At 48.5% G+C, this 57,671-nt stretch carries 48 protein-coding genes, 2 pseudogenes and 1 CRISPR repeat array (1 of these 51 running past the window's edge); of the genes and pseudogenes, 38 read left to right on the forward strand and 12 right to left on the reverse strand.

Annotated features, from left to right (window positions below):
- Positions 1 to 104: 104 nt before the first annotated feature.
- Positions 105 to 1,811: a CRISPR direct-repeat array (repeat unit 28 nt; unit sequence GTTCACTGCCGTACAGGCAGCTTAGAAA).
- Between the two features lie 64 nt (positions 1,812 to 1,875).
- Positions 1,876 to 2,073 (reverse strand): hypothetical protein, encoded by a 198-nt coding sequence (locus tag ACL9RG_RS15010; RefSeq protein WP_422793576.1) that lies wholly within the window; start codon positions 2,071 to 2,073, stop codon positions 1,876 to 1,878.
- A gap of 364 nt (positions 2,074 to 2,437) precedes the next feature.
- Here ACL9RG_RS15010 and ACL9RG_RS15015 point away from each other — a divergent pair, with 364 nt between their 5' ends.
- Positions 2,438 to 3,064: a LysE family translocator gene (locus ACL9RG_RS15015; RefSeq protein ID WP_422793430.1), complete on the forward strand. Its 627-nt coding sequence runs from the start codon at positions 2,438 to 2,440 to the stop codon at positions 3,062 to 3,064.
- A gap of 107 nt (positions 3,065 to 3,171) precedes the next feature.
- Here the strand turns inward: ACL9RG_RS15015 and ACL9RG_RS15020 are convergent, their stop codons facing one another.
- Positions 3,172 to 4,284 (reverse strand): class II histone deacetylase, encoded by a 1,113-nt coding sequence (locus tag ACL9RG_RS15020; RefSeq protein ID WP_422793431.1) that lies wholly within the window; start codon positions 4,282 to 4,284, stop codon positions 3,172 to 3,174.
- A 437-nt stretch (positions 4,285 to 4,721) separates the two neighbouring features.
- Here ACL9RG_RS15020 and ACL9RG_RS15025 point away from each other — a divergent pair, with 437 nt between their 5' ends.
- Positions 4,722 to 5,531, forward strand: coding sequence for a MoaF C-terminal domain-containing protein (locus tag ACL9RG_RS15025; protein ID WP_422793432.1), 810 nt, complete (start codon positions 4,722 to 4,724; stop codon positions 5,529 to 5,531).
- Positions 5,532 to 5,617: 86 nt separating this feature from the next.
- Positions 5,618 to 6,085, forward strand: coding sequence for an acyltransferase (locus tag ACL9RG_RS15030; protein ID WP_422793433.1), 468 nt, complete (start codon positions 5,618 to 5,620; stop codon positions 6,083 to 6,085).
- Positions 6,086 to 6,120: 35 nt separating this feature from the next.
- Here the strand turns inward: ACL9RG_RS15030 and ACL9RG_RS15035 are convergent, their stop codons facing one another.
- Positions 6,121 to 6,360 (reverse strand): hypothetical protein, encoded by a 240-nt coding sequence (locus tag ACL9RG_RS15035; RefSeq protein WP_422793434.1) that lies wholly within the window; start codon positions 6,358 to 6,360, stop codon positions 6,121 to 6,123.
- A 313-nt stretch (positions 6,361 to 6,673) separates the two neighbouring features.
- Between ACL9RG_RS15035 and cspE the strand changes: the two genes are divergently transcribed.
- Positions 6,674 to 6,886 (forward strand): transcription antiterminator/RNA stability regulator CspE, encoded by a 213-nt coding sequence (gene cspE, locus ACL9RG_RS15040; RefSeq protein WP_422793435.1) that lies wholly within the window; start codon positions 6,674 to 6,676, stop codon positions 6,884 to 6,886.
- Positions 6,887 to 7,647: 761 nt separating this feature from the next.
- Here the strand turns inward: cspE and ACL9RG_RS15045 are convergent.
- The 3 genes from ACL9RG_RS15045 to ACL9RG_RS15055 all read right to left on the reverse strand — a co-directional run bounded on the left by ACL9RG_RS15045 (position 7,648) and on the right by ACL9RG_RS15055 (position 11,872).
- Entirely contained in the window at positions 7,648 to 7,917 is a 270-nt protein-coding gene (locus ACL9RG_RS15045; protein WP_422793436.1) for a hypothetical protein, read from the reverse strand.
- Positions 7,918 to 8,935: 1,018 nt separating this feature from the next.
- Entirely contained in the window at positions 8,936 to 10,228 is a 1,293-nt protein-coding gene (locus tag ACL9RG_RS15050; protein ID WP_422793437.1) for an HAAAP family serine/threonine permease, read from the reverse strand.
- A 417-nt stretch (positions 10,229 to 10,645) separates the two neighbouring features.
- Positions 10,646 to 11,872 (reverse strand): L-lactate MFS transporter, encoded by a 1,227-nt coding sequence (locus tag ACL9RG_RS15055; protein ID WP_422793438.1) that lies wholly within the window; start codon positions 11,870 to 11,872, stop codon positions 10,646 to 10,648.
- A gap of 700 nt (positions 11,873 to 12,572) precedes the next feature.
- On the opposite strand from ACL9RG_RS15055, the gene ACL9RG_RS15060 reads away from it, so the two are divergent.
- From ACL9RG_RS15060 to ACL9RG_RS15075, 4 genes are read left to right on the forward strand one after another with little or no spacing between them, the layout of a single operon-like run.
- Positions 12,573 to 13,391 carry an ABC transporter substrate-binding protein gene (locus ACL9RG_RS15060; protein ID WP_422793439.1) on the forward strand — a complete coding sequence of 273 codons (819 nt, stop codon included), beginning with the start codon at positions 12,573 to 12,575 and terminating at the stop codon, positions 13,389 to 13,391.
- Between the two features lie 52 nt (positions 13,392 to 13,443).
- Positions 13,444 to 14,952: an amino acid ABC transporter permease/ATP-binding protein gene (locus ACL9RG_RS15065; RefSeq protein ID WP_422793440.1), complete on the forward strand. Its 1,509-nt coding sequence runs from the start codon at positions 13,444 to 13,446 to the stop codon at positions 14,950 to 14,952.
- A gap of 9 nt (positions 14,953 to 14,961) precedes the next feature.
- Complete coding sequence (locus ACL9RG_RS15070) at positions 14,962 to 15,711, forward strand: GntR family transcriptional regulator (RefSeq protein WP_422793441.1); 750 nt, start codon at positions 14,962 to 14,964, stop codon at positions 15,709 to 15,711.
- 11 nt (positions 15,712 to 15,722) lie between these two features.
- Positions 15,723 to 16,559: an urea carboxylase-associated family protein gene (locus ACL9RG_RS15075; RefSeq protein ID WP_422793442.1), complete on the forward strand. Its 837-nt coding sequence runs from the start codon at positions 15,723 to 15,725 to the stop codon at positions 16,557 to 16,559.
- Positions 16,560 to 16,617: 58 nt separating this feature from the next.
- On the opposite strand, the gene ACL9RG_RS15080 is transcribed toward ACL9RG_RS15075, so the two are convergent.
- Complete coding sequence (locus tag ACL9RG_RS15080; RefSeq protein ID WP_422793443.1) at positions 16,618 to 17,499, reverse strand: LysR substrate-binding domain-containing protein; 882 nt, start codon at positions 17,497 to 17,499, stop codon at positions 16,618 to 16,620.
- Positions 17,500 to 17,605: 106 nt separating this feature from the next.
- On the opposite strand from ACL9RG_RS15080, the gene ACL9RG_RS15085 reads away from it, so the two are divergent.
- From ACL9RG_RS15085 to glnB, 8 genes are all read left to right on the forward strand, one after another.
- Positions 17,606 to 17,929 carry a carboxymuconolactone decarboxylase family protein gene (locus ACL9RG_RS15085; RefSeq protein WP_422793444.1) on the forward strand — a complete coding sequence of 108 codons (324 nt, stop codon included), beginning with the start codon at positions 17,606 to 17,608 and terminating at the stop codon, positions 17,927 to 17,929.
- Positions 17,930 to 17,954: 25 nt separating this feature from the next.
- Positions 17,955 to 18,344, forward strand: coding sequence for a tautomerase family protein (locus ACL9RG_RS15090; RefSeq protein ID WP_422793445.1), 390 nt, complete (start codon positions 17,955 to 17,957; stop codon positions 18,342 to 18,344).
- A 220-nt stretch (positions 18,345 to 18,564) separates the two neighbouring features.
- Complete coding sequence (locus tag ACL9RG_RS15095) at positions 18,565 to 18,930, forward strand: hypothetical protein (RefSeq protein ID WP_422793446.1); 366 nt, start codon at positions 18,565 to 18,567, stop codon at positions 18,928 to 18,930.
- A 456-nt stretch (positions 18,931 to 19,386) separates the two neighbouring features.
- Complete coding sequence (mrdA, locus tag ACL9RG_RS15100) at positions 19,387 to 21,333, forward strand: penicillin-binding protein 2 (RefSeq protein ID WP_422793447.1); 1,947 nt, start codon at positions 19,387 to 19,389, stop codon at positions 21,331 to 21,333.
- Between the two features lie 663 nt (positions 21,334 to 21,996).
- Positions 21,997 to 23,379, forward strand: a complete 1,383-nt coding sequence (locus tag ACL9RG_RS15105; protein ID WP_422793577.1) for a sensor histidine kinase — start codon at positions 21,997 to 21,999, stop codon at positions 23,377 to 23,379.
- Between the two features lie 13 nt (positions 23,380 to 23,392).
- A complete protein-coding gene (gene qseG, locus ACL9RG_RS15110; protein WP_422793448.1) occupies positions 23,393 to 24,160 on the forward strand; it encodes a two-component system QseEF-associated lipoprotein QseG in 768 nt (255 codons plus the stop codon).
- A complete protein-coding gene (gene glrR, locus ACL9RG_RS15115; RefSeq protein WP_422793449.1) occupies positions 24,157 to 25,497 on the forward strand; it encodes a two-component system response regulator GlrR in 1,341 nt (446 codons plus the stop codon). Before qseG ends, glrR begins: the two co-directional genes overlap by 4 nt.
- Positions 25,498 to 25,778: 281 nt before the next feature.
- Positions 25,779 to 26,117 (forward strand): nitrogen regulatory protein P-II, encoded by a 339-nt coding sequence (gene glnB / locus ACL9RG_RS15120; RefSeq protein WP_422793450.1) that lies wholly within the window; start codon positions 25,779 to 25,781, stop codon positions 26,115 to 26,117.
- A 570-nt stretch (positions 26,118 to 26,687) separates the two neighbouring features.
- Here the strand turns inward: glnB and hmpA are convergent.
- Positions 26,688 to 27,878, reverse strand: a complete 1,191-nt coding sequence (gene hmpA / locus ACL9RG_RS15125) for an NO-inducible flavohemoprotein (protein WP_422793451.1) — start codon at positions 27,876 to 27,878, stop codon at positions 26,688 to 26,690.
- 347 nt (positions 27,879 to 28,225) lie between these two features.
- Here hmpA and glyA point away from each other — a divergent pair, with 347 nt between their 5' ends.
- Positions 28,226 to 29,479 carry a serine hydroxymethyltransferase gene (gene glyA, locus ACL9RG_RS15130; RefSeq protein ID WP_422793452.1) on the forward strand — a complete coding sequence of 418 codons (1,254 nt, stop codon included), beginning with the start codon at positions 28,226 to 28,228 and terminating at the stop codon, positions 29,477 to 29,479.
- A gap of 110 nt (positions 29,480 to 29,589) precedes the next feature.
- Here glyA and csiE read toward each other — a convergent pair whose 3' ends face one another.
- Entirely contained in the window at positions 29,590 to 30,873 is a 1,284-nt protein-coding gene (gene csiE / locus ACL9RG_RS15135) for a stationary phase inducible protein CsiE (RefSeq protein WP_422793453.1), read from the reverse strand.
- A 192-nt stretch (positions 30,874 to 31,065) separates the two neighbouring features.
- Between csiE and ACL9RG_RS15140 the strand changes: the two genes are divergently transcribed.
- Together ACL9RG_RS15140 and ACL9RG_RS15145 are read left to right on the forward strand one after the other, a co-directional pair.
- The gene (locus ACL9RG_RS15140; protein WP_422793454.1) at positions 31,066 to 31,731 is read left to right on the forward strand and encodes a DUF1007 family protein; all 666 of its coding nucleotides are present in this window, start codon (positions 31,066 to 31,068) and stop codon (positions 31,729 to 31,731) included.
- Positions 31,722 to 32,792, forward strand: coding sequence for a nickel/cobalt transporter (locus ACL9RG_RS15145; protein WP_422793455.1), 1,071 nt, complete (start codon positions 31,722 to 31,724; stop codon positions 32,790 to 32,792). Before ACL9RG_RS15140 ends, ACL9RG_RS15145 begins: the two co-directional genes overlap by 10 nt.
- 181 nt (positions 32,793 to 32,973) lie before the next feature.
- Here the strand turns inward: ACL9RG_RS15145 and suhB are convergent, their stop codons facing one another.
- A complete protein-coding gene (suhB, locus tag ACL9RG_RS15150; protein ID WP_422793456.1) occupies positions 32,974 to 33,777 on the reverse strand; it encodes an inositol-1-monophosphatase in 804 nt (267 codons plus the stop codon).
- 134 nt (positions 33,778 to 33,911) lie between these two features.
- Between suhB and trmJ the strand changes: the two genes are divergently transcribed.
- The 15 genes from trmJ to ACL9RG_RS15225 all read left to right on the forward strand — a co-directional run bounded on the left by trmJ (position 33,912) and on the right by ACL9RG_RS15225 (position 49,481).
- A complete protein-coding gene (trmJ, locus tag ACL9RG_RS15155) occupies positions 33,912 to 34,649 on the forward strand; it encodes a tRNA (cytosine(32)/uridine(32)-2'-O)-methyltransferase TrmJ (RefSeq protein ID WP_422793457.1) in 738 nt (245 codons plus the stop codon).
- A gap of 224 nt (positions 34,650 to 34,873) precedes the next feature.
- Entirely contained in the window at positions 34,874 to 35,368 is a 495-nt protein-coding gene (gene iscR, locus ACL9RG_RS15160) for a Fe-S cluster assembly transcriptional regulator IscR (protein ID WP_422793458.1), read from the forward strand.
- Positions 35,369 to 35,550: 182 nt separating this feature from the next.
- Positions 35,551 to 36,717 carry an IscS subfamily cysteine desulfurase gene (locus ACL9RG_RS15165; protein ID WP_422793459.1) on the forward strand — a complete coding sequence of 389 codons (1,167 nt, stop codon included), beginning with the start codon at positions 35,551 to 35,553 and terminating at the stop codon, positions 36,715 to 36,717.
- Between the two features lie 27 nt (positions 36,718 to 36,744).
- Positions 36,745 to 38,037 (forward strand): aminopeptidase PepB, encoded by a 1,293-nt coding sequence (pepB, locus tag ACL9RG_RS15170; RefSeq protein WP_422793460.1) that lies wholly within the window; start codon positions 36,745 to 36,747, stop codon positions 38,035 to 38,037.
- A gap of 121 nt (positions 38,038 to 38,158) precedes the next feature.
- Complete coding sequence (gene sseB / locus ACL9RG_RS15175; protein WP_422793578.1) at positions 38,159 to 39,010, forward strand: enhanced serine sensitivity protein SseB; 852 nt, start codon at positions 38,159 to 38,161, stop codon at positions 39,008 to 39,010.
- Positions 39,011 to 39,268: 258 nt separating this feature from the next.
- Complete coding sequence (gene ndk, locus ACL9RG_RS15180) at positions 39,269 to 39,694, forward strand: nucleoside-diphosphate kinase (RefSeq protein WP_422793461.1); 426 nt, start codon at positions 39,269 to 39,271, stop codon at positions 39,692 to 39,694.
- Between the two features lie 211 nt (positions 39,695 to 39,905).
- Positions 39,906 to 41,114 carry a bifunctional tRNA (adenosine(37)-C2)-methyltransferase TrmG/ribosomal RNA large subunit methyltransferase RlmN gene (locus ACL9RG_RS15185; protein WP_422793462.1) on the forward strand — a complete coding sequence of 403 codons (1,209 nt, stop codon included), beginning with the start codon at positions 39,906 to 39,908 and terminating at the stop codon, positions 41,112 to 41,114.
- Positions 41,115 to 41,176: 62 nt separating this feature from the next.
- Positions 41,177 to 41,941 (forward strand): type IV pilus biogenesis/stability protein PilW, encoded by a 765-nt coding sequence (pilW, locus tag ACL9RG_RS15190; RefSeq protein WP_422793463.1) that lies wholly within the window; start codon positions 41,177 to 41,179, stop codon positions 41,939 to 41,941.
- A complete protein-coding gene (gene rodZ, locus ACL9RG_RS15195; RefSeq protein ID WP_422793464.1) occupies positions 41,931 to 42,974 on the forward strand; it encodes a cytoskeleton protein RodZ in 1,044 nt (347 codons plus the stop codon). Before pilW ends, rodZ begins: the two co-directional genes overlap by 11 nt.
- An 89-nt stretch (positions 42,975 to 43,063) precedes the next feature.
- Positions 43,064 to 44,185 (forward strand): flavodoxin-dependent (E)-4-hydroxy-3-methylbut-2-enyl-diphosphate synthase, encoded by a 1,122-nt coding sequence (ispG, locus tag ACL9RG_RS15200; protein WP_422793465.1) that lies wholly within the window; start codon positions 43,064 to 43,066, stop codon positions 44,183 to 44,185.
- Positions 44,186 to 44,336: 151 nt separating this feature from the next.
- On the forward strand, positions 44,337 to 45,611 hold the full coding sequence (gene hisS, locus ACL9RG_RS15205; RefSeq protein ID WP_422793466.1) for a histidine--tRNA ligase: 1,275 nt from the start codon (positions 44,337 to 44,339) through the stop codon (positions 45,609 to 45,611).
- A 13-nt stretch (positions 45,612 to 45,624) separates the two neighbouring features.
- A complete protein-coding gene (locus tag ACL9RG_RS15210; protein ID WP_422793467.1) occupies positions 45,625 to 46,251 on the forward strand; it encodes a YfgM family protein in 627 nt (208 codons plus the stop codon).
- An 11-nt stretch (positions 46,252 to 46,262) separates the two neighbouring features.
- A complete protein-coding gene (gene bamB, locus ACL9RG_RS15215; protein ID WP_422793468.1) occupies positions 46,263 to 47,444 on the forward strand; it encodes an outer membrane protein assembly factor BamB in 1,182 nt (393 codons plus the stop codon).
- A 229-nt stretch (positions 47,445 to 47,673) separates the two neighbouring features.
- Complete coding sequence (gene der, locus ACL9RG_RS15220; RefSeq protein ID WP_422793469.1) at positions 47,674 to 49,164, forward strand: ribosome biogenesis GTPase Der; 1,491 nt, start codon at positions 47,674 to 47,676, stop codon at positions 49,162 to 49,164.
- Positions 49,165 to 49,259: 95 nt separating this feature from the next.
- Entirely contained in the window at positions 49,260 to 49,481 is a 222-nt protein-coding gene (locus tag ACL9RG_RS15225) for a zinc ribbon domain-containing protein (RefSeq protein WP_422793470.1), read from the forward strand.
- Between the two features lie 15 nt (positions 49,482 to 49,496).
- Here ACL9RG_RS15225 and xseA read toward each other — a convergent pair whose 3' ends face one another.
- Positions 49,497 to 50,894, reverse strand: a complete 1,398-nt coding sequence (xseA, locus tag ACL9RG_RS15230) for an exodeoxyribonuclease VII large subunit (RefSeq protein ID WP_422793471.1) — start codon at positions 50,892 to 50,894, stop codon at positions 49,497 to 49,499.
- A gap of 178 nt (positions 50,895 to 51,072) precedes the next feature.
- Between xseA and guaB the strand changes: the two genes are divergently transcribed.
- The 3 genes and pseudogenes from guaB to ACL9RG_RS15245 all read left to right on the forward strand — a co-directional run.
- A complete protein-coding gene (gene guaB / locus ACL9RG_RS15235; protein WP_422793472.1) occupies positions 51,073 to 52,539 on the forward strand; it encodes an IMP dehydrogenase in 1,467 nt (488 codons plus the stop codon).
- Between the two features lie 142 nt (positions 52,540 to 52,681).
- The gene (gene guaA, locus ACL9RG_RS15240) at positions 52,682 to 54,259 is read left to right on the forward strand and encodes a glutamine-hydrolyzing GMP synthase (protein WP_422793473.1); all 1,578 of its coding nucleotides are present in this window, start codon (positions 52,682 to 52,684) and stop codon (positions 54,257 to 54,259) included.
- A 307-nt stretch (positions 54,260 to 54,566) separates the two neighbouring features.
- A pseudogene (locus ACL9RG_RS15245) lies at positions 54,567 to 55,124 on the forward strand (tyrosine-type recombinase/integrase); the annotation flags it as partial.
- A gap of 48 nt (positions 55,125 to 55,172) precedes the next feature.
- On the opposite strand, the pseudogene ACL9RG_RS15250 reads toward ACL9RG_RS15245, so the two are convergent.
- A pseudogene (locus ACL9RG_RS15250) lies at positions 55,173 to 56,323 on the reverse strand (IS3 family transposase).
- Positions 56,324 to 56,863: 540 nt separating this feature from the next.
- On the opposite strand from ACL9RG_RS15250, the gene ACL9RG_RS15255 reads away from it, so the two are divergent.
- Positions 56,864 to 57,671: the 5' portion of a hypothetical protein gene (locus tag ACL9RG_RS15255; RefSeq protein ID WP_422793474.1), read on the forward strand. The gene runs 182 nt beyond the window's last position; 808 of the gene's 990 nt are visible here — the first part of the coding sequence; its start codon is at positions 56,864 to 56,866; the stop codon falls past the right edge of the window.

A 57,671-nucleotide genomic window follows, 5' to 3' on the forward strand; every position in this document is an offset into this window, starting at 1 on the left:
CTTGTTCAGGAGAGCAGATTAACCCCTGGATCAGATTTCAACCGTTGGGGTGGATCACTTTTGCACCGTTGGTAACAGTATACCGGCATGAAAGCGCTGTTAGGGTTCACTGCCGTACAGGCAGCTTAGAAATTCAAAGGCGCTGGTCAGTCCCATCAGATCACGTTCACTGCCGTACAGGCAGCTTAGAAAATAAAATCATCATCAGCGGTTACATAGTCATTGTTCACTGCCGTACAGGCAGCTTAGAAATTTGTGCAAGCGATCATGATACATGAACGCCAGTTCACTGCCGTACAGGCAGCTTAGAAAACCACTCAATCACCTTGATGAGATAGCCGAGCGTTCACTGCCGTACAGGCAGCTTAGAAAATTCTAGCGACCGGTGATGGCTTAGCGATCGTGTTCACTGCCGTACAGGCAGCTTAGAAATGTTTAGCATGTCCTGGGCAGTCGATCACTATGTTCACTGCCGTACAGGCAGCTTAGAAACAAAGCCGTTTTTGACGCACTAACCAGTGCGGGTTCACTGCCGTACAGGCAGCTTAGAAAAGATAGCAAATGGCTTCCTTTACGCTTAATCCGTTCACTGCCGTACAGGCAGCTTAGAAAAGTGAGATGATGGATATAGGGCTGTTACGAAAGTTCACTGCCGTACAGGCAGCTTAGAAAGCCTCGCTAATCAGCACGCAGCCTCAATCCCTGTTCACTGCCGTACAGGCAGCTTAGAAAATGCAGATATCCATATTCGCGTTGCTCAAAGTTCACTGCCGTACAGGCAGCTTAGAAATGCGGTCGGGAATGCAATCGGAAGATTAACAGGTTCACTGCCGTACAGGCAGCTTAGAAAACATGGGGTATTGACCATCGCCTTTTATGCGCGTTCACTGCCGTACAGGCAGCTTAGAAAAGACGGCGTGACCGCCATCGATCATTTGTTGAGTTCACTGCCGTACAGGCAGCTTAGAAAGATCCGCCTTGGTCTTACCGTGACAAATGCAAGTTCACTGCCGTACAGGCAGCTTAGAAAAAAGGGTATTCCCGGTACCTGGAAACGTAAAAGTTCACTGCCGTACAGGCAGCTTAGAAATAATGCTAATTGTGTCTGCCACAGCTGTGTTTGTTCACTGCCGTACAGGCAGCTTAGAAATCTTCCCGCAAATAGAATTGACAGAAATTTATGTTCACTGCCGTACAGGCAGCTTAGAAATTAAACGGTACATACGGAAACAGTAACAACGAGTTCACTGCCGTACAGGCAGCTTAGAAAGATGCACCTAAACCATCATCGCGACCACATAAGTTCACTGCCGTACAGGCAGCTTAGAAAAGTTTAGTGGCTATGCGGCGGAAGTGGGTAAAGTTCACTGCCGTACAGGCAGCTTAGAAAGACGTGCTACCCCACTGTTGCAGCACCAATTCGTTCACTGCCGTACAGGCAGCTTAGAAAATATCGCTCTCAGTGTCGAACGATGCATCCTCGTTCACTGCCGTACAGGCAGCTTAGAAACGTACTCTGCTGACGCAGATGTCATGTTTGATGTTCACTGCCGTATAGGCAGCTTAGAAATTGCGCCTCGGCAATTGCGCGCTCTTGCTCGAGTTCACTGCCGTATAGGCAGCTTAGAAAGGGAATCGGCGGTGGCGTTGTGATGTTTGGTCGTTCACTGCCGTATAGGCAGCTTAGAAATCATCAATTTGACGCTGACGCTCAGCGATTACAGTTCACTGCCGTACAGGCAGCTTAGAAACAAAAGTTAAGTGGTGCCATCTCAAGAAGCCCGTTCACTGCCGTACAGGCAGCTTAGAAAAAGCGGCGAGTAGATAACCTGTTTAATGCTGGGTGCACTGCTACACAACCAACCATCCTATTATTCAACGTCCTTTCCCGACTTTAATCGCCTTATCCGGGTCACCGGCGACAAATTCTAGCGTGGGGGAGTAGTAGAAGGGCAGCCAGCCGCCGTAACCACTTTCCCACTCCCATTTAACCGGGCAGGGCCACAAGATATCTTCATACAGAATGTAGTAGGTCCATCGTCCGTGAGGACGGCGCGGTTTGGCTGTTGGCATAACGGTAGGCAAGGCAAGCTCTGGCTGACAGATAGGGTATTTTCTCTTGCTCAGCCCCAGTATTCAAGCCGCTATCCCCAATCAATATGATTTTATACCCGTCATACTTGAAGTTGCTTCTGCGTTGGCTGCGCTCACTTACCCGAATCACTTACCTGAGTAAGCTCATCGGGATGCACTCTCTTGCCGCCTTGAGGCAACTTCAATTATTTTTGGTATAGATAAATCCCAAATACTGGTTGCCTAAAATTATCTGGGAATGGAAAGTTGAATTTCTGTAAGATAGCGGGCTTTTAAATATCCGCTTCGTGGCGTCATCGACGCGGCGGGCTGCTTTATCTTATCGATTGATGTAGGGAAAGAAATGGACTTGAATTTATGGTTGGCCTATACCGGGATTATTTTGGTGCTTATCGCCATTCCGGGGCCATCGGCGCTGATTAGTATGTCTCATGGGCTGCGCTACGGCCGTTCACGCGCACTTGCCACCGTGGTTGGCGGTGTGCTGGCAGCGATGACCTTGATGGCCTGTTCGGCGCTGGGATTGGGCGCGATTTTGGCAGCCTCTACTACCGCATTTACCATTTTGAAAATTGTCGGCGCATGTTATTTGGTGTGGCTGGGTATTTCATCATGGCGTTCGAAAGAGCAGGACACACCGGCAGAACTCGAAGCCTTAGCGGTGATGCCTGGGCGCTTTAGCTTGTTCCGCAAAGGTTTTATGGTGGGTATTAGTAACCCGAAAGACCTGTTGTTCTTCGCGGCACTGTTCCCGAACTTTATCGATACTCATGCGCCTCAAGCCTTGCAGTTTGTTCTGCTGGCGCTGACCTGGATGGTATTAGATTGCAGTATTATGTTTTTCTATGCCTGCGCGGGGCGACGTTTCTCTTCGGTGTTTGGCAACGCTAAACGTATGAAGATGCTTAATCGCAGCACCGGCGGGATCTTTATCGCCGCAGGCACTGCGCTGGCGGTATCGGCTAAGTAATCCGTTCTCTGGTGCGTGCAAACAGCCTGGCCGTATTGTGATTGGGGCGTATTTATCTCCAAAATATACGGCTAGGTAAGCTTACCCACTTTTCAATCCTTCTCTGCTTACAGACCAAATTGCAAAGCCAGTTGGTCAATCGCTTTGCGCTGAAATTGGTTAAAATCCTCTCGCGGTTGTTGCTCCTTAATAAACGTTAGCACCGGGTCAACGACTTTGGTGCGAATACCACTTAACGCTTCCATTACTGCCAGACCGCAGAAGGGCACGTAAGCTTCGGAATACCCGCCTTCGTGGACCAGTACCAATTTTCCGCCACAGAGATGATCAGCCAGTTGCAGCAGACGGTTAGTCATCTCGCGATAGCTGTCGCTGTGCAATTGCATTCGTGCGAGTGGGTCGGTTGAGTTGGCGTCAAAGCCGCAGGCGACAATAATTATCTCTGGCTTAAACCGCTCTAGTGCGGGCGCCACTATCTTATCGAAGGTGTAGAGATAGGCATCATGGCCGCCGCCTGCCAGCAGTGGAATATTGATATTGAAGCCTTCTCCTGCGCCGCCGCCGCGGTCTTGTTCTCCAGAATAGCCGGAAGGGAAACAACCATCCTGATGTATTGATATCGTTAGCACATCGTCACGCTGCCAAAAAATATGTTGGGTGCCATTGCCATGATGCACGTCCCAGTCGACCACGGCCACGCGCCGTAAACCATATTTGGCTTTGGCCTGCTCTATTGCTATTGGAATATTGGCTAAAAAACAAAAGCCCATAGATTGATCGGGTAAGCAGTGATGTCCCGGTGGTCGTGACAGCGAATAAGCATTATCCAGTTCGCCTTGCCATACCGCGTTGACTGCGGCGCAAGCTAACCCTGCGGAGAGTTTGGCTATCTCATAGCTTCCCGGCCCCATTGGCGCTTCAATACCTAGCATGCCACCGCCTTGATCGCTGACGGTTTTTAAACGTTGCAGGTAGTGATCAGGATGGATACGGCGCAGTGCCTCTTCATCGCAGGGCGCGGCGCTGCGTAAATCAAGTTGGTCGGATAACCCGGACACATCCATCAAATTCTTCATACGCCGTTTACTTTCTGGAGATTCTGCGTGGCTCGATCCGGCCATCGGTTGTACCCAACCACCAACCGGAAGCATCACCGCGTGCAGGCCGGTACTGTGCCAGAAACAATATTCATCGAAGAAAAAACCAGTTCTTCTGCTCATCTTATGTGCTCCTTGGTTCTCGGGTTTTTTAATATTTATTCATCACTTTGCGATAAGTAATTTGTCGATTTAATAATTTTTCCAAATTCGTGTGGATATAAGTTTAAATGGAATGCAGAGTTACTATTTTATATTTAAATATGTAGCTGCCTTTGCAGGGGGAATACAAGTTGCGGGCCTTTTAATATGTTAATAACGTGATGCTTATTCCAATAATAACCGGCGTCAGTGACTCGAACTCATGTTATGTTGTGGTTGGCTTATATTTTTAATTTTATTTATCATTTTGATTTTAAATGATATTACTTTCTCGTTGTCGGTATTGAACACCAGAAGACAGCGCATCGCTCGATGATAAGTGACGATAACTCTTATTTTTATATATGGCATGGGTTTTTATCTATGATTTTATATTATGAATAGCTAGGGGAAACTCGATGAATAATCAGGCGTTTTTTATTCAAGTTGGTGCGCTGGCAGAAGGATTTGCGCCAGAAAGCTACGCATTACCGTTTTATACTCATTTAGCAGGCCAGCGGTGGGATATTTATTTTCCAGATGGAGAAATGCAGCATTGCCATTTTAGCGAGGGTAACAGATTAAATTGGAATAACGGGCCAGAGGTTTTTTATCGCGTAACCAGTATACGAGACGATATCCTTTTTATCGATTTTCTCGATCCGCTCTCTGCCAACCAAAGCATCTCGTTAGCATGCGATTTGCACCAGCAAAGCTGTACGGTAATTTATGGCCGTTTACCTGATGAGGTGGAAGTGCGTAAGGACGCTTTTAGCCGTGTTGAGAAAGGTCTGCCTTTAACGGCGGTGGAGGTAAATATGCAGTTTGCGACGTTGAATCGCCCGTATCAGGACGATTGGCGCTTACATCACCCAACCGATGAGTTAATCGGGATGCGTAATCTTTATCGCTATAATCCAAGTGAATGTTATGAACATATCTATCTGAACGAAAATTTTTATGCCTGGCACTGCTTACAGGGCGTAGAGCAAGGTCTGGCCGATGTGGACCGCTGTTATTACGTTAAACTTGCTGAGCAGCTGTATCTGTTTATCTGGTGTGAAAAGATCGTTCCAACGCTTGGCGTGGTATTGATTGATCTACAAGGATTACGTACCGATGGCAAAATATTTGGTTATCAGGGCAGTGATTTTAGTGCGTTAGTCAATTTCGCGATGGGGGCACGGGCGCAGTTGCTGAATAAGACGAATTATCCCGTTGGGATTTAATTGCTTTATCTAGTAATACGATAATTTTCTCAAGTGTTTACTGGCGTACAGGCAGCCCAAAACACTATTTTCATGAGGATCAATTGATGAGTCATGACGCAGTATTGCGTGAGGTTGCGGTGCGGGATGTGGTGCTTGGCAAAGAGGTGACAATTTATCAGCCCGCCAATATTTATGGCTGCACGTTGGGGGATAGAGTATTTATTGGGCCGTTTGTTGAGATCCAGAAAAATGCGCGGATTGGTGCCGGTACGCGGGTGCAATCGCACAGTTTTATTTGTGAGGATGTGCAAATCGGTAACGACTGTTTTATTGGGCATGGCGTGACGTTTGCCAACGATCTATTTAAAGAAGGCGCACCTAATGCCGATTCCTCACAGTGGCTTACTATCCGCATTGGCGATAATGTTTCTATTGGCAGTGGTGCGACCATTCTGGCTGCAGAAATATGCAGCGGTAGTGTGATTGGTGCCGGAAGCGTGGTGGTGAAATCGATAGTCGAAAAAGGTGTGTATGCCGGAAATCCGGCAAAATTATTGCGTAAGCTGCCGTGAGACGACAGCGAAAACGGCAGGTAGAAGCGAGTGGTTTATTCGGGCATGAGTTGGTTAAAAGCCTCTTCGTATAATGCCTTACATTGGTCCATAAATTCTGGGTAGCCGAGTTCAGAAGTTTGTACTTCTCGACCCAGGCGTTTTTCTAGATCTTCATGAAACCACTCGAATTCACCGTGTAAAATGCCGGTAAAACCGGTGAGAATGATGCATTGTGCTCGTGTCAGTTTTGGCGTTTTCGCTGCGCGTTTTTCTTGTAAATTAATAACATCCATTATGATAGCGTCCTCTCGATGATGCTTGAACAGGGCAATATTGACTTGCCTGTTATTATTGCCATTTTTCAGCGGATAAGAAAATAAGTATTAAAATAGTGCTTGCTTAAAGATGAAAGCAATGCGTTAATAGCGCCATCGGTTTGTACTACAGACCTTATGAAAGCCATTTAGTAAAGTTGTTCACTGTATTAGCGTATCCTCATTAGATATTTCTTCTCCGCGAATTTCCTTCTTTAGTGCCCAATAAGAATAACTCGAAACAGACCACTTTGTGCCTAATGGCGCGTATAAAATAATGAAGGAATTTCCTATGTCTAATAAAATGGCTGGTTTAGTAAAATGGTTTGACGCTGGTAAAGGTTTTGGTTTTATCTCTCCTGCAGATGGCAGCAAAGACGTGTTCGTTCACTTCTCTGCTATCCAGAGCAACGATTTCAAAACTCTTGATGAAGGCCAAAAAGTTGAGTTCTCTATTGAGAACGGCGCTAAAGGTCCATCAGCAGTTAACGTTGTCGCACTGTAATATTTCCGTCAACTTTACGTTGTAGGATGTTAGTGTACAGCAGGGCAAGTTTACGATAGCGAAGAAGGCACCAGCCGGAGCAGTTAAATTAGCCCAAAAAATAACCCGCCATTGAGCGGGTTTTTTTATGGTATATCAGCGTTAAAAAGTGCGATGTAATGCCTTACTTTTGCTCACATAGTGTCATTTTTTATTTAATTGATTGCCATAGCCAGCATGATTTTCCAATCCGCGGCAAATTTAAACGCTGCGACGATCGCGCAAACGACAACAATAACTTTCATTGTGACTCCCAAAAAATATAGCGAGTCATAGTAGCGCAAATTGCTATAAGAAAATATTCATTAAGAGATGCTCGTCACAAAAAAAGTCGAGCATTTATCGACGGTTTATCTTGATGATATCAACATTGCAAACTTTGTGGGAATTGATGAGCTGCTTTATTGCATAGATATGGTGACAACCCTGGCTGTGTGTCTTGGCCTTGAGCATCAACCGAAGACTATTTCGCCGATAAATTTCCAATCGGTAAGCAGGGTGAACAGCAATACGGCGACGCAGGCCCATAGAATCAATCTCACAATGATTGCTTCCTGAATGTTTTCTGGTTAGTCGCAGAGTGACAGGAATGCGCAGCACAGATCAACTTTAAAGGCACGGATTCCAACAAGGATTGATAGGCGTGTTGAGCAAGAATTGTCATTCGGCCTAAATCTGTCGTTTCAGGCCGAACGGGGGTAAGTGAGTTGGTCTTAGCGCAATTACAATGTAGTCGGCAGCAGCGACGCAACGCAATCCAGAACATCAAGTCTGAATTTTTTCGAAGCATCATCAAGTTCTGCTGCGCCAAGTGCGGCTTTCTCACGCTCGACAAAACCTTGCACACCGAGGGTAAAGCTGTTTTCAAACTGGGCGTTTAGCGTGTTGCCAGCGCTACCAAATAGGATGCGCATTGCCGAAACTTGCACCAGTAACTCGCGGTTGACTCGCTCAAGTTGGTCGATTCTTTTAGATAGAACTTCTTCGCTCATGGTTATCTCCTGATAAAAACAGCGCAACCATACCCAAAATAGCGGCAAGATGAAACGCCTCATAGCGCAAGAATCGTTAAATCTGGCCAATTTTACTGTGTAATATAAGAAACATCCCCTTGCAGAGCTAACGCCGTTTTTAACGAGTGCCGGAGATAAGCGCCGGGAAGGGGGAAAACTAAAAGGCCTGACATCAACTGTCGGGCCTTTTGGTTTTTATACCCGTCATACTTGAAGTTGCTTCTGCGTTGGCTACGCTCACTCACCCGAATCACTTACCAGAGTAAGCTCATCGGGATTTGCTCCCTTACCGCCTTGAGGCAACTCCAATTATTTTGGGTATATACCCGTCATACTTGACGTTGCTTCTGCGTTGGCTGCCTTTGGGATATCAGGAGTGAGAATAGCGCCGTGGCTGAATAGCAGGCAAAAAAAGGCCCGCTCGAAAGCGGGCAAATAACAGGGGTACTACATACTACAGGGTTTCATACACAGGGATGACAGACTTACTACTTACTTCACAACACACACAACATTCGATGGATTTAAGATATCAAACCGTTTGTATGGTTATGTCATCGATAGGTAAGGTTAGGCATCTCTATGTAAATACCCTTCATACTTGAAGTCGCTCCTGCGTTGGCTTCACTCACTCACCCGAATCACTTACTTGAGTAAGCTCATCGGGATTATGAGCCCCATCCTTGGGGCTCACCCTGCGGGCCAGCGCAAAGCGCTGTTCAAATCAGTTCCAGACTGATTTGTCGTTCGTTTGCCGCCTTGGCGCCACTCCAATTATTTTGGGTATACCCTTTATGCTTCGATTTGCAGAGGTGTTGGCTGCTCTTACGCGCCCCAGTCACTTACTAGAGTAAGCTCCTGGGGACTTATGCGTTTGCCGCCTACCTGTAAGTCGAATTATTTTGGGTATACCCTTCATACTTCGATTTGCGGGGGTGTTGGCTGCACTTATTCGCCCCAGTCATTTACTTGAGTAAGTGACTGGGGGGCTTATGGATTAGCCGAAGAGACTGTAGAGAATACCGGAGATGGCGACTAAGCCGACGAGGACGACAAATGCGTTGCTGATGTGGCCGCTGTATTTACGCATAGCAGGGACTTTGCGAATGGCATACATCGGCATCAAGAACAGCAGCATGGCGATGACCGGGCCGCCCAGCGTTTCGATCATTCCCAAAATGCTTGGATTCCACGTGGCGATTGCCCAAGTGGTCAGCAGCATAAAGAGGGCGGTAACGCGGTTGAGCGAGCTGAGGCGGACTTCTTTACCTTGGCTGCGCATCGCCTTGATGACCAGACCATTGAAGCCTTCACGGGCACCAAGATAATGGCCGAGGAAGGATTTGGTGATGGCGATAAAGGCAATCAACGGCGCGATATAAGCGATAAGCGGGCTGGAGAAATGGTTTGCCAGATAGGACAGAATCGAAATGTTTTGTGCTTTAGCTTCCAGCAGATTAGCTGGTGTCAGGCTCAGTACGCAGCTAAAGACAAAGAACATGACGGTAATAACCATCATCAGATGGCTGTAAGCTAAAATTTTAGAGCATTTCTTTTCTGCTTCATCGCCATATTCCTGACGTTTAGCCACAGCAAAAGAGGAGATAATTGGTGAGTGGTTAAATGAGAACACCATCACCGGGATCACCAGCCACAGCGTCATTAACATCCCACTGCCAGCGCCTTCACCCGATACCGAAATATTCTCGAAAATAGCGCTATTCCAATTGGGGATCAGGTATAACGCTAATGCCATTAGAACAGCGACAAAAGGATAAACCAAAATACTCATCGCTTTGACAATATGCTGCTCACCGTAATGCACAATAGTCATTAGGCCAACAATGAGAATCAAGGATAATAGTGCGCGGGGCGGGGCATTCATGTGTAATTGGTGGGTGATAAAGCTTTCTACTGTATTGGTGATGGCTACGCTATACATCAACACAATAGGATAGATTGCAAAGAAATAAAGCAAAGTAATCAGTCGACCAGCGGAAATACCGAAATGCTCTTCCACTACCTCGGTAATATCACCGTCTTTATTCTTACCTGATAATACGAATCGCGTTAATCCCCGGTGGGCAAAGAATGTCATGGGAAAAGCGAGAAGTACCATGATAATCAAAGGAATTAAACCGCCAACACCCGCATTAATTGGCAGGAAAAGCACGCCTGCGCCGATAGCGGTACCGTAAAGCCCCAGCATCCACATAGTGTCAGTTTTACGCCAGGCTTTATTATCAAGTGTTTGGGAGGATGTGAGTGTTTCTGTGCGTGAAGTGTCCATTTTACCTCTTAAATAAAAGCCAATCCGGTACGGGTTATTTTTTGCAGCAGTTTACGCTTATTGGGATTAGTTTTAATGCTGAATTATCAAAGAAAGCGCGATAATAGAGATATTTGGCATATAAGTCCGTGATGACGATCACCAATGGATTTATATAACGCCGTTCTTGACGTTGGCTGAACTATGAGCTGGTATTGACTTGTTAAGCAAAATGATCAGGATTGCTATTATAACGATAAAGAAATGAAAAGAATGTTTTTTATACAAATACCATAAGTGCAATTCGATAGGGATTAGTTTTAGTTTAAATAAAGAGCAATTTTTTCTGCGCAATAAAAAACGGGAGCCAAGGCTCCCGTTTATATTCAGTCGATATATTAGATAATGTCAGTAGCAGAGATATTATCTGTCGTGCCGTTATACGTGTTGAAGTTCTACACGGACTTCTTGTTCTTTGCTCGGTAACCGGATAGTGACGGACAAGCACAAAGAAACCAGCAGCAGCACGGCAATAACGGTGAAGGTGATGATGAAACCACCGAACAGTGAAGCAATCAGAGAACCAAGCACGCTACCGATACCGAAACCTAAATACAGCAGGCCGTAGTTTTTGGTCAGATTGTTCAGACCAAAGAAGTCGCTTACCAGCGATGGGTAAACAGTGATGGTACCGCCGAAACTGAAGGCTACGCAGGCAATGGAAGCAAAGAAGGTGACTTCGCTCATATTGGTAAATAGCAGGATGCTCATACCGATTAAGGAAACAACCTGAGCGATAGAGATAACGCGAATACGCGCCATTTTGTCAGACAGGATACCCAGAACCAGACGGCCGCTTAGATTCGCAATTGCAATCACAGTAACGGCGTTAGCCGCAGTGCTAGCGGTTAAATGCACCATGCCTTGACCGATATCTTTAGCGACACCGATAACATACAGGCCGCTCATACAAGCGGTCAGGAACATCAGTGCCAGCATCCAGTATTGTGGTTTGCGCACAGCTTCAGCCAGAGAGAAATCTTTGCTATCTGCTTGATTAGTATTTGCATTTGCAACTTGTTTCGGCGCTTCGGTCATCATCATCGCACCGATGATGATCATTACCATGGTTAAGCAACCCCAGATAATAAAGGTGTTTTCCAAGGTATAGATGCTTAGCAGGTAGGTACAAATAAATTTAAAGCCGAGACTACCTAAACCATAGGAACCAATGGCGCAGGCAGAGATCAGGCCCTTACGTTCTGGGAACCATTTTACGCAGTTAGAAAGTGTCATCAGATAACCGGCACCATCTGCCAGTCCGACCAATACACCTGCGCTAAGATAAAGCATGATCAGATTATTGGAGTGAGCGGTGAGGAAGAAACCGATCGCCATCAATACGCCAGCACCGATAGCTACATTACGTACACCAAACTTGTCTTGTAGTTTACCTGCCAGAGATGAGGCGACAGCCAACCCCAGGCTCAGCAGGCCAAATGAAAATGCGACACGGCTGATGGGTTGATCTAATTTTTCGGAAAGTTGGCCGTTAAACAGACTCCAGGTATAAACCGAGCCTAAAGCGAGTTGGGTGATAACGGTGCCGAGTAGCGTAAACCAGCGGGTATTGCTATTTATAGTTTTGGTATTTGTATCACTCATGTGGTGTCTCCCGAGCGAAATGTACCCGTGTACGTCAAGATATCGGGCTATGTGCAGCGTCAGCTTTCTCAGTTGGCTGACTCGAGTCAGCTTTTGAGATTTACTGAGTTGCTGTCTACCAGTTTCTCGATGCTTATGGGTAAGGGGCTTGAATTGAACTATCTATATATTAAGTCTTTCTCTGGTTGGTGATCCGAATTGGGAATGAAATGCATATCAGGAGGAATGAAATGCACCCAGGCGGGTATAAGGTGCAAAAAAACGTAATAAAATAGCTATTAAATGGTATGGAAATAGCCTTTCAGCCCGCACCGGGCCTCACTTTGATTGATCTAAATCATCTTTATCTGAAATTTTCTTCAAACGATCGCTATTCCTTAAAGGATCGTTGTCGCCTTACACCGAGAATTGATCGTATTTGCACCAGGATAATTATTTTGCACCAAAAATGTACTATGCCGGCATTATCTTGGTGCGGTCATTTCCCCAGCAATAATCCGCTGTTTTCTTGCACAACATTTCCTTTGTTTTCCTTTGTCGAAAATTGAAATCTATAACTAATTGATAATGAATTATTTTTTAATTCTCTGCGTTATCCATCTCCTATTTTTCACTCTGAAATTTAATTTGGCACGTTAAATGCTTAGTCATTGTTGAACAATTTAATCGGCTTTTTCCTTTTATCCGCCAGGAGTTAACCATGAAAAAATTGACGACCACACTCGGTGCAGTTGCTGTTTTGTTGAGCTCAGCCAGTACCCTGGCGGCCACTATTCATCCAGAAACCTTGACCATCGGCTCGGATCTGACTTATCCGCCGTATAACTACACTGTGCAAGGCAAACCAGCAGGTTTTGATGCCGAATTCATGCAACTGTTGGCAGCACAGCTCAAACTGAAGCCGCAGGTTATCGATACCCGTTTTGCCAGCCTGATCCTGGGCATCAAAATGCACAAATTCGATGTGGTGGCCTCAACATTGTATGTCACGCCAGAACGAGCACAGCAGGTCAACTTCATTCCTTATATGAAAACCGGCGGCGCATTCTTAGTGAAAGCCGACAGCAAATTCGCTCCGCAAAAACCAGAAGATCTATGTGGTAAAAAAGTCAGCTCCATTAAAGGCGGCGCGTGGATCCCTCGTTTAGCCAAAGTCTCGACCGACTACTGCCTGCCGAAAGGGCTGGGGGCTATTAGCGTACGCGAATTCCCAACTTCGCCAGAAGCCACACAAGCCGTGCTATCGGATGCTGTTGATGTGCAGTACGAAGATGCTGCCGTGGCGAAAGATGCTCAGAGCAAAACGGGTAATCGACTGAAAATCACCTCAACCAATGTTATCTACCCGGTGGTAGTCGGCATGGCGTTTGATAAAGACAGCACGGCGCTACAAGCCAGCGTGCAGGGCGCGTTAAATAAAATTGAACAAAATGGTAGCTACGCCAAGTTGTTGAGCAAGTACAACGTTCAGCAACCGGACGCGACGGAAGTACAAAAAGCACTGGCAGGTACGCTGTAATCCATGAGTTGGCGGCTGCGGCGGCTATTGAAAGTAATGATCGGGAGGACGTATGCAATTTGACTGGCACTATCTGTTGAGCCTGTTTGTTGACGCAGATTTTTGGCTGGCCTCCTGGGTGGTGGTCAAACTGAGTCTGCTGACCTGGGGCATTGGTATTGTTTTAGGGCTGCTGGTGGCGCTGGGTAAGCAGTCGCGTTTTATGCTGCTGCGTAAACTTTGCGGTTTTTATATCTGGCTGTTTCGCAGTTTGCCGCTGCTGGTACTGCTGATCTTTATCTTCAACCTGCCGCAGATCTTTCCGTTTACCAGTCCGCTGCTTTCCGATCCCTTTATGGCTGGACTGATTGCGATGGTGCTCAGTGAAACGGCTTATATCGCTGAGATCCATCGCGGTGGTCTGCTATCGGTCAGCCGCGGTCAGCAAGAAGCGGGACGCGCGCTGGGGCTGCGTATCGGGCAAATTCAGTTAAACATCATCATTCCGCAGGCGCTGCGCATTTCGTTGCCCACGTTGGTGAATGAGTACATTGCTATCGTTAAGCAAACATCGCTGGTCTCGGTTATTTCGCTTTCAGAGATTCTGATGGTCGGTGAGCGTCTCTATACCGACAACTTTAAGGTATTGGAAACATTGCTGGCCGTTGCCTGCTATTACGTGCTGATCGTCAGTGTGTTTGAAAAAGGTATCGGTTGGTTTGAACGCCGTTCGGATATTTATAGCAAAACCCCACTGCCTTTTGATGCGGCAGCCGAGCTTGGCGTATTAGCAGAACAACCGATAGTTGCGGTCCATACATCTTCGGCGTCTGCGAAGCCAATTTTAGAAATGTCGTCTATCAGTAAGGCTTATAACGGCAAAAAAGTGCTGAAAGATATCAATCTGTCGGTCAAACCGGGCGAAATTGTGTCGATTATCGGGCCGTCAGGTTCAGGAAAAACCACCTTGATTCGTACGATCAACGGATTGGAGACGCTTGATGGTGGCGAAATTCGCCTGCTCGGTCGTGAGTTTATTCAGGCCGGACAGAAAGAAAATAGTCTGGCTTATCGCTCCCAAGTCACGCGCTTAGGCATGGTGTTCCAGGGGTTCAATCTCTTCCCGCACAAAACCGTGCTGCAAAACCTGATGCTGGCTCCCAAATTACATGGCATCGATACGCCAAAAGAGATCCGCGAGCGCAGCATTTTGATGTTGGAAAAAGTCGGCATGTTAGACCACGCCAATAAATATCCGCATCAACTCTCAGGAGGACAGCAGCAGCGCGTTGCTATCGCTCGAACTTTGGTGATGAAACCGACGTTGGTGTTATTCGATGAGCCAACCTCGGCGCTCGATCCAGAGCGCGTGAATGAAGTACTGCAAGTGATTGAGAAGTTAGCGCAAGAGGGGATCACCATGTTGATTGTTACTCATGAGATGCAATTTGCGTTTTCCATCTCGGACCGTGTGGTCTTTATGGAGCAGGGAGAAATTATTCATGACGAGGCTCCTGATGTGTTGCGCACCATGAAAAGCGAGCGAATGAGTCGTTTCTTGAAAAATTCCTCTTTTGCTTAGGGATATCTGATGACGCAAAAACCTTTTACTCAACCATTGAGCGCTCAACCCTTGAACTTGCAACAACAGATAGCAGGCGAATTCAGAATCGATCCGCTGACCAGTGAACAATCCGCTGATTTACCCGCGTTTGAACGCGTGGCCTTGCTACTGCGAGAAAACATTATTAGCGGCAATTTATACGCTGGACAGCCGCTGTTAGAAAACGAGCTGTCAGAACGCTGTGGCGCCTCACGCAATACCTTACGAGAAGCGTTACGTTATCTGCACGGCGAAGGGTTGGTGAACTACCACCAAAATCGCGGCGTATTTGTCCGCCAATTAGATAAACGCGATGTGCGTGACATTTTTAAGGTACGTCGCCATCTGGAAATATTAGCGGTTGAGACGAATCCTCAGGTCAGCCCGTTTCACCTCAATCGCATGCTGGCACTGATTGAACAGGCCGAGCAGGAGGCAGAAAACGCCGCCTGGCGTAACGTCGGTACGCTGAGCCTGCGTTTTCATCAAAGCATTGTGCATATGTTGGGTTGCCAGCGATTTAACGACTTTTTCTCGGTGATATTGGCGCAGCTGCGTTTGCTGTTTGCCAGCGGCCCAGCCGAGCGTGATTTCCAATATCCATGGATTGCCCGCGATCGGGAAATTTATCAACTACTGCACGAGGGGCGCACTAGCGAAGCGAGTCAGGCATTGCAGGTGTACCTCGAGCTATCAGAAAAGAAACTTATGCAGGCCTTCAGCCTCTCAACCTGTTAATTGGAGTAAATATGTCTCTCTATCCTGCTGCTTATCAAAGTACTAAAGGTTCTGCTTTAGACGTTAACCGTGAATTGTATCAGGCGCTTGCCGATGGGAAGCGTGAAAAATTGAGCGAACATTTGGTGCCGATTCGTACCGGTTATGCCTGGGAAGTGCCCGCTGGCCATCTGTTCCGCATCACCACGCCGCAAGGCCCGCAGGTCGGTGATTTGAATATGTGGAACCGCCATGATCCGCGTGAACGCATGTGGGTGTCGCGCACACGTCAATTGCAACGTGCGCATTTGTCTACTTTTGATCGCCTATGGTCAACCTTGCCATTTATTCGTCCGATGGCGACTATTACTGCGGATTCATTGGCCGATTACGGCATCGATAGCGACGGTGGCCGTGTGCACGATCTGCTGGGCACCCGTTGCGACCCTTACGTTAATAAGCTGCTGACCGGCGAAGATTTTGATTTCCACTGTCATTCCAACCTGACTCGCGCCGTGGCACCTTTTGGCCTGACCGAGTTTGATGTGCATGATGTGATGAACGTGTTCCAGTGCACCGGTCTTAACGATAACGATCAATACTTTATGAAAGCCTGCCCGGCGCAGAAGGGCGATTACCTTGAATTCTTCGCTGAAATTGACCTGCTGTGTGCCATTTCAACGTGCCCAGGCGGCGATTTATCCTTGCCAATGTGGGGCGATGAAGCGGTGGATACGCTGTCAGTTTGCCGTCCGCTGGGGATTGAAATCTACCGTCCTGACTCCGCTTTGCTGAAAGACTGGACGCCGCCGGTTTCACCTGATTATCGCGGCAATCATGGCATGGTACAAAAGCCGGTTAGTTGGTAAGTTCTGATTATTGATCAGTAATCCGATCGCTGGATGTCTGTCGTTAACGCGAGCCGCCTCAGAGATGGCGGCTCACTTCCAACGCGATGGTTTCTTGCAAACGCAGATTTGCATCGTCAGGCGCGTTGTTACTTTGATATAGGCTGATACCAATATCGCCCAGCGGTGGAAGCTCTGGGGCCGAGATAATACGCATCGCCTGCGGAACGCCAATCGTGGTGCGAACGGTAATACCTAATCCGGCAGTAATGGCGGCCCAAATGCCGCTTAAACTACGGCTGGAGAAGGCAATTCTCCAGGCGATCCCTGCGCGGTCTAACGCCGTGGTGGCAATTTTTCGCATAATACAGGGCGTTTCAAAAACCAACAGCGGCAAAGGAATATTGGCGTCGATATAGCGATGGATATCGCAATCTGCTGCCCCGATCCATTGCAACGGCAGGCGGCCTAACGAACGGCTGTTCGCTGCCATCTCTCCCCATTGCCAACAGAGCGCCAGATCAAATTCATTATTGCTAATCCCATCGAGTAATGGCTGATTACGCGTTACGCTCGCCGATATCTGTACCTGCGGGTGGCTACGGGTAAATTCCCCTAAAATAGCGGGGAGTAAAGCTTCACCAAAATCCTCTTGCATCCCTAAATGTAACTGCCCGGAAAGCGGGCTGATGTGCATCGACAGGTAGGCTTCATCGTTCAGGCTAAGTATTCGCCGGGCGTAGCTCAACATGACTTCCCCTGATTCTGTTAAGCGCAGATGGCGTCCGGTTTTTTCGACTAAGTCTCTCCCTGCCTGCTGCTCTAGCTTTTTTAACTGTGCGCTAACCGCCGAAGTCGATCGGCCAAGACGCTGGGCTGCGTGGGCAAAATTACCCAGTTCGATGCCGGTAACAAAGCTACGCAGAGCTTCAAGGTCAAAAGTGGGCGGGCGTCGAGTCATGATTTAACTATCCTGATTTTTGGGATTGTTGGTGCTGATAATGTCCATTTTTTAAATCATCATAGCGGGTTATCTTGCGTCATACATCCAGAATGAGGAAGCAAAGATGGGCCAAGAACCGATAACAAATACTGCACTGAGCACCTTAGCGCGTATTACACCTAAACTGGCGCAATTGAGTGAAGAGGTTCTGTTTGCCGATATCTGGCAGAGAAAACAACTCTCTCCACGCGATCGCAGTTTGATCACTGTCGCGGCGCTGGTGACACTTAACCGCAGTGAGCAGTTGCCATTTCACCTGCGTTTGGCACAGGAGAACGGTGTCTCGCAAAGCGAACTTTCTGAGTTGTTTACCCATCTGGCTTTTTATGCCGGTTGGCCAGCAGCGGCGAGCGCTGTCACCGTTGCCGCACAGTCTTTTTCTGAATAGTCCTTTGTCGTGTTAGGAGATATTGATGCCTTTTACTCGTATTGCCTTGCCTGAACATCGTTTAGCTCAATGGCAGCCGGTTATCTCTCATGTGTTGCAGCGCGCGCTGGAAAGCACTTTTGCGGTTCCTGCTGGCGACTGTTTCCAATTCTTTGATGGATATAAAGAGGGGAGGAGAGTGTTCGATGCCCATTATCTCTGCTCTGCAGAGCGGCCACGTTCAGCAGACTTTGTGTTTTTTCATCTGACCGGCGGGAAACCACGTAGCGTCAAACAGAAACAGACGTTTTACCGCACCTTGACCAACGATTTACAGGCCGAGCTTAAGATTCATCCTAGTGATGTGATGATCGTGCTCAGCTCTACTCAGTTAGAAGATTGGTCATTTAGCGGCGGTGAGATGACGCATTTCTGATAAGGAATAACGCCACAATAAAAAAGACATATTCAGGTCATGGTGGTGGCGAATGTAATGAATTAATGAAAGATTCCCTTAATGTCCGGCCGCTTTTCTACACCGGACATCAATAGCCGATGAATAACCTCTTTATTAATGACTATTTTTTTGCCAGCTACTTTTCATAACTTTACGAAGTGATAGGATGTGGCCCACTTTTCTTAGTTGGGATTTTTCAATGGCCAGGCTTGTTGCTTTCATTGTGGTATTGCTGACTTTTACCTCCTGTTCGGCGTATGCATTAGATACCTATAAATGTGTACTCACGCATACCACCGAAGGAGCAGACGGTAATGATACTGCCGATGTCGTTAATAAAGATGCGCGTGTTTATGACGCGGGTAATACTTTTAGTTTTTCACCAGACGGTAGCAAGATGATTACCAGTCCTGAACTTACCGATATTATCGGTCAGAATAACCAGCCAATGAAGGCCGGAGCGCAGGACAATCTAATGTATATCCATGTTAAAAATAGCTTTGTTATCGCCACAGAAACTGAAGGATATGTTTACGGTGACTGTGTGAAAATTGACGGAAAATAATCAACAGTAGCTGTGTGGAAAGAGTCCAATACCCGACATTATTAATGTTCGGGTTTTTGCTTTTTTAGCCCCCCCTTAATTTGCTTTTGATTCAAAAGTAATCAGGTTGAAAATAATTTGTAAAATAAAAGTTATGGGTGGATGGGGCATGCTTTTTATACTTATTTGCTAATTAATTTATAATTAACAAAGAGTAAAGCTAATACTTTATCTTACCCTAACGCAAATTACCCTTCGGCCTTAAATCGTATTAATAAATAGAAACACTCCTGCTAGTTCATTAGCACACTTCTGATAGTTGTTATGTCAGAGAAAGGCTATCCTTGCGCTCCTTATGCTGATATCCAGTGACTTATTGGCAAATATGGCTTGTTAGCCGATACGGCTTTCGAGCAAAAAACCCCGCGTTGTTTTAACTGCTCCAGATGTTCTGATAAGAAAGGTAATACCCGGTTAATGGCACTACTTAACGACGAAATTCGCGATCACGACGCAGAATCCATGCTTTTTATCCGCCGCGCGGTGATTGCGTTTATCATCGTGGTGATACTTTTTGGTGTGTTAGCTTACAACCTCTATCATCTGCAGGTACAAGATCACGCTTTCTACCAGACGCGATCCAATCAAAACGACATTAAAATGCTGCCGATTGCGCCAAGTCGTGGGCTGATAATGGACCGTAATGGCGTGGTATTGGCGCAAAATATTACGCTATACCAATTGCAAATTATTCCCGGCAAAGTCGCGAATCTAAAACAGACTATTAAAGATCTGACCCCGATTGTTGATCTGACGCCAGATGACTTAGCCAGTTTCCATGATGCCATGCTCCGTGGGCATCGTTTCGCTGAAGTTCCTCTGAAGCTGGCGTTAACCGATGAAGAAGTTGCGCGTTTTTCTATTAATCAGTTCAACTTCCCTGGCGTTTCTATCAGTAGCTATCAACAGCGCCGCTATCCTTATGGTGCAGAGTTGGCACACGTGGTTGGCTATGTTTCTAAAATCAATGACAGCGATGATAAACGCCTGAGTAAAGAAGGATTGGCCGAGAACTATGCGGCTGACCACGATATTGGCAAGCAGGGCATTGAAAAATACTATGAAAATGAACTGCATGGCCGCACCGGTTATCAGGAAGTGGAAGTCGATAACCATGGGCACGTTGTTCGTCTGCTGACCGAGACGCCACCGCAAGCCGGGCAAAATATCAAGCTAACCCTGGATCTTGGTCTTCAGCAATATATTGAAAAACTACTGAAAGGACAGCGTGCGGCGGTAGTAGTTCTCGACCCGCGTAATGGCGACGTGCTGGCAATGGTGTCTAGCCCGAGTTATGACCCGAATCCTTTTGTGAATGGTATTTCCGGCAAAGCCTATAGTGCGTTGTTGAAAAACCCCGACCTACCGCTGATCAACCGCGTTACACAGGGTCTATATCCACCGGCATCGACCATTAAACCTTATATGTCGATCTCTGCCTTATTCGCTGGCGTCATTACGCCACAAACCACGTTCTTTGGCGCAGGAACCTGGGAATTGCCGGGCACGCAGCGCCGTTACCGCGACTGGCTGAAAAGCGGACACGGTTATCTGAACGTCACTAAAGCTATCGAAGAGTCAGCGGATACCTTCTTCTATCAGGTTGCTTATGAAATGGGCATCGACAGAATTCATGAATGGCTGAGTAAGTTTGGCTATGGTCAACCGTCTGGCATCGATTTAGATGAACAGTATTACGGTAATCTTCCAAGCCGTGAATGGAAGATGAAAGTTCATAAAAAAGAATGGTATCAAGGAGATACTGTTTCTGTTGGTATCGGGCAGGGCTACTGGATTGCTACACCTATCCAAATGGTTAAGGCAATGATGACATTGATTAATAATGGCAAGGTGTTAACGCCGCATTTGCTGGATTCGATGCAGTTAGGCAATGTGATTACGCCTTATAAAATGCCGCCGACCTCACAGATAGCCGATCCAAAATCAGCCTATTGGGGTATTGTCAAAAATGCGATGTTTGGCATGGCTAATGCGCCAAACGGTACCGGTTATAAATTATTCCATACTGCACCTTATAAAATCGCTGCGAAATCGGGGACTTCTCAGGTCTTTAGTTTGCGAGAAAACCAGAACTACAATGCCAAGATGACGCCAGTTCGTTTGCGCGACCATATCTTCTATACCGCTTTTGCGCCTTATAATCATCCAACGGTGGCAATGGCGCTGATTTTGGAGAATGGCGGTGGTGATGGTGTCGTTGCTGGGCCAACGGCGCGCGCGATCCTCGATCATATTTTTATCAAAGACGATGTGACGGATTGCCAGAACGACGCCAACAAATCTAGCCCTGCCTGCCAATTAGATGCGTTGAAGCCGGGTACCGAAGGGTATGACGAGCACTAATTTATAAACAGGCCCAATACGTTGTTATGGCACTGTCTTAAAATAGCGACAGTGCCACCTGATGATGTCTCCAAAAGGAGACATCTATATTTATGTTTTATATGTGTATTTTTTAATGGTTAAAATAACTGTCATCAAATGGCAACAGTGTGCGGTGTTTTTGACCATGTTGTTTTTCTGGTTTTTATTAAAAATAAAATATAAATCAATATAAAACAGCATGTTGTTAAATTTCTTTATCAGTTGGCACGCTTTGTGCTAAATTGACGCCGTTGCTCATTCAACTGATTATGATTGCTGGCGCTGTGTCGCAATGTGCTCATAATGCCCGAATGACGCCACAGAAAAGGTGCCTATCGTTCACCACACCGATAATCGTGCATTGCACGTTATCAAGCATCGAACGACACGTTGAGTGAGGCACCACCTATTCAGCGATGCAGCTTATCAGATTTGATGGGTTGCACCGTGACCAGTATCCCTCTTTTATCTACTCCATTCTTTTTGCCTAACCGCCCGTTTTATTCAACTCTTTAGTAGTCGTTTTTGATTGTCTCAGCTAGCATCAGCAGACTGCTGATATTGGCAGATAAACAGCAAGCGAGAGAACTTACGTTGAAAAAATGGCGTTTATTCCCCGGTTCATTACGCCAATTGGTGTTGATGGCGTTTCTTTTAGTATTGTTGCCACTGTTGGTGTTGGCTTATCAAGCTTATGAAAGTCTCAACCATTTGAGTGCGCAGGCGGCTGAAATTAATCGAACGACGTTATCTGATGCCCGCCGTAGCGAGATGATGACCGGGATCGCACTGGGAATGGAGCGCAGTTATCGCCAATATTGCGTGCTCGATGATGCCACGTTATCTCAGCTGTACCAAAAACAACGCCAACGTTATTCGCAACTGCTAGATGCGCATGCCTCGATCCTTCCCGATATGCACTATTACCAGAACTTACGCGATCTTCTGACTCAGCTCACTACTTTTAACTGTGTCAACAACGCCCCTAATGCTGATGCAGCCACGCAACTCGAACAGTTTTCTCGTTCTAATGCCGAAATGGTTCATGCGACCCGAGAGGTGATTTTTTCTCGTGGGCAACAACTACAACAGGCGATTGCCGAGCGCGGCCGCTTCTTTGGCTGGCAAGCGTTGGTTCTATTTTTGGTGAGTGGGGCATTAGTGCTGCTGTTTACTGGCATGATTATCGGCCCAGTGAAAGCGGTAGAGCGGATGATTAATCGCCTGGGTGCTGGTCGCACGTTAGGCAATACCAAAAACTTTAAAGGCCCAACAGAAATACGCTCTCTGGCACAACGTATCATTTGGCTGAGTGAGCGGCTGGCCTGGCTGGAATCTCAGCGCCATGAGTTTTTACGCAATATCTCCCACGAATTAAAAACACCGTTGGCCAGTATGCGTGAGGGAACGGAATTACTTCGTGATGAAATTGCCGGCCCGCTGACCGCAGACCAAAAAGAAGTAGTCCTTATTCTTAATAACAGTAGCCGCCATCTACAAATGCTGATTGAGCAACTGCTTGACTATAATCGTAAGCTGGCAGATGTCCCGGCTGATTTGCAAAAAGTCGATTTGCAAACGCTGGTTGCTGGTGTGATTGCGGCCCATATGTTACCTGCACGGAGTAAATCTATCCAAACCGAGGTAGATATTGGCCTTGGCGAATGTTGGGCTGAACCGACATTATTAACGCGAGTATTAGATAATCTCTATTCCAATGCGGTGCACTACGGTGACGAATCCGGTACCATTTGGATACGTACAGTTCAGTCTGCACAACAGATAATCATTGACGTTGCTAATAGTGGTTCCCCGATCCCTGATACTGAAAAAGGTATGATTTTCGAGCCTTTCTACCAGGGAAGTCTGCAACGAAAAGGTGCGGTTAAAGGCAGTGGGTTAGGATTAAGCATCGCACAGGACTGTGTTTTGCGTATGCAGGGTGACATTGCGCTCATTGACGTTGATTACGCTGCCGTTTGTTTTCGCATTCGCCTGCCTTTGACGGCCAGAGTAAATAAATGAGAAAGATAAAACTATGGTGACACGCCTGATGAGTCGTTTGCGGCTCACGCTGATTATTAGTCCCTTGTTACTGGCTGGTTGTGCTAATCATTCAACCACCCATGGGCATGTAAACTCGATAGAAAACATGATACCAAGCGCTGAAGTTGTCGATTTTAGCGTCGCACCTTGTGAGATTTTATGGACGTTGGATGATGAGAAAGTATTGTCCAATTCGCTGTATTGGCTACGGGCAATGGATTGTGCCGATCGCATGCCAGCTGTACAGGCTCGCTTCCAGGCTCAGCAAATATCGCAACATCGCTGGGATAGCGTATTCAAGCAAAGTATTCTTTTGGCCGATGCGGATCCGAGTGATGGGTTACGTAAAATTTTATTGGGCCAGGTTGAGAGTTTCAGCAATCAAACACCGGTTACGATACGCCCATTGGTTCAACTGTGGCGCGAACATCAGATCTTAGAAATTAAGTTAGCCGATGAAAAAGCGCGTAATGCGCGTCAGCAGATTGTGAGCGAAAACCAAATTGCATTACTGGACGCTCAGCAAAAATCGCTAGCGGCGGAGCTGGAAAGCACACAACAGAAGCTTAAAAATCTGACCGACATCGAACGTCAGCTCTCATCACGCAAATCGTTACAAGGCGAGATACCTGATGCAGACGACGCGTCAAATGGGGCGCAGAAGAAAAACGGTATTCCAGCCAACAACGGCAACATCTCTTCCAAAAAAGCCGATCTTGCGGCTAAGTCTGCAGCAAGTCAGGCAGAGGAAAATCAATGAGTTTGCAAAGAATGGCTAATTTATTGCTGGTAGATGATGATCCCAGCTTATTGAAATTACTTGGGATGCGCCTAACCAGCGAAGGTTTTATGGTGACTACCGCGGCGAGCGGGGCAGAAGCATTAAAATTATTACGACGTGAACGTATTGATCTAGTGATTAGCGATCTCCGTATGGATGAAATGGATGGCATGGCACTTTTTGCCGAGATCCAACAGTTTCAGCCAGGGATGCCGGTCATTATTCTTACCGCACACGGTTCGATTCCCGATGCGGTAGCCGCGACTCAACAAGGCGTATTTAGTTTTCTCACCAAGCCAGTTGACCGCGATGCGTTATATAAAGCCATTGATGAGGCGCTGAAGCTTTCGGCACCGACCACCGATGACAGCTGGCGTGAGCGCATTGTCACCCGCAGCCCTATTATGTTGCGTCTGTTAGAGCAGGCGAAAATGGTGGCGCAGTCGGATGTCAGTTTGCTGATCAATGGCAACAGCGGGACCGGTAAAGAAGTGCTGGCACAGGCTATTCATGCGGGTAGCCCGCGCGGTAAAAAAGCTTTCGTCGCCATCAACTGCGGCGCATTGCCTGAGCAATTGCTGGAGTCTGAGCTGTTTGGTCATGCTAAAGGAGCATTTACCGGCGCGGTCAGTAGCAGAGAAGGGTTGTTTCAGGCGGCAAATGGCGGCACCTTATTCTTGGATGAAATCGGCGATATGCCGCTGTCATTGCAAGTTAAATTGCTGCGGGTTTTACAAGAGCGCAAGGTACGCCCTTTAGGCAGTAATCATCAGATTGATGTCGATGTACGGATTATTTCCGCGACACACCGTGACTTGCCAAAAGCGATGCAGAAGGGCGAGTTTCGCGAAGACCTGTTCTATCGGCTCAATGTGGTGAATCTAAAATTACCCACCCTTAATGAACGCGCTGAAGATATCCCGTTACTGGCTAAACATCTGTTGTTTGTTGCCGCGTCGCGTCATAAGCCTTTTGTTCGTAGTTTTTCTAGCGATGCCATGAAACGTTTGATGACGGCTAACTGGCCGGGCAACGTACGCCAATTGGTTAACGTTATCGAGCAATGTGTCGCGCTGACATCGGCCCCGGTGATTAGTGATGCGCTGGTGGAACAGGCTTTGGAGGGGGAAAACACCGCTTTACCTACCTTTGTTGATGCGCGTAACCATTTTGAATTGAATTACCTGCGTAAACTCTTACACATTACCCGAGGCAATGTTACACATGCCGCGCGTATCGCCGGGCGCAATCGTACCGAATTTTATAAGTTACTTTCGCGGCACGAATTAGAGGCAAATGATTTTAAAGAGCCATGAGTCACACAAATCATCAGCAGCAGCATGTTAGTTACTAGGTGAATTATGGTACCTTTAGCGCACTGCGTGCTCTTGCTGCACCTATACCCGTCATACTTCAAGATGCTGGGGTGTTGGCTGCTCTCGTTCACCCCAGTCACTTAGTTATCTAAGCTCCTATGGATTCTCTCGATTGCCGCCTACCTGCATCTTGAAGTTTCTTGGGTATATAATGTAAATATGAATCTTGCTGCTGCTATGGAACGACGGCAGCGAACGAATAATGATAATAAGGGCCTGCAATGAAAAAGATTGATGCGATTATTAAACCTTTCAAACTTGATGACGTTCGTGAAGCGTTGGCAGAAGTAGGCATCACCGGCATGACCGTCACCGAGGTCAAAGGCTTTGGTCGCCAGAAAGGCCACACTGAGTTGTATCGTGGCGCGGAGTACATGGTCGATTTCCTGCCAAAAGTGAAAATTGAAATCGTCGTTGCCGATGATATCGTAGACACCTGTGTTGAAGCGATTATGAACACCGCGCAAACGGGTAAAATCGGCGACGGTAAGATCTTTGTCTTTGATGTGGCGCGTGTTGTGCGTATCCGCACCGGTGAGCAAGACGAAGAAGCCATTTGATTGGGTTAAATCTAGACCGAGATTTGGGCGGTTTTTTAAAGCAATGACCGCACTAAAATAGTAAATTGGTGAAAATTTCGGTTTATTAAACTCGGTGTTCAATGCGGCCTCGTAGCCGAAACCGATAAAAGGGGAGAAATCGCTCCCCTTTTAAATCCGCGATTTTTCTCACCATTCCTTCAGCGCCATTTTGAGCGTGCCTCGCTGGCTTTTTTAAACGTCAAAAGCAAAAACTGTCTGTCTGTGCTGTTGATTTAAAGCCGCTAAGCGCACTCAAAATGCCACCGGTGGAGTGGTGAAAGACAATGGGTTTATCGTTGGCTTGAACCCGGAGGCGGGGAGCCTGGAAGGCTGGCATTTGCGCTATCACGAGAGCCGCTGAAACATGGCCTCCGCTGGATACTATGTTGAAGTAGCAAAAAGCGCGGGAAGCCGGAAGGGGCGGCGCTTACCGCCCCTTCGGTCGGTTTAGGCTACGGATTCATATTGAGAACCGAAGTTGATAAACCGAAACATTCACCGTTCCGGTTTTACAAAACCGCCTAAAGCACGGTCATTGCTTAAGAAAAATCACAAAACCTTATGTGGCCCGAAGCACTCATAATGAATCCGGTCTTCGCTAACGCCCAGCGCTATCAGCTGTTTGGCGGCAAATTGCATAAAGCCAATTGGGCCACACAGGTAAAATGCCATGTTGGGGGCGGAGATCCGCGCTTGGATCGCAGAAATATCCAGCAACCCTTGATATTGATAATCCTCAGCCTGACGATCGTTGCTTAGTGGCTGCTGGTACCAAACTTGTGAGTGTAGCTGCGGCAAGGTTTTATTGATTGCGCGGATTTCTGCTGCGAAGGCGTGTACCTGGCCATTTTCTGTGGCGTGGATCCACTCAATAGGCCCACGATGATGACGTCGTGCCAGCGCATGTAACATACCGAGCATCGGGGTTTGGCCGACACCGCCAGATATCAGAGCAACCGGTGTTTCATCGGTAACATCTAAGAAGAAATCACCGTGTGGTGCTGCCAGATGTACGCTATCGCCGACTTGGGCCACTTGATGTAGATAATTGGAAACCAGACCATGTTCTTCGCGTTTAACTGCGATGCGATAGGTATGGCCGTTAGCGGCTTGTGTTAGGGAATATTGGCGAATTTCCTGATTCTCCATATTCGGGCTGCGGACATAAACGGCCAAATATTGCCCCGGCTGGAAATCAACGACAGGCTGACCATCAACAGGCTCGAGTAAAAAGCTGGTGATTAATGTGCTTTGCTGCGTTTTCTCTTTAATTCTAAATTCTCGGGTTCCGCGCCAGCCACCTTCTTGATCGGCGGTTTCTTGATAAATCCCTTCTTCACGGCCAATAAATACGCCAGCTAATACTTCATAAGCTTTGCCCCAGGCATCCAGCACTTCTTGCCCCGGGTTTAGCATCTCATCAATAGTGGCTAATAAATTGCTGCCAACAATCTGGTACTGATCCGGCTGAATATTAAAACTCGCATGCTTTTGAGCGATGCGTTCAACGACTGGCAGTAACGCCGGGAGATTATCAATGTTGGCAGCATAACCGCAGATGGCATCAAACAATGCCTGACGCTGAGCGCCGTTACGCTGATTGTTCATATTGAAAATATCTTTCAGCTCTGGGTTATGAACAAACATGCGATCATAAAAATGGGCGGTTAAGCTCGGGCCGGTCGCCTGTAATAGTGGAAGCGTGGATTTGACGATGGCAATAGTTTGGCTGTCCAGCATAGTAAAACTCCTAAATATGAAGCAGACGGAAGATTAAAAATTCTTTTAACATGTATTTTAAATGCATCTTATTGCTTGTGCGCTTTTTTGTAAAAACCTTTTTGTGCGCATGGGGATTAAAAAGTTGTCTATGGGGTCACAAAGCTGAAAACTTTGCATGCCGTCATGAAGAGAATACGCCTGATTATGGTCAAGATATTACCACTGCAAAGCCTTGTGCTGCCTGTAGCCAAACGTTTGCCTAAAAACCTTCTCTTAAGTCTATCCCAAGCGGGTAGAAACAGTTTACACTGTGTCCCAGAACCCAAAGGGGCATTTTTTAAAGATTGTTGAGTCAGGAGAAGCGAATGTTAAAGCGTGAAATGAACCTAGCCGATTATGATGCTGCGCTGTGGCAAGCGATGGAGCAAGAAGTTGTGCGTCAGGAAGAGCACATCGAGCTGATTGCATCAGAAAACTACACTAGCCCACGCGTGATGCAAGCACAGGGATCGCAACTGACCAACAAATATGCCGAAGGTTACCCAGGCAAGCGTTACTACGGTGGTTGCGAGTATGTTGATATCGTTGAGCAACTGGCTATTGACCGTGCTAAAGAGCTGTTTGGTGCTGATTTTGCAAACGTTCAACCACACTCTGGTTCACAGGCTAACTTCGCGGTTTACACGGCGTTGCTGCAACCAGGCGATACTATTCTGGGTATGAACCTGGGCCACGGCGGTCACTTGACTCACGGCTCGCCGGTTAACCTGTCTGGTAAGCTCTACAACGTGGTGCCTTACGGCATTAACGAAAGCGGTGATATTGATTACGACGACGTGGCTAAACAAGCGCAAGCACACAAGCCAAAAATGATCATCGGTGGCTTCTCTGCATTCTCCGGTGTGGTTGATTGGGCAAAAATGCGTGAGATCGCTGACAGCGTTGGCGCATACTTGTTCGTCGATATGGCGCACGTTGCGGGTCTGATTGCTGCTGGCGTTTACCCGAACCCAATTCCTCATGCGCACATCGTCACTACCACGACCCACAAAACGCTGGCTGGCCCACGCGGTGGTTTGATTCTGGCTAAAGGCGGCAGCGAAGAGTTTTACAAAAAACTTAACTCAGCGGTATTCCCTGGCGGTCAGGGTGGTCCATTGATGCACGTTATCGCCGGTAAAGCGGTGGCGCTGAAAGAAGCAATGGAACCTGAGTTCAAAGCTTACCAGCAGCAAGTGGCTATCAATGCTAAAGCGATGGTTGAAGTTGTGCTGGCGCGTGGCTACAAAGTCGTGTCTGGTGGTACTCATAACCACCTGTTCTTGCTGGACTTGGTTGATAAAAACCTGACAGGTAAAGATGCTGACGCTGCGTTAGGCCGTGCTAACATCACTGTTAACAAAAACTCCGTACCTAATGATCCGAAGAGCCCATTTGTGACTTCAGGCGTACGTATCGGTACACCAGCGGTCACGCGTCGTGGCTTTAAAGAAGCTGAAGTTCGTGAACTGGCTGGCTGGATCTGTGATGTGTTGGATAACATCAATGATGAAGGCACCATTGAAAGCGTGAAACAGAAAGTGCTGGCCGTTTGTGCGCGTTTCCCAGTTTACGCTTAATTGCATCTGATGCTTAATCACAACGCCTGATTTCAGGCGTTGCTTAAAAGGTGATGACTCTGACGAGCGTCACCTTTTTTTATGGATTTTTTAGGGTGTATATCGCGAAATTAGCGCGCTTCCAGCAGTGAGCGGATGCGTTTGCGCTGATCTTTTGCCAGCGGAAGTTGTGTGTGGATCACTAAAGGATCGGCATCGGTGGTTTTGGTGGCGTAGGGCGTGACAATCATGGCAACGCCGCTGGGTGCACCGTATTGATGAAAGGCTGCCAATGTCTGGTATTTGATATTCAGCGGAATTAATGTAGCTTCGCGGATCTGTTGCTCAACGGCATGTTCTAATTCGCTGTTGTGATCGGTCAGCAGTAAAATCTGTTTTTCCTGTAGTGCATTGCCTTGCATCAACCAAGCGCCGAAGATCACGGCGATCAAACCCACCTCTGCTTCTGAGAGTGTTATCTGATACTGCGCGGCAAAACTTGCTAGCGCTTCACGTGTGGTACGCATCAGCCGTGGATACATGCGTTCGACTTCATTCTGTAGCTGATTTTCAATACCAATAGCAAACTTACAGCGTTCAATCATCGGGCCCAGATGAGCAAAAAGCTGCCTAAATAGTCCTTCGTCGCTGCTAAATGTCATTCCCGAAACATCCTGAAAACTCGCGATAAGATGCTTAACCGCATGCATCAGGCGTTGATCGAGTTCTGAACCTGAGCTGTCATGGCGATGCTGTTGAAGCAGAGTGAGTAGCAGAATAAAAAAATCGCGATCCTCAGAACGAGACGGGTTGCCACAGGCTGGCTGTAATTGATCATATAAGATGTTGGCAGCGCGAAATTCCGGCTTAATGTGCAGCCATTGCTGTTGTTGTGCGGTGAAGGTGACATAGTGACCTTGTGCATTTTGTAGCAGGCACCAAGGAATATACAGCTGTAAAAAAAGCCGGTCACGCGGTGTGAATTCCTGTTCCAACTCGCTCTCGCAGCGCTCAATCAGTGAAGTGAGCCGATCCTTTTCACAACTGCTGGCGAGAGTGCTGTATTGCGTGAGCTGCTGATTAAGCCAAGGTTTGAAATAGTCATCAATAAAAGCAGGACTACTGCGCAACCCACGTCGCAATGCTTGCAGTAGGCACAGACGTTGGTCGAGTGCTTTGCCCTGAACGTGAAAGCGAGCATCTATCTCTAGATGATGTTGCTTGTGTATTTCACGTCGTACTTGAGCAAGATCTCCATCAAGCGTTGTAATATCGACACCATTTATTTGGTCAAGTCCCTCCGATTGCTGCGTAGAGAAGGGCGTACATAGTGTCGTTCTATATAGCCATAGCAATAAATTACAGCGTCGTTGCTGGCTAGATAGCTCACGTACCGGGGGAATGCCCTGACTCATAAGACCTTCTGCTCATCTGCGATTAATAAAAGTCCTAGTAAGAATAGCAAAGTGCGTTTTATCAATTGAGTAAAAACTATGTTTTTACAGGGATTTACAACTCAGATCACAGTTATTTATGTCGGAAAATTAACGAATAAAACCAATAATGTTACATTATTACAGTATGCAACATATTGATGGTAGGGATGAATGGAATATGCTTTTTTAACAGCACTGAAAAGGTGTTGCTGTCAGGTGCTGTTGGCCGTTTGTGGCGGTTTTTTTGCGCCAATGGTTTGGGCACATCCCCATAGTTTTATTGATATGCAAACTACGCTGGTGACCAAAGACCAACAATTGTTAGGTTTTAAAATGATCTGGGTAATGGACCCCATTACCTCAGCGGATTTGCTTTATGACGCAGGTAAAGCCCAGGCAGGCTCAGAAATCTGGAAAAAACTGGCGGCTGAAGTGATGGCCCGCGTACTGACACAGCACTACTTTACGGTTCTCTATCGCGATGGAAAACCGCTGAAATATCGCGATTTACCCAGCGAATATTCCCTCTCCCGCCAAGGAAATCAGGCGGTATTAGAATTCATTTTACCCTTAGCTCATCCGCAGCCTTTGCAGGGTAAGCCTTTGAGTTTATCAACCTTCGATCCCACCTATTTTGTTGATATGACCTATAAAAACCAACAAGCCTTGCAGATGCCAGCGGATGTTGCTGCTCTGTGCAAAATCTCACTTTTTACCCCAGCACCGAACGCTTCTTTACAAGCCTATGCTCTGTCTTTGGATAAAAGTGATGCGCCGCCAGAAGATATGGATCTTGGTCAACAGTTTGCGCAGAAGGTGACATTGCAATGTCAGTAGAAAATCAGCGTAGTAAAAGTCGTGCGGTAAAAATTGGCCGCTCAACGAGGCCAAATCCAGCGCGTGCCAGGCATTGGGGCTGGAGTTTATGGCCACTGGTCATTTTTATACTGCTGTTAGCTATTGCCGCTATAACGTTATGGCAATATTGGCCACAAATTCAATTACTCAGCGTAGTGTGGCAGCGGGAGTTGCATCAACAGCTCGCCGAGCTATTACAGCAAGTGCAGGCGAACCCGATGCGTTCGGGGATGGCATTGATGCTGTTTAGTCTGTTTTACGGGGTGATTCATGCGGTGGGGCCAGGGCACGGTAAAATGATCATTACCACCTATTTAGCAACCCATCCTTCGCGGCTGAAAAATAGTCTGAAGCTAACCTTTGCTTCGGCAATTGTGCAGGGATTTACCGCCATTATATTAGTGACTGTCGTCCTGAGCGTTCTCCAGCTCACCTCGCGACAACTGCATCAGAGTAGTTTTTGGCTCGAGAAGGGCAGTTTCATGGTGGTGATGCTGCTGGGACTATTGTTGTGTTGGCGGGCAATTAAGCACGTCTATCGCACGTTACAACGCATCTCGTGGTCATCGACGCCGGCTATTCGTCGTATACAGCCACTCAATACACCACATGCGACACATCAGCACGATGAGCATTGTGGATGCGGTCATCGGCATTTACCCGACGATCGGCAATTACAAGGCGCGGTAGATTGGCGAGCACAAGTGGCGATTGTTTTCGCCATGGGACTGAGACCGTGTTCAGGCGCCATTATGGTGTTGCTATTTTCTAAGGTGATCGGCGTGTATTTTTGGGGTGTGATGTCGGCATTAGTAATGGCGTTAGGCACCTCACTCACCGTCTCGTTGATTGGTGTCGTGGTTTATTATTGCCGAGCTTTCGCGATGAAGGTGAATAAAACCAAGGCACCGGCGCATTGGGTTCAGGTGAGCTGGTCACTGTTGGCATTATGCGGGGGAATTATTTTGTTGGCCGCCGGGGTGATTTTATATCGTACCAGCGTGTCGGCATTTGGCGGTGGAGCAGGGCCATTTGGCTAAATATACCCGTCATACTTCAAGTTACAGGGTTGTTGGCTGCCTTTGCTCGCCTACCTGCATCTTGAGATTTCTTGGGCATATATAAAAAATCAGGTACAAAAAAAGGACGCATCATCTGATAGCGTCCTTATTCATTATTCAGTGTAGCGAATCGTATTAATCGCCGTGAAGCGCGAAAAAATTAACGCTTCAGCGCTTCGCTCAATTCATCACGCATTGTCGTCAGAATACCTTTAACTACGCGTGGGTTACCGGCAACCACGTTACCAGAGAAGTAATGGTTGTGGCCGCCAACGAAGTCAGTGACCACGCCGCCAGCTTCACGAACCAGCAGCTCGCCACCGGCGAAATCCCAAGGTTTCAGACCGATTTCAAAGAAACCGTCAACGCGACCAGCAGCAACATAAGCCAGATCCAGCGCGGCAGAACCCGTGCGGCGGAAGTCGGCACATTCGATGAACAGTTTGCCCAGCACTTTCATATAGCTGCTAGCATGTTGTTTTACTTTGAATGGGAAGCCGGTCGCCAGGATGGTGCCATCAAGGTCTTTAGCAGAAGTCCCGCGCAGGCGGTAACCGTTAAGCTGTGCGCCTTGTCCACGGGTTGCGGTGAACAGTTCGTTACGCATTGGGTCATAAACTACCGCCACTTCAGTGCGGCCTTTGATGCGCACAGCGATAGAAACAGCGAAGTGAGGTAGACGTTTAACGAAGTTGGTGGTGCCATCCAGTGGGTCGATAATCCATTGCACATCTTGGTCTTCGCCAATAAGTTCGCCGCATTCTTCACTGATAATGGTGTGTTTTGGGTAAGATTTGCGGATCACGTCGATGATCAGATGTTCTGCATCGCGATCAACGTTAGTGACAAAGTCATTGCTGCCTTTTTGAGTCGCTTCAACAGCGTCTGGCGTTTCGTAATTTTTGGCAATTAAGTTACCGGCCTTGCGCGCAGCGCGCACGGCGATGGTTAGCATCGGATGCATGGATATCTTCCAACTAGGATGTTAAAGAACGGGAAACGGCGCGCAGTATATCAGGTGTTCTGGTAAATACCTACCACGATGTTGGATTATGTTGTGATAAGCTGTCGCGATTTTCCGCAACGCTCAGAGTTTGTATGCTACAGAATATCCGCATTGTCCTGGTTGAAACCTCTCACACCGGGAATATGGGCTCAACCGCCCGTGCTATGAAAACCATGGGATTAACTAACCTTTATCTGGTTAATCCGCTCGTCAAACCTGATTCTCAGGCGATTTCTCTTTCTGCTGGTGCCAGCGACGTCATTGGTAATGCGACGATTGTCGATACGCTCGATGAAGCGATTGCTGGCTGTAGCCTGGTAATTGGTACCAGTGCCCGTTCCCGCACCTTGCCTTGGCCGATGCTTGAGCCTCGTGAATGTGGTGAACACAGTGCCCGCACAGCGCTCAGTACGCCTGTGGCATTAGTGTTTGGCCGTGAGCGCGTGGGACTAACTAATGAAGAGCTACAAAAGTGTAATTACCACGTTTGTATTCCTGCTAACCCGGAATATAGCTCGCTGAACCTGGCCATGGCGGTACAGATCATTGCTTATGAAGTTCGCGTTGCCTGGCTGGCGCAATTAGAAGCGGCTAAGCCACAAATTGAATATGCTGAAACACCTTATCCGCTGGTTGATGACTTAGAACGTTTTTATCAACACATGGAACATGTGTTGCTGGATATCGGCTTTATCCGCAAATCTCACCCCGGTCAGGTGATGAGCAAAATTCGCAGAATGTTCACTCGGACGCGTCCAGAATCCCACGAATTAAATATTTTACGCGGTATTTTGACCTCGATTGAAAAGAACGAAAAATCGAAAGAGTAGAAAAAACCGACAAAGTCGTCGCCATTATTGATTTAAATTCAATGTGTTACATCTTAATGGCGACCGACTAAAAACCTGCTTGTGAACAGGGGTAATACTTGAGTGAAATACTTGGTTAAATACTTGACTGATTTACTCAGTTAAATAGTTGACTGAAACACTCGGGAATGGCAGACTCGTTTCCATGATTTACCTCCTTCGAATTTACAACAGGTACTAATGCTATGAGACTGACATCCAAAGGCCGTTATGCTGTTACTGCTATGCTTGATGTAGCGCTGCATTCACAGGAAGGCCCGGTGCCTTTAGCCGATATTTCTGAACGTCAGGGCATCTCGCTTTCGTATCTGGAACAATTGTTCTCTCGTCTGCGCAAAAATGGCTTGGTTGCCAGCGTTCGTGGCCCAGGCGGCGGTTACCTGCTGGGTAAAGACTCTGCTCAAATCGCGGTAGGCGAAGTGATTACTGCTGTTGACGAATCTGTTGATGCAACGCGCTGTCAGGGTAAAGAAGGTTGTCAAGGTGGCGAGCGTTGCCTGACTCACACCCTGTGGCGTGATCTGAGTGAGCGTATTAGCGGTTTCTTGAATAACATTACCTTGGCTGAACTGGTGAACAACCAAGAAGTGCTGGAAGTAGCCGACCGTCAGGATGGTGAACTGCGTCGCGCGCCAAATGGTCGCATTCAGGAAACCATTAATGTGAATCTGCGCGCGTAATTTACTGCCGCAGATTGACCGAAATTAGAGAGGGGGCTGCTTACTTAAGCAGCCCTTTTTGTATCCAGTAAATCTCCTGCCGGGCGGGGGACCATTATTTCTCTTTAAACTGCCTGGCAAGGCGTTTTACACTGTCGCGGATTGTATAACTAAGCTATACAGATGTACGGAGCACAACCCTCATGAAATTGCCGATATACTTGGATTATTCTGCTACAACGCCTGTTGATCCTCGCGTTGCAGAGAAAATGGTGCAATGCCTGACGATGGATGGCACCTTTGGTAATCCAGCCTCGCGTTCTCACCGTTTTGGCTGGTTGGCCGAAGAAGCGGTTGACGTTGCGCGTAACCAGATTGCCGATTTGATTGCTGCCGATCCACGCGAAATCGTGTTTACCTCGGGCGCAACCGAATCGGACAATCTGGCGATTAAAGGCGCGGCGACGAAGAATCAACACAAAGGCCGTCATATCGTCACGAGTCTGACCGAGCATAAAGCGGTGCTTGATACCTGCGCTCAGTTAGAGAAAGAAGGTTTCGAGGTCACCTATCTCCAGCCGCAATCCAATGGGTTGGTTACTCTAGAGCAACTGACCGCGGCATTGCGTGATGACACGATTTTGGTGTCCATCATGCACGTCAATAATGAGATTGGTATTATCCAAGATATAGCCGCTATCGGTGAACTCTGCCGCCAGCGCGATATTATTTTCCACGTCGATGCCACCCAAAGCGTTGGCAAAGTCCCGGTTGATGTCAGCCAGATAAACGTTGATTTGATGTCTTTCTCTGCGCATAAGGTATACGGCCCGAAAGGCATTGGTGCGTTGTATGTCCGACGTAATCCGCGTGTGCATATTGACGCGCAGATTCATGGCGGTGGTCACGAACGCGGTATGCGCTCTGGTACCTTGCCGGTACATCAAATTGTCGGCATGGGTGAAGCTTATCGCATTGCGAAACAAGAGATGCAGGCGGAATCTGATAAACTGCGCCAGCTGCGTTCCCGCCTGTGGAATGGTATTAAGCAAATAGATGATGTGCAGCTTAATGGCTCTATCGAATTGGGCGCACCAAATATTCTCAACGTCAGCTTTGCGCATGTTGATAGCGAATCGCTGATTATGACATTAAAAGATTTGGCGGTTTCCAGCGGCTCGGCTTGTACGTCTGCGAGTCTGGAACCTTCATATGTATTAAAGGCATTGGGAGTGGATCACGAGCTGGCTCTCAGTTCGATTCGTTTCTCCCTAGGGCGTTACACCACCGAAGAAGAGATCGACTACAGTATTGCGCTGATCGCTAAATCAATCAGTCGCCTGCGCGAGATTTCCTCCGCGAATCATTGAAATAAAGAATAATCAGGAGTGTTGTGCATGACTACCGATGTGATGTCTGTCCTATTATCCACCGAGCCAGCTGATGCGCGCTGGGGTGAGAAAGCACTGTTAAGTACGACGACCGAAGGGATGACTATCCATCTCCCTACCAGTGACAAACTGGCCGCAATTTCCCGCGCTGCGCGTCGTATCGACGGGCAAGGGATCAAAAAAGTGAAGCTGGCCGGCGAGCACTGGGATTTAGAAAACAGCTGGGCATTTTGGCAAGGTTTCCGTGGGCCGAAAGGCGCACGAAGCGTCGAGTGGGCTGAACTGTCTGAAGCGGATAGCAAAAAGCTACAACAACGTTTGACCATTATCGATTGGGTACGCGATACCATTAACCTGCCAGCAGAAGATCTCAGCCCTGAGAAACTGGCGCGTCGTGCCGTTGATTTGCTGTGTGAACATGGTGATGCGATCAGCTACCGTATTACTAAGGGTGAAGATCTGCGTGAGCAGAAATACATGGGCCTGCACACTGTTGGCCGTGGTTCTGACCGTCCGCCGGTTCTATTAGCGCTGGATTACAACCCGACTGGCGATGCAGAAGCGCCGGTATACGCCTGTCTGGTAGGTAAAGGGATCACCTTTGATACCGGTGGCTACAGCCTGAAACCAAGTGCCTCTATGGACTCAATGAAAGCAGATATGGGCGGTGCGGCGACCTTGACCGGTGCATTGGCTCTGGCTATCGCTGGTGGTTTGAACAAGCGTGTCAAACTTTACCTGTGCTGCGCGGATAACATGGTGAGCGGCAACGCACTGAAACTCGGTGATATCATTCACTATCGCAATGGCAAAACCGTTGAAGTGATGAACACCGATGCAGAAGGGCGTTTGGTGCTGGCTGATGGCCTGATCGATGCTTCTGAGCAGAACCCTGAACTGCTGATTGATGCGGCAACCTTAACCGGTGCGGCGAAAACTGCGCTGGGTAACGATTACCACGCGCTGTTTAGCTTTGATGACGCGCTGGCTGCTGATTTGCTGGCAAGTGCTGCCGCTGAGAACGAACCGTTCTGGCGTCTGCCGTTGGCTGAGTTCCACCGCAGTCATTTGCCATCGAACTTTGCGGAGTTGAACAACATTGCCGCTCCTGCCAATACTGCCGGTGCAAGTACCGCAGCAGCCTTCTTGTCTCACTTCGTGAAAGAGTACAAAAAGGGCTGGTTGCACATCGACTGTTCTGCAACTTACCGTAAAAGTGCCGCTGACCAATGGTCTGCTGGCGCGACCGGTCTTGGTGTTCGTGCAGTTGCTAATCTGCTGTTGGCGAAAGCTAAATAATTTATACCCAATAAACCTTAAGATGCAGCCAACATCCCTGCATCTTAAAGGATGATGGGGATTAGCGGGGCACTGAAAAGTGCCCCGTCTATTTATCTGCTTATCTGCGATAGAGAGGAACATAAGCGTGCCGCATGATATTACCGCGACAACCCCTGCTAACGATGAAAACGAACTTGAACGTCTGCTGCGTCTTTCTGTGACTGAAGCCGCCTATCGTCCGGCGTTTTATCAGACTTTACTTGAAGCAACCGTGTTTGTTTTAGGTGATGCAGGTCAGCAGGATGATGTGGTTTCAGAAGAGATCACCGCAGGTAGCGAGCTGAACTTGCTGCATTGGGAAAAGCAGGATGGTAGCTCGATCATTCCTTTTTTCTCTTCTCTTGAAGTACTCGAACGTGCGGCAGCCGGAGAAAGTCCGGATCAACAAGGCTTTGTGGCTTTACCCGCGCGGGTTTTATTTGAAATGACTCAAGGCGAAGAGTTATTTCTGAACCCGAAATCAGAGTACGGCAAAGAACTGTATCCGAGCGAAATTACCATGCTGCTCAATACCGGTGGCCTGAATGCGCCAGCAGAACTGGTATTAGATGCTGAGAGCCAACTGTTAATTGGTCAGCCAGAAGAATATCCATCGGCGATGGTTGATGCATTGACCACTTTATTTAGCCAGAAAAAGCCCGTTCGCCGTGCTTTCTTAGCGCTTATCCATGATAAAGCCGTCGATGAGCAGCCTAATTTATTAGTCGGTGTAGAAGCTGATGGCAGCGAGGCAGAAATAGATGCTTTGATCCGTGAGGCGGGCAATGTTGCTAGCGAAACCTCGCCAGATGACTTGCCGGTTGATTTCTGTATTGTGAACGAAAAAGAGCGTGGTATTAGCCATTATCTTATTAGCCACACTCAACCTTTTTACCAGCGTAAATGGGGAAGCTGGCTGCGTAATATTATTCCTTCCGCGTCTATTTCTTGATAAAGACTCGCCCTAATAATAGGGCGCTCTTTTATTTCTCAGCGCTATTTTAATCATGCCGACATCATGGTCTGAAATAATACGCGCCAATCTGGCGATAGGTTTTTGTCATCAGCGACAGGTTTTTTTAATTAAATGTGGTTATTCCTGTAGGCAAGCGTTATTTCGCCACCTATAATCGGCGCCATTTACGGCTAGCTTAAGGCGACATTTTATGTGGTTACTTAGGCAGCAAACCCTACCGATACTGAGGTTTTTATGACTATCGAACGTACTTTTTCTATCATCAAGCCAAACGCAGTTGCTAACAACGACATCGGTGCTATCTATGCACGTTTCGAACGCGCTGGCTTCAAAATCATCGCATCTAAAATGCTGAAGCTGACCAAAGAACAAGCTGAAGGCTTCTATGCAGAACACAAAGGCCGTCCTTTCTTTGACGGTCTGGTTGAGTTCATGACTTCTGGCCCAATCGTGGTTCAGGTTCTGGAAGCTGAAAACGCAGTACAGCGTAACCGCGACATCATGGGTGCAACTAACCCAGACAACGCGTTGGCTGGTACTCTGCGTGCTGACTACGCGGATAGCTTCACTGCTAACGCCGTTCACGGTTCTGATGCAGTAGAATCTGCTCAGCGTGAAATCGCTTATTTCTTCAATGAAAGCGAAATCTGCCCGCGTTAATATTTTAGCGGTGGGATGTTTCGAGGCTTCGCGCATTGCAACAATAAAATTGTCGTAATTGCCTCTAAGCCGTAGCAACCCAGCTCTAGAATTTGTACAATGTTGCGCCCCGAATGAGTCAGACTCTTCGGGGCGCAACATATTGCGGCCAGCATCAATGCTCCGCACTTCATTCGCGCCATAAAGTGTAACAACGAGGCCAATCTTAATTATGTTTGAATCAAACACGCCCGAGCAAAATTTGTCTGAGAATATCTCCCAATCTGTCGCCGAGCCGGTGAATGCAGTGGTTACTGCGGCACCCGCACGCGAAAAAATTAACCTTCTTGACCTGAACCGCAAACAAATGCGTGAGTTTTTCATCAGCATGGGGGAAAAACCTTTCCGTGCCGATCAGGTCATGAAGTGGATGTACCATTATTGCAGCGATGATTTCGAGCAGATGACCGATATCAATAAAACGCTGCGAGAAAAGCTGGCGCGGATGGCTGAAATTCGTGCCCCGGAAGTGGCAGAAGAGCAGCGCTCAGCTGATGGCACCATTAAGTGGGCTATCAAAGTCGGTGACCAGCAGGTCGAGACGGTTTATATCCCAGATGGCGATCGCGCGACCCTGTGTGTCTCTTCCCAGGTCGGCTGTGCATTGGAATGTAAATTCTGTTCTACGGCGCAGCAGGGCTTTAACCGTAACCTGCGTGTATCAGAGATTATTGGCCAGGTTTGGCGTGCAGCGAAAATTATCGGTGCCGCGAAAGTGACCGGCCAACGTCCTATCACCAACGTGGTGATGATGGGCATGGGCGAGCCGTTACTGAACCTGAACAACGTCGTGCCTGCGATGGAAATCATGCTCGATGATTTCGGTTTTGGTTTGTCCAAACGTCGTGTGACCTTGTCTACTTCTGGTGTGGTTCCAGCATTGGATAAACTAGGCGATATGATTGACGTCGCGCTGGCGATTTCTCTTCATGCGCCAAACGACACTATTCGTGATGACATCGTACCCATCAACCGTAAATACAATATTGCAACCTTCCTGGCTGCAGTAGAGCGCTACATCGGTAAATCTAATGCTAATCAGGGCCGAGTGACAATTGAGTATGTGATGCTCGACCATATCAATGATGGCACTGAACATGCGCATGAACTGGCAGAGCTGTTGAAAAACACGCCGTGCAAGATAAACCTGATCCCTTGGAACCCGTTCCCTGGTGCGCCTTATGGCCGCAGCTCCAATAGCCGCATCGATCGTTTCTCCAAGGTATTGATGGAATACGGTTTTACGACTATTGTTCGTAAAACCCGTGGCGATGATATCGATGCCGCCTGTGGTCAGTTGGCCGGCGATGTTATTGACCGCACCAAACGCACGCTGAAAAAGAAAATGGCGGGTGAAGCTATCGAGATAAAAGCCGTCTGATGTCTGGTTGATATCACGCCATTTGTGCCGTGATATCAAAATAAAGGGAATTGGAATTGAGCATGGCGAAACACAAGCGGTGGAAGAGTAGTGCAGTACTGGGTATCACATTGTGTCTTTTGTTTGGATGTTCCGGCTCTAAACCGACTCCTGATACCCAACAGCAGCAGGCGGGACAAACCCGTCTGCAGTTAGGGATTGCTTATTTGTCGCAAGGTAATATGCCTGCTGCGAAAGATAATTTACAAAAAGCGTTAGACGCTGCGCCGAATGATTATCGTACGCAATTAGGGATGGCACTTTACGAACAAAAGAACAGCAATAACACCGCCGCGGAAAGCCACTATCAACAGGCATTGAAGCTTGCGCCTCAAAATGGAACCGTCCTAAATAATTACGGTGCGTTTTTGTGTAGTTTAGGGCAGTATGTACCGGCACAACAGCGGTTTAGCGCAGCTGCCAGTGTACCTGATTACGGTCAGGTTGCTGATAGTCTGGAAAATGCAGGTTACTGTTTCCTGAAGGCTAATCAAAATGATGAGGCGCGCAAGCTTCTGAGTCGGGCATTGAAAAATGATCCAGACAAAGGTGCGGGGCTGCTCATCGAGGCTGACAGACGCTATAAGTCTGGCAACCGCACTGAGGCGCAACTTTTACTCGATGTTTACCAGCATGTACTGCCAGCAAGTGCTGAAAGTCTTATGCTACAGATTCGATTCGCCGCGTTAGCAGGCAATACCGACCGCGTTCAGCGTTACGGTAAGCAGCTGGCGCGAAGTTTTCCACAATCCCAACAGTACCAGCAGTTCTTAGCTAATGAATACTGAAGCCAATCAAGAAAATAGTACTAAAATGACCGCAGGCCAACGCCTGCGTCAAGCGCGTGAACAGTTGGGACTCAGCCAGCAGGCTGTGGCAGAACGTCTTTGCCTGAAACTTTCCACTATCCGTCAAATTGAAGAAGAAAGTACGCCTGCCGATCTGGCACCGACTTTCTTGCGTGGTTATCTGCGCTCGTATGCCAAGTTAGTGCATATTTCTGAAGACGAATTGTCGGCGATTATTGGCAAGCAAGCGCCAATAAAAGTACCGAAAGTTGCCTCCATGCAAGGTTTTTCACTGGCTAAATCGCGTAAAAAGCGCGATGGCTGGCTGATGGGCTTTACGTGGGTGATTGTACTTGTCGTGTTAGGTCTGACAGGCGCGTGGTGGTGGCAGAATCATCAGGCTCAGCAGGCTGAAATCGCTAATATGGCGGATCAGTCAACTGCTCAACTGAATCAGGACGCCTCGCAAGGCCAGCCAATATCCTTGAATAACGGTGCTGTTGCGCCAGCGGCAGGTACTGCTACGACCAATACTTCCGGTCAGGCAGGAACCTCAGTGGCGTTGAACCCTGAAACCCAAGGTACGGCGGCACCGGCATCTTCACCAGCGCAATCATCTGAAAACACGGCAGCAGCTAATTCTGCTCCTGTTGACACTTCATCTGCCAGCCCGGCACAAAACCAGGCTCCGGCGGCGGTTTCTACCAGCCAGCCGGCGGCAAATGACGCAGCAGCATCTTCAGGCTTGCCAACTGGCGACGCACAAACTACGGCGGCAAACGTCGATGCAGATGCTGTCGCGATCACCTTTAAGGCTGATTGTTGGCTGCAGATTGATGATGCAAATGGCAAGACATTATTCAGCGGTTTGAAGAAAGGTGGAGAATCTCTGAATGTGAAAGGTAAGGCCCCTTATAAATTGAAGATTGGTGCACCAGCTGCAGTTGAGATTCAATATCAAGGGAAGCCGGTTGACTTGAGTCGTTTTGTAAAATCAAGCCGTGTTGCCCGTCTTACGTTGGCTGCCGAATAATCTGGCTGTCTTAATAGAACCTGTTGGTTTCATAGCTTCCCGTTATGAGACCAACGGGTTTGTGATATTGGCAACAAGGGGGAGTCATAATGCATAGCCCATCACCTATCATTCGTCGCAAATCAACCCGTATTAATGTTGGCAAGGTTCCTATCGGCGACGGTGCACCTATTGCTGTGCAATCGATGACCAACACACGAACCACCGATGTTGCGGCAACCGTTGCACAAATTAAAGCCATGGAACGCGTTGGCGTTGATATCGTGCGCGTTTCTGTTCCAACCATGGATGCGGCGGAAGCCTTTAAGCTGATTAAACAGCAGGTTAACGTGCCATTGGTCGCCGATATTCACTTTGACTACCGCATTGCGTTGCAGGTAGCAGAGTACGGCGTTGATTGCTTGCGTATTAACCCAGGCAATATCGGTAATGAATCCCGTATCCGCTCTGTCGTGGATTGTGCCCGGGATAAAAATATTCCTATTCGTATCGGGGTAAATGGCGGCTCTCTGGAAAAAGATATCCAAGAGAAGTACGGCGAACCTACGCCAGAAGCGCTGCTTGAATCTGCGATGCGTCACGTTGATATTCTCGATCGTCTTAACTTCGATCAATTTAAAGTCAGCGTTAAAGCTTCCGACGTTTTCCTCGCGGTACAATCTTATCGCCTGCTAGCTGCTCGAATCGATCAACCGTTACACCTTGGGATCACCGAAGCCGGTGGCATGCGTAGCGGCTCGGTTAAATCGGCGATCGGTTTAGGTATGTTGTTGTCTGAAGGTATTGGCGACACGCTGCGTATTTCGTTGGCGGCTGACCCGGTGGAAGAAGTCAAAGTTGGCTTTGATATTCTCAAATCACTGCGTATCCGTTCCCGTGGTATCAACTTCATCGCCTGTCCGACCTGTTCTCGTCAGGAGTTTGACGTTATCGGTACGGTGAATGCGCTGGAGCAACGCTTGGAAGATTTGATCACGCCAATGGATGTGTCGATCATCGGCTGTGTGGTCAACGGACCTGGCGAAGCATTGGTTTCGACCATTGGCGTCACTGGCGGCCATAACAAGAGTGGTTTTTACGAAGATGGCGTACGCCAGCGCGATCGTTTCGATAACGAGAAAATGATCGACCAACTCGAAGCCAGGATCCGCGCTAAAGCGTCGGTTATGGATGAAAGTAAGCGTATCGTTATTAATCATCTCGAAAAATAATCGCCAGAGCAGGCTGAATCACAGTCTGCCTGTAACGGCGGGGCGCACAGGTTGATGCACCTCGCCGTTACTACATAAGTATCCGCATTGAACCTCAGGATACAAAGCCCCTATAATCGGGTTCATTTTATAAAAACGATAGAGAATTGACGTGGCAAATAATATCCAAGCCATTCGCGGCATGAACGACTATCTTCCTCAAGACACTGCTCTGTGGCAGCGTATTGAAGGAACACTTAAGCAAGTGCTTGGCAGCTACGGCTATAACGAAATCCGTCTGCCGATTGTAGAACAGACCCCGTTATTTAAACGCGCGATTGGTGAAGTCACCGACGTCGTTGAAAAAGAGATGTATACCTTTGAAGACCGCAACGGTGAAAGCCTGACGCTGCGCCCTGAAGGTACTGCTGGCTGCGTGCGCGCCGGTATCGAGCATGGTCTGCTGTACAATCAAGAACAGCGTTTGTGGTATATCGGTCCGATGTTCCGCTATGAGCGCCCGCAAAAAGGTCGCTATCGTCAGTTCCACCAACTGGGTCTGGAAGTTTTTGGCCTGCAAGGCCCGGATATCGATGCTGAGCTTATCCTGCTGACCGCCCGCTGGTGGCGTGCGCTGGGTATTTCTGAGCACGTCTCTCTGGAACTGAACTCTATCGGTTCTTTAGAAGCGCGTGCGAATTACCGCGATGCGCTGGTGACTTTCCTTGAGCAACACCAAGACCAGCTGGACGAAGACTGCAAACGTCGCATGTATACTAATCCACTGCGCGTATTGGACTCCAAAAACGCACAGGTTCAGGCATTGCTCAACGATGCGCCAGCGTTAGGCGATTATCTGGATGAAGATTCTCGTCAACACTTTGATGGCCTGTGTGAACTTTTACGCCTGGCAGGTATCCCATATACCGTTAATCAGCGCTTAGTACGCGGTTTGGATTACTACAACCGCACCGTTTTCGAGTGGGTAACCACTAGCCTTGGTGCACAAGGTACCGTGTGTGCCGGTGGACGTTACGACGGTTTGGTTGAGCAGCTCGGCGGACGCGCAACGCCAGCGGTTGGTTTTGCCATGGGACTTGAGCGTTTAGTTCTGTTGGTTCAGGCTGTGAACCCAGATTTCAAAGCACCGGCGACCGTAGATGCTTACGTAATATCTTCCGGTGCTGGCACACAAAGTGCTGCAATGAATCTTGCTGAAACTCTGCGTGATGCACTGCCAGAGCTGAAAGTGATGACTAACTATGGCGGCGGCAACTTTAAGAAACAGTTCGCTCGCGCCGACAAATGGGGCGCACGTATCGCGCTGGTATTGGGCGAAGACGAAGTTGCAGCTCAGCAGGTTGTGGTAAAAAATCTGCAAAGTGGTGAGCAAGAAACGCTGGCGCAAAGCGAGTTAGCTGGGCGTCTGGCCTCGATGTTAGGTTAAGGAGAAGGACCACGTGGAAGTCTATACCACTGAAAATGAACAGGTTGATGTACTCCGCCGCTTCTTTGCTGAAAACGGTAAAGCGTTAGCCGTTGGTGTTGTGCTGGGTATTATTGCCTTAGGTGGCTGGCGTTATTGGCAGAGCCATCAGGACAAAGCTATGGCTGAAGCTTCAGCGTCATTCCAGCAGGCGACCAATGCGATGGCTGCCGGTGATGGCAAAACGCAAAATATCAGCGAGCTGGAAAAGTTTGCCCAAAGTAATAACAACAACTATGGCGTTTTTGCGGCCCTGCAATTGGCCGATCATTTTATTGATGCCAAAGATTTTGCCAACGCGGATAAGCAACTGACGCAAGCGCTGAGCCAGACTAAGGACGAAAACCTACTGTCACTGGTTAATTTCCGTTTAGCACGCGTGCAAATTCAGGAAAACCAGCTCGACCAGGCTCTGAAAACGTTAGACAACGTAAAAGGCTCTGGCTGGACTGCAATGCAACAAAGCGTGCGTGGTGACGCGCTGCTAGCTAAAGGCGATACTAAAGGCGCCTCGGATGCTTACAGCAAAGGTCTCGCTGCCAACCCTGATCAAACGCTGCAATCTTTGTTGCGTATGAAATTGAATAACTTATCCAGCTAAGGGGACTCCCGATGCAATTGCGCAAAACACTCTTGGTAGGATGGGTTTCAGTTGCCCTGCTGAGTGGTTGTTCTTTATTTAATAGCGAAGAAGACGTTGTTAAAATGTCTCCGCTGCCTAAGGTTGAAAACCAGTTCACACCAACCAAAGTGTGGAGCACTTCTGTCGGCGATGGCGTGGGTGATTACTACTCTCACTTACATCCGGCTTGGCAAGATGGCACCATCTTCGCTGCTGACCGCTTCGGTGTAGTGAAAGCATTAGATGCCAGCAATGGTAAAACGAAGTGGGAAGTTAACCTCTCTACTAATCCAGGTTTCTTCTCTAGCCGTATTTCTGCCGCACTGTCCGGTGGTATTGCGGTATCTGGTACTCATGCTTATATCGGCAGTGAGAAAGCCATTGTTTATGCGCTCAATACTGAAGACGGTAAAATTGCCTGGCAGACTAACGTTGGCGGTGAAGCCATCTCTCGTCCTGTCATCAGCGATGGCTTGGTGCTGATACATACCGGTAATGGCCTGCTGCAAGCGCTGAGCGAGACTGACGGTAGCATTCAGTGGTCTGCTAACCTGGATATGCCAAACTTGTCACTGCGCGGTGAGTCAGCGCCTGCTACTGCATTTGGTGCCGCCATTGTTGGTGGCGACAACGGCCGCGTTAGCGCTGTGATGATGAAAGAAGGCCAGGTTATCTGGCAACAACGTATTTCTCAGCCAAGCGGCGCGACTGAAATCGACCGTCTGAGCGATGTTGATACTACCCCTGTTATTGTTAACGGCGTGGTGTATGCCATCGCTTATAACGGTAATCTGGTGGCGATGGACTTGCGTTCTGGTCAAATTATGTGGAAACGTGATATTGGCTCAGTCAGCAACATCATCGTTGATGCTGACCACATTTATGTGGTTGACCAAGACGACCGCGTGATTGCGCTTAATACTGACGGTGGCGTAAGCCTGTGGCGTCAAAGCGAATTGCTGCACCGTAATCTGACCGCGCCAGTGCTATATAATGGCTATCTGGTTGTCGGTGATGCGGAAGGTTATCTGCACTGGATTAATACTGACGACGGCCGTTTCGTTGCCCAGCAAAAAGTGGACAGTTCAGGTTTCCTGAGCGCACCTGTTGTGGCAAGCGATAAGCTGGTTGTGCAGGCGAAAGGCGGTGAGGTTTACTCCTTTACTCGTTGAGTTAAGGCTCTATCGCCCGGCCAATAGATGGCCTTAAAACGGCTCCTGAATTGCTCAGGGGCCGTTTCGTATTATAAAAATAGCGATTTTTAATGCACTTAATATCGCTGTAATGAATTGATTATAATAAATTTTATTGTAGTTCTATACCCAGGCGGTTTCGCGATGCGGATAACATCCATGTATCTCGCAGGACGCAGGGGATAGCTTTAAAACAAGAGGCTTCAAAATGATACCTGTCGTCGCGCTAGTTGGGCGCCCGAATGTGGGTAAATCCACCTTATTTAACCGTTTGACCAAGACGCGTGATGCGTTAGTGGCGGATTTCCCGGGGCTAACGCGTGACCGCAAGTATGGTCGTGCCGAAATTGAAGGCAACGAATTCATTATCGTTGATACCGGTGGTATTGATGGTACCGAAGACGGCGTAGAAACCCGCATGGCCGGACAGTCGCTGTTGGCTATCGAAGAGGCGGATATCGTCCTGTTCATGGTCGATGCTCGCGCCGGCGTGATGCCTGCCGATCAGGGCATTGCTCAGCACTTGCGTAGCCGCGAAAAAGCCACCTTCCTGGTCGCTAACAAAACCGATGGTTTAGACGCCGATTCTGCTACCGCTGATTTTTATTCGTTAGGGTTAGGTGATGTTTACCCTATCGCGGCTTCTCACGGCCGTGGCGTGACGCAACTGATTGAACATGTGCTGATTCCTTTCGTTGGTGAGAAGCCAGAAGAAGTCGAACTGAGCGAAGAAGAAGCCAACGCCGCCTATTGGGCAGAGCAGGAAGGCGCGGCAGATGACGATGCGATTCCTGACGATGTGGAAGAGGATTTCGACCCGTCTACTTTGCCAATCAAACTGGCAATCGTTGGTCGTCCAAACGTAGGTAAGTCAACGCTAACTAACCGTATTCTTGGCGAAGATCGTGTGGTGGTTTACGACATGCCAGGTACCACGCGTGACAGTATTTATATCCCGATGGTGCGTGACGAGCGTGAATACGTGCTGATCGACACCGCGGGCGTGCGTAAGCGCGGTAAGATCACTGAAACCGTTGAGAAATTCTCGGTAATCAAAACCTTGCAAGCGATTGAAGATGCTAACGTGGTGATGTTAGTTATCGATGCGCGTGAAGGTATCTCCGATCAAGACTTGTCACTGTTGGGCTTTATTCTCAATAGTGGTCGCTCACTGGTGATCGTGGTCAACAAATGGGATGGCATGACCCAGGAAGCACGTGACCAGGTGAAAGACATGCTGGACCTGCGTCTGGGCTTCATTGATTTCGCTCGCATCCACTTTATCTCTGCTTTACACGGCAGCGGTGTAGGTAACCTGTTTGAATCGGTTAACGAAGCCTATACCTGTGCGACTAAGCGTGTAGGTACCGCGTTGCTGACCCGTATCATGCAAATGGCTGCTGATGACCATCAGCCACCATTGGTGAACGGTCGTCGCGTGAAACTGAAATATGCGCATGCCGGAGGATATAACCCGCCAATCGTGGTGATCCATGGTAATCAGGTGAAAGACTTGTCTGATTCCTATAAACGCTACCTGATGAACTATTTCCGCCGTTCGCTGGAAATCATGGGTACGCCAATCCGTATCCAGTTCAAAGAGGGCGCTAACCCGTTTGAAGGCAAGCGTAACACCTTGACGCCAAACCAGATGCGTAAGCGTAAGCGCTTAATGTCGCACCTGAAAAAGAGCAAATAAGGCTCGGCAGCGTTAATCGTTAATCTCGCGAGGTGCATGAAAATGCGCCTCGTTTTATATCTGCTATTAATAAATTGAATTGTTCGGGGGAAATAATGGAAGCCCTTTGCCCGCAGTGCCACAAAGCCATGGACTATCAAGCTGAGCACTATCACTGTCAGCCTTGCAATAGCGATTACCAACAGCAGGCACAATGTCCTCAATGTCAGCAGCCGCTGCAAATTCTCAAAGCCTGTGGTGCGGTGGATTATTTTTGCCAGCACGGACATGGGCTGATTTCTAAAAAATCAGTACAGTTTAGCTATCAGCCAGTATGAGTTAATTGAGAGAGATCACGCGTTATTACGCGGTTTTTTGACGCTTTTCTTGGCGCTTGCCGTTTCTTTATCGACAACAATTGCCGTTACCTGGCTTTCAACCCAGCCATCGGCTAAACGCGTCTTAAGCTGTTCACCAGCGGCAACCTGCGTGGTTTTTTTCAATAATGTGCCGGTTGGCGTGGTGGTCACGCTGTAACCTCGCGCCAGCGTTGCCAGTGGACTGACCGCCTCCAACTGCGTGCAAGCGGTGCCAAAACGTTGGCGGCTGGCAGAGAGCTGCTGAGATAACGCTTGCTGTAAGCGATATTGCAGCTGTTGTACCCGTTGTTGCGCACGGTGAATGCGCGGCTGAGGCTGTTGCTGGTTCAGACGCTGCTGCGCTCTATCTACCCGGCGTAAACTGATTCTGAGCTGATTTTGCATTGCTTCATCGAGTTTGCGGCGCAGTTTGAAGAGCGCCGTTTGCTGACGAGCCAACCGCAAATGCGGATGTTGCTGTTGCAGACGATGATGTAAACGGGTGAAGCGCTGGGTGAGTTGCGCAAGATAATAATCCATCGCCATTTCCAGACGCTGCTGTTGGGATTGGATCTGGCGCAACAACTCCAACTGATTGCGACTAATCAACTCTGCGGCGGCCGATGGCGTAGGTGCTCGCAAATCGGCAACAAAATCGGCAATAGTGACATCGGTTTCATGGCCGACGGCGCTGACAATTGGAATGCGACTGGCAAAGATAGCCCGCGCAACCCGCTCGTCGTTAAAGCTCCATAAATCTTCCAGCGAACCGCCGCCACGCCCGACGATTAACACATCGACTTCCTGACGACTATTCGCCAGTTCAATGGCGCGGACGATTTGCAGCGGCGCATCGACACCTTGTACTGCCGTCGGATAGATAATCACAGGTAAAGACGGGTCACGCCGTTTTAATACATTCAACACATCGTGCAGCGCCGCGCCGGTGGCGGAGGTAATCACCCCAACGGATTTGGCCGGCGAGGGCAGCGGCTGTTTATGCGCGGCGTCAAATAATCCCTCTGTCGCTAACAGCTGTTTAAGCTGCTCAAACTTCTGCTGCAATAACCCATCACCGGCTTCCTGCATGCTTTCAGCTATCAGCTGATAGTCGCCGCGTGGCTCATATAAAGTAATCGTCGCGCGTACTAATACTTGCTGGCCATTTTGCGGGCGAAAGGTAGTGCGGCGATTGGTATTGCGGAACATAGCGCAACGAACCTGCGCACGATCGTCTTTTAAGGTGAAATACCAGTGACCGGAAGAGGGCTGCGAGAAGTTTGAGATCTCACCTGAAAGCCAGACCTGGCCCATTTCGTTCTCCAGCAACTGTCGAACCGTCTGATTAAGGCGGCTTACGGTAAAAATAGGAGGCGAAGAAGGTAGCGGCATGTGATCCAGATCAAATTCAATAACAGAGACTTAATTGGTCGATACTACATGCGCAACAGAGCATTTCAAGAGTTTTTTGCGTAATTCGCAAATAATGCTAGAGCAAAAGGCCCCAGACCTGTATACTCCGTCTGCAATATTTTATCCTTTCCGCATCCACCTTGGTGAGATATTGCCCATGCTACGTATCAAAAAAGAAGCACTAACGTTCGACGACGTTCTCCTTGTTCCAGCTCACTCTACAGTCTTGCCTAACACGGCAGATCTTGGCACGCAACTGACTGCTAAAATCCGTTTAAATATCCCAATGCTTTCTGCTGCGATGGATACCGTCACTGAAGCAAATCTGGCTATTGCCTTGGCGCAGGAAGGCGGTATTGGTTTCATCCACAAAAACATGTCTATTGAGCGTCAGGCTGAAGAAGTTCGCCGCGTTAAGAAGCATGAAAGCGGTGTTGTTGCCGATCCTATCACCGTGACACCAGCCACCACGCTGCGTCAGGTAAAAGAAATCACTGAACGTAACGGCTTTGCCGGTTACCCAGTTGTTACTGAAGAGAACGAACTGGTCGGTATCATTACCGGTCGTGACGTGCGCTTCGTGACCGACTTAGAACAACCAGTAACAGCGGTAATGACGCCGAAAGATCGTCTGGTTACCGTTAAAGAAGGCGAAGCTCGCGAAGTTGTCTTGCAGAAAATGCACGAAAAACGCGTTGAGAAAGCCCTGGTTGTTGATGCTCAGTTCCACCTGCTGGGTATGATCACCGTTAAAGACTTCCAAAAAGCAGAACGTAAACCTAACGCCTGTAAAGACGAACACGGCAGCCTGCGCGTAGGCGCTGCGGTTGGCGCGGGCGCTGGCAACGAAGAGCGTATCGACGCGTTGGTTGCTGCGGGCGTTGACGTATTGCTTATCGACTCCTCACACGGCCACTCTGAAGGCGTTCTGCAACGTATTCGCGCTACCCGTGAAAAATACCCAGACCTGCAAATCATTGGCGGTAACGTCGCAACCGGTTCCGGTGCCTTGGCATTGGTCGAAGCGGGCGTGAGCGCAGTGAAAGTGGGTATCGGCCCTGGCTCAATCTGTACCACGCGTATCGTGACCGGCGTGGGTGTACCACAAATCACTGCGGTATCTGACGCGGTTGAAGCGCTGGAAGGTACAGGTATTCCGGTTATCGCTGACGGCGGCATTCGTTTCTCTGGCGACATCGCGAAAGCGATTGCGGCAGGCGCAAGCTGCGTAATGGTTGGTTCTATGCTGGCTGGTACCGAAGAATCACCGGGTGAGATCGAACTCTACCAAGGTCGTTCTTTCAAATCTTACCGCGGCATGGGTTCTCTGGGCGCGATGTCCAAAGGTTCTTCTGACCGTTATTTCCAAGGCGACAACGCGGCGGACAAACTGGTGCCAGAAGGTATCGAAGGGCGCGTGGCTTACAAAGGCCGCCTGAAAGAGATCGTACATCAACAAATGGGTGGCCTGCGTTCATGTATGGGGCTGACCGGTTGTGCTACTATCGACGACCTGCGCACCAAGGCTGAATTTGTTCGTATCAGCGGCGCGGGTATTCAGGAAAGTCACGTGCATGATGTGACGATTACTAAAGAGTCGCCGAACTACCGTATGGGCTCTTAATAAAACAGGATCAGCTACGCATTAGCGATACTGCATTGTCTCGCTTTAGCTAGCTCCTTGATTGAGCCATTTGTAACCCGGTTCGCCGGGTTACTAAGTTATTTTTTAACACTTTTTATCGCTTTCTGGAAAATCGCCCCTCATGAGTGAAAATATTCATAAGCACCGCATTCTGATCCTCGACTTTGGTTCCCAATATACTCAGCTGGTTGCCCGCCGCGTGCGTGAACTGGGTGTGTATTGTGAACTTTGGGCCTGGGACGTGACCGAAGCTCAAATCCGTGAATTCAACCCGAACGGCATCATCTTGTCCGGCGGCCCGGAAAGCACCACCGAATCCGATAGCCCACGCGCACCGGATTACGTCTTCGAAGCTGGCGTGCCAGTATTTGGCGTGTGCTACGGCATGCAAACCATGGCAATGCAGTTGGGTGGCCACGTTGAAAGCTCTAACGAACGCGAATTCGGTTACGCGCAGGTAGAAGTGCAGACCGACAGCGCCCTGATTCGCGGCATCGAAGATGCACTCAGCGCCGACAACAAACCACTGCTCGACGTGTGGATGAGCCACGGCGACAAAGTGACTGCCATCCCGTCTGATTTCGTGACCGTTGCCAGCACTGAAAGCTGCCCGTTTGCCATTATGGCCAACGAAGAAAAACGCTTCTATGGCGTACAGTTCCACCCAGAAGTGACTCACACACGCCAAGGTCTGGAACTGCTTAAGCGTTTCGTTATCGACATCTGCCAATGTGAAGCGCTGTGGACCCCAGCTAAGATCATCGAAGATGCGGTTGAACGCCTACGCGTGCAGATTGGCGATGATCACGTGATCCTCGGCCTGTCCGGCGGCGTTGACTCTTCTGTTACCGCACTGCTGTTGCACCGCGCCATTGGCAATCGTTTAACTTGCGTCTTTGTTGATAACGGCCTGCTGCGTCTTAACGAAGCGGATCAGGTTCTGGATATGTTCGGCGATCGTTTCGGTCTGAACATCGTTCACGTAGCGGCAGAAGATCGCTTCCTGACCGCGCTGGCTGGCGAGAACGATCCAGAAGCTAAACGTAAAATCATCGGTCGCGTATTTGTTGAAGTCTTCGACGAAGAAGCGTGCAAGCAAGAGCAGGTTAAATGGCTGGCACAAGGCACCATCTATCCTGACGTGATCGAATCTGCCGCATCAGCGACCGGTAAAGCGCATGTGATCAAATCACACCACAACGTGGGCGGCTTGCCGAAAGAGATGAAACTGGGTCTGGTTGAGCCGCTCAAAGAGCTGTTCAAAGACGAAGTACGCAAAATCGGTCTGGAACTCGGCCTGCCATACGACATGCTGTATCGTCACCCGTTCCCAGGCCCAGGTTTGGGCGTGCGCGTACTGGGCGAAGTGAAGAAAGAGTACTGCGACCTGCTGCGTCGCGCCGATGCTATCTTCATCGAAGAGCTGCACAAAGCCGACCTGTACAACAAAGTCAGCCAAGCCTTCACCGTCTTCCTGCCGGTTCGTTCCGTTGGTGTAATGGGCGATGGCCGTAAATACGACTGGGTGGTTTCCCTGCGTGCAGTAGAAACCATCGACTTCATGACCGCGCATTGGGCACACCTGCCGTACGATTTCCTCGGCCGCGTCTCCAACCGCATCATCAACGAAGTCAACGGCATCTCCCGCGTTGTTTACGACATCTCTGGTAAGCCACCGGCGACCATTGAGTGGGAGTGATTTCCTAACCGGAAACGTCTGGCACTAACAGGCACTGAATCATACTTAAGTCCGCGTAATTGCGGACTTTTTTTGTTTATAGTCTCGTCATTTTTGGCAATGTCTGGCAACGCCAAGTACGGTTTGACCGTGGCATTTTGATGGGTATGATTCATGGGCAATGCCATGGATTACGCCCGATACCATGCTGAGTGTTTTAAATGGGACATGGTATGAGGATTTTATATCTATATGTTTTATAGAGATTAATCTCTAGTTATTTAGAGGTTTTTCAGCATGGTATCAATGAAGACTAATAGGTCAATGCATGCTTACAGATACCAAGTTACGAAATCTCAAGCCCAAAGAAAAACTTTACAAAGTAAATGACCGTGATGGCCTCTATGTCGCCGGCACCACCGCAGGTTCGATCTCTTTTCGCTATAACTACGCGATCAATGGTAGGCAAGAAACTATTACCTTTGGTCGCTACGGAGTTGGAGGAATCACGTTAGCAGAAGCGCGTGAAAGGCTTAATGAAGCAAAGCACATGGTTACTGATGGAAAGTCTCCTGCCAAAGAGAAAGCACGTGCTAAGGCGAGAACTAAAGATGCTGAAACCTTTGGTGCCTGGGCTTTGAAATGGCTACGTGGCTATCAGATGGCCGACTCTACTAGGGATATGCGTCGCTCAGTCTATGCCCGAGAGTTAGAGGGAAAATTTGGCAATCAGAAGCTCGCCGAGATTACTCATGAAGACCTGCGAGCACTCACTGATAAAATAGTGGGGAGAGGAGCTCCAGCAACGGCTGTGCATACACGTGATATCGTACTCTTGGTATATCGATGGGCGATTGAAAGAGGCCAGAAAGTAGATAATCCAGCTGGCTAGGTTAGGCCAGCTTGATCTTACCCACGTAATGTGGACACAACCCTAAGCGAGATTCTGGTTTTCAAATTGTTCCGGGCTGAGACCGCCGCACGCACTGTGCCGACGCCATCGATTGTAATCACACTCGATATAATTAAACACCGTCGTTCGCATTATTTCCCGGCTGGCAAAGCGTTCTCCGTGGATACATTCCACTTTCAGCGAGTGGAAGAAGCTTTCCACACAGGCATTGTCATAACAGCAGCCTTTGGCGCTCATGCTCCCGCGCAGGTTATGGCGTTTCAGTAAGCGCTGATAATCCTCTGAACAGTACTAACTACCACGGTCCGTGTGAACAATGACATTTTTCGGACGCTTACGCCGCCACAGCGCCATTTGCAGCGCATCGCAGGCAAGCTGTGCTGTCATACGCGGCGACATCGACCAGCCAATTACGGCACGCGACCACAGGTCAATCACCACCGCCAGATACAGCCAGCCCTCATCTGTACGCAAGTAGATGATGTCTCCGGCCCACTTCTGGTTCGGGACACTGGCGTAAAAATCCTGTTTCAGCAGGTTCTCTGACACGAGCAAGCCGTGTTCACGGTAACTGACCGGACTGAACTTGCGAGTCGCTTTCGCCCGCAGTCCCTGACGGCGAAGACTGGCGGCAATGGTTTTGATGTTGTATTCCGGCAGTTCGTCAGCAAGACGAGGCGCACCATAACGCTGCTTTGCCTCTGTGAATGCCTTACGGACAGCTTCATCGCAGACAAACCGAAATTGCAGACGCGGTCTTGGTCGATGACGACGCAAACGCCAGGCATACCAGCCGCTGCGTGCAACCCGTAGTACCCGGCACATGGCTTTGACACTGAACTCTGCCTGGTGTTTTTCGATGAAGACATACTTCATTTCAGGCGCTTGGCGAAGTATGTCGCGGCCTTTTGGAGAATGGCCAGTTCTTCGTCCCGTTCAGCCAGTTGCCGCTTAAGTCGGGCAATTTCCACAGACATTTCCTGCTCACGTTCGGAAGATGAATGAGCATTCTTTAGCTTGCTGCGCCAGGTATAAAGCTGTGATTCATAGAGGCTGAGTTCGCGAGCAGCGGCAGCCACACCAATGCGTTCGGCAAGCTTCAGGGCTTCGTTGCGAAATTCAGGCGTATGTTGCTTACGGGGCTTTTTGCTGGTTGATGTTGGTTTTGTCATGAGTCACCTCTTACTTGAGAGTTTACTCACTTAGTCGTGTGTCCACTATTCGCGGGTAGGATCAAACAGAGGTAATGCCAGAGTTTGCTGCGCGGATAAGTTTTAAGTTGCGGATATTCTGGCCGAGATTGTTAGTGATGGTAATTCGTATGAAGAGGATATAACTAGAGGCAGCTATCAGCTGCTCTGACCACGAGAGAGGCATACCCTACTACTTGATCGTTTTATGAGCACAGTGTTTCCCATGGTTTAAAATTGATATTTGTCATAACTTTCTATTCTGTATGGATTTTTATGTTTTGATGTTAGAGTGAGAGTGTTCTTGCGTACGGCAACAGCCTAAATGTGAAAGTTTTAAATTCTCTCTGATTCCGCGTAATTGCGGGTTGTATTTATCTGGCAATATCGAGGATAGGGAAGCAAGGGCAACAAGCCAGGAACGCCGCTTCCTTCTGGTTTGGATCCAGTATGATGGCTACTTGCCATGCACAGTCTGCTATGCCTTCCCTTCAGATTTTCGACTAAATCAAAGGAACACACATGCATAATGAGGTCTTGTCCGCTGCCCAGCTTAAGGAGTTGGTAAAACGAGTAGTGGTTGCCCAAGGCAACACTTTCATTAAAGACCTATTGCGATCTACCGGGAGCCGAATCGGCAGTACAAAGCAGGAGTTCGCTCAGAACCTGGATGATGCGATCGACGAAGGACGTTTGACTCAAACTGGACTTGAAAGGTGGTTGGCTGAGGTCGAGGGGTGGGGTGACCAGTACGTATATGTGATGTCAGCACCGGCGACCGATTTTGTAGAACTGATGAGTGGCTTTGCACGAAGCCGCGTTGCGCATCTTCAGGATGCAGCGGCCAGCGCTGAATTTCCTGATGAACTGCAGCTAAAGCAGATTGCGGTCAATGAAAATGGCTTGTCGATGGTTTGGCACCAAGGTAAAGAAGGTTGGAATCGTTGGCCGCTAAAGGATTTTGAGGAGGAAGAGGGGGTTGAGCGATATCGATACGAGGCTAGGAGGCAGCGCCTCGACCGCAGTGTTATTCGGTTTGAGTGGCAGTTTAGTAACGAGTATTGCCTAGTCCTGATCCACCGTAATCCAGACATTGAGCACAACGACGTTTTTCAGGCTGTAGAAGAGATGCTTGAGCAATTCGGATGTGGCGGCCTACCTCTGCAACTGGTGCCGCTTACACAAGCCATCCGGACATCAGCGCAAAGAGTCAATGGCGTGCAGTCGACCCGGTTTGAGTTGGATAGTGGTTACGTGGAGCTGGCCTCTACCCTACCGGGGATGGGTATTGAAGGAGTTACACCTGTACGAATGGCGCTACAGGCGGTGA

Source organism: Rouxiella sp. Mn2063 (assembly GCF_049319665.1).
Lineage (GTDB): Bacteria > Pseudomonadota > Gammaproteobacteria > Enterobacterales > Enterobacteriaceae > JBMOUD01.

Bases quoted from the DNA above. Each gene is read 5' to 3' on its own strand.
- ACL9RG_RS15010 (WP_422793576.1), bottom strand. From the start codon at position 2,073: ATGCCAACAGCCAAACCGCGCCGTCCTCACGGACGATGGACCTACTAC.
- ACL9RG_RS15015 (WP_422793430.1), top strand. From the start codon at position 2,438: ATGGACTTGAATTTATGGTTGGCCTATACCGGGATTATTTTGGTGCTT.
- ACL9RG_RS15020 (WP_422793431.1), bottom strand. From the start codon at position 4,284: ATGAGCAGAAGAACTGGTTTTTTCTTCGATGAATATTGTTTCTGGCAC.
- ACL9RG_RS15025 (WP_422793432.1), top strand. From the start codon at position 4,722: ATGAATAATCAGGCGTTTTTTATTCAAGTTGGTGCGCTGGCAGAAGGA.
- ACL9RG_RS15030 (WP_422793433.1), top strand. From the start codon at position 5,618: ATGAGTCATGACGCAGTATTGCGTGAGGTTGCGGTGCGGGATGTGGTG.
- ACL9RG_RS15035 (WP_422793434.1), bottom strand. From the start codon at position 6,360: ATGGATGTTATTAATTTACAAGAAAAACGCGCAGCGAAAACGCCAAAA.
- cspE (WP_422793435.1), top strand. From the start codon at position 6,674: ATGTCTAATAAAATGGCTGGTTTAGTAAAATGGTTTGACGCTGGTAAA.
- ACL9RG_RS15045 (WP_422793436.1), bottom strand. From the start codon at position 7,917: ATGAGCGAAGAAGTTCTATCTAAAAGAATCGACCAACTTGAGCGAGTC.
- ACL9RG_RS15050 (WP_422793437.1), bottom strand. From the start codon at position 10,228: ATGGACACTTCACGCACAGAAACACTCACATCCTCCCAAACACTTGAT.
- ACL9RG_RS15055 (WP_422793438.1), bottom strand. From the start codon at position 11,872: ATGAGTGATACAAATACCAAAACTATAAATAGCAATACCCGCTGGTTT.
- ACL9RG_RS15060 (WP_422793439.1), top strand. From the start codon at position 12,573: ATGAAAAAATTGACGACCACACTCGGTGCAGTTGCTGTTTTGTTGAGC.
- ACL9RG_RS15065 (WP_422793440.1), top strand. From the start codon at position 13,444: ATGCAATTTGACTGGCACTATCTGTTGAGCCTGTTTGTTGACGCAGAT.
- ACL9RG_RS15070 (WP_422793441.1), top strand. From the start codon at position 14,962: ATGACGCAAAAACCTTTTACTCAACCATTGAGCGCTCAACCCTTGAAC.
- ACL9RG_RS15075 (WP_422793442.1), top strand. From the start codon at position 15,723: ATGTCTCTCTATCCTGCTGCTTATCAAAGTACTAAAGGTTCTGCTTTA.
- ACL9RG_RS15080 (WP_422793443.1), bottom strand. From the start codon at position 17,499: ATGACTCGACGCCCGCCCACTTTTGACCTTGAAGCTCTGCGTAGCTTT.
- ACL9RG_RS15085 (WP_422793444.1), top strand. From the start codon at position 17,606: ATGGGCCAAGAACCGATAACAAATACTGCACTGAGCACCTTAGCGCGT.
- ACL9RG_RS15090 (WP_422793445.1), top strand. From the start codon at position 17,955: ATGCCTTTTACTCGTATTGCCTTGCCTGAACATCGTTTAGCTCAATGG.
- ACL9RG_RS15095 (WP_422793446.1), top strand. From the start codon at position 18,565: ATGGCCAGGCTTGTTGCTTTCATTGTGGTATTGCTGACTTTTACCTCC.
- mrdA (WP_422793447.1), top strand. From the start codon at position 19,387: ATGGCACTACTTAACGACGAAATTCGCGATCACGACGCAGAATCCATG.
- ACL9RG_RS15105 (WP_422793577.1), top strand. From the start codon at position 21,997: ATGGCGTTTCTTTTAGTATTGTTGCCACTGTTGGTGTTGGCTTATCAA.
- qseG (WP_422793448.1), top strand. From the start codon at position 23,393: ATGGTGACACGCCTGATGAGTCGTTTGCGGCTCACGCTGATTATTAGT.
- glrR (WP_422793449.1), top strand. From the start codon at position 24,157: ATGAGTTTGCAAAGAATGGCTAATTTATTGCTGGTAGATGATGATCCC.
- glnB (WP_422793450.1), top strand. From the start codon at position 25,779: ATGAAAAAGATTGATGCGATTATTAAACCTTTCAAACTTGATGACGTT.
- hmpA (WP_422793451.1), bottom strand. From the start codon at position 27,878: ATGCTGGACAGCCAAACTATTGCCATCGTCAAATCCACGCTTCCACTA.
- glyA (WP_422793452.1), top strand. From the start codon at position 28,226: ATGTTAAAGCGTGAAATGAACCTAGCCGATTATGATGCTGCGCTGTGG.
- csiE (WP_422793453.1), bottom strand. From the start codon at position 30,873: ATGAGTCAGGGCATTCCCCCGGTACGTGAGCTATCTAGCCAGCAACGA.
- ACL9RG_RS15140 (WP_422793454.1), top strand. From the start codon at position 31,066: ATGGAATATGCTTTTTTAACAGCACTGAAAAGGTGTTGCTGTCAGGTG.
- ACL9RG_RS15145 (WP_422793455.1), top strand. From the start codon at position 31,722: ATGTCAGTAGAAAATCAGCGTAGTAAAAGTCGTGCGGTAAAAATTGGC.
- suhB (WP_422793456.1), bottom strand. From the start codon at position 33,777: ATGCATCCGATGCTAACCATCGCCGTGCGCGCTGCGCGCAAGGCCGGT.
- trmJ (WP_422793457.1), top strand. From the start codon at position 33,912: ATGCTACAGAATATCCGCATTGTCCTGGTTGAAACCTCTCACACCGGG.
- iscR (WP_422793458.1), top strand. From the start codon at position 34,874: ATGAGACTGACATCCAAAGGCCGTTATGCTGTTACTGCTATGCTTGAT.
- ACL9RG_RS15165 (WP_422793459.1), top strand. From the start codon at position 35,551: ATGAAATTGCCGATATACTTGGATTATTCTGCTACAACGCCTGTTGAT.
- pepB (WP_422793460.1), top strand. From the start codon at position 36,745: ATGACTACCGATGTGATGTCTGTCCTATTATCCACCGAGCCAGCTGAT.
- ndk (WP_422793461.1), top strand. From the start codon at position 39,269: ATGACTATCGAACGTACTTTTTCTATCATCAAGCCAAACGCAGTTGCT.
- ACL9RG_RS15185 (WP_422793462.1), top strand. From the start codon at position 39,906: ATGTTTGAATCAAACACGCCCGAGCAAAATTTGTCTGAGAATATCTCC.
- pilW (WP_422793463.1), top strand. From the start codon at position 41,177: ATGGCGAAACACAAGCGGTGGAAGAGTAGTGCAGTACTGGGTATCACA.
- rodZ (WP_422793464.1), top strand. From the start codon at position 41,931: ATGAATACTGAAGCCAATCAAGAAAATAGTACTAAAATGACCGCAGGC.
- ispG (WP_422793465.1), top strand. From the start codon at position 43,064: ATGCATAGCCCATCACCTATCATTCGTCGCAAATCAACCCGTATTAAT.
- bamB (WP_422793468.1), top strand. From the start codon at position 46,263: ATGCAATTGCGCAAAACACTCTTGGTAGGATGGGTTTCAGTTGCCCTG.
- der (WP_422793469.1), top strand. From the start codon at position 47,674: ATGATACCTGTCGTCGCGCTAGTTGGGCGCCCGAATGTGGGTAAATCC.
- ACL9RG_RS15225 (WP_422793470.1), top strand. From the start codon at position 49,260: ATGGAAGCCCTTTGCCCGCAGTGCCACAAAGCCATGGACTATCAAGCT.
- xseA (WP_422793471.1), bottom strand. From the start codon at position 50,894: ATGCCGCTACCTTCTTCGCCTCCTATTTTTACCGTAAGCCGCCTTAAT.
- guaB (WP_422793472.1), top strand. From the start codon at position 51,073: ATGCTACGTATCAAAAAAGAAGCACTAACGTTCGACGACGTTCTCCTT.
- guaA (WP_422793473.1), top strand. From the start codon at position 52,682: ATGAGTGAAAATATTCATAAGCACCGCATTCTGATCCTCGACTTTGGT.